Origin of the sequence: Pseudomonas monachiensis (assembly GCF_047345015.1) — a bacterium.
GTDB classification, from domain to species: Bacteria; Pseudomonadota; Gammaproteobacteria; order Pseudomonadales; family Pseudomonadaceae; genus Aquipseudomonas; species Aquipseudomonas monachiensis.
In genome coordinates this window covers 1,120,769-1,177,394 of the sequence record NZ_CP178857.1, presented here as the reverse complement: position 1 = coordinate 1,177,394, position 56,626 = coordinate 1,120,769, and the positions used below count along the sequence as shown (strand labels likewise).

General features: G+C 60.5%; 53 protein-coding genes and 1 pseudogene (2 of these 54 cut by a window edge). 29 read left to right on the top strand and 25 right to left on the bottom strand.

Annotation, left to right across the window (positions count from 1 at the left end):
- The 7 genes and pseudogenes from plsB to ACMDB8_RS05120 form a co-directional block, all read left to right on the top strand.
- Positions 1-1,843, top strand: partial view of a glycerol-3-phosphate 1-O-acyltransferase PlsB gene (gene plsB, locus ACMDB8_RS05150; RefSeq protein ID WP_223542169.1) — the 3' portion only. 653 nt of this gene lie to the left of the window's left edge; the window shows 1,843 of its 2,496 coding nt (coding positions 654-2,496); its start codon lies off the left edge, out of view; the stop codon is at positions 1,841-1,843.
- Between the two features lie 117 nt (positions 1,844-1,960).
- Positions 1,961-2,305, top strand: coding sequence for a hypothetical protein (locus ACMDB8_RS05145; protein ID WP_409078246.1), 345 nt, complete (start codon positions 1,961-1,963; stop codon positions 2,303-2,305).
- A 246-nt stretch (positions 2,306-2,551) separates the two neighbouring features.
- The gene (locus ACMDB8_RS05140; protein ID WP_056721006.1) at positions 2,552-2,953 is read left to right on the top strand and encodes a YbaY family lipoprotein; all 402 of its coding nucleotides are present in this window, start codon (positions 2,552-2,554) and stop codon (positions 2,951-2,953) included.
- 27 nt (positions 2,954-2,980) lie between these two features.
- On the top strand, positions 2,981-3,670 hold the full coding sequence (locus tag ACMDB8_RS05135; RefSeq protein ID WP_223542171.1) for a DUF4197 domain-containing protein: 690 nt from the start codon (positions 2,981-2,983) through the stop codon (positions 3,668-3,670).
- A gap of 237 nt (positions 3,671-3,907) precedes the next feature.
- Positions 3,908-4,549 (top strand): hypothetical protein, encoded by a 642-nt coding sequence (locus tag ACMDB8_RS05130; protein WP_409078247.1) that lies wholly within the window; start codon positions 3,908-3,910, stop codon positions 4,547-4,549.
- 49 nt (positions 4,550-4,598) lie between these two features.
- Positions 4,599-4,739, top strand: a pseudogene (locus tag ACMDB8_RS05125) (DUF4197 family protein); the annotation flags it as partial.
- Positions 4,740-5,010: 271 nt separating this feature from the next.
- Positions 5,011-5,361 carry a YbaY family lipoprotein gene (locus tag ACMDB8_RS05120; protein ID WP_162252400.1) on the top strand — a complete coding sequence of 117 codons (351 nt, stop codon included), beginning with the start codon at positions 5,011-5,013 and terminating at the stop codon, positions 5,359-5,361.
- Positions 5,362-5,487: 126 nt separating this feature from the next.
- Here the strand turns inward: ACMDB8_RS05120 and ACMDB8_RS05115 are convergent, their stop codons facing one another.
- Both ACMDB8_RS05115 and ACMDB8_RS05110 read right to left on the bottom strand, forming a co-directional pair.
- Entirely contained in the window at positions 5,488-8,553 is a 3,066-nt protein-coding gene (locus ACMDB8_RS05115; RefSeq protein ID WP_056721012.1) for an efflux RND transporter permease subunit, read from the bottom strand.
- A 6-nt stretch (positions 8,554-8,559) separates the two neighbouring features.
- Positions 8,560-9,660, bottom strand: coding sequence for an efflux RND transporter periplasmic adaptor subunit (locus tag ACMDB8_RS05110; RefSeq protein ID WP_056721015.1), 1,101 nt, complete (start codon positions 9,658-9,660; stop codon positions 8,560-8,562).
- A 93-nt stretch (positions 9,661-9,753) separates the two neighbouring features.
- Between ACMDB8_RS05110 and ACMDB8_RS05105 the strand changes: the two genes are divergently transcribed.
- Entirely contained in the window at positions 9,754-10,392 is a 639-nt protein-coding gene (locus ACMDB8_RS05105; RefSeq protein WP_056721017.1) for a TetR/AcrR family transcriptional regulator, read from the top strand.
- A 131-nt stretch (positions 10,393-10,523) separates the two neighbouring features.
- On the opposite strand, the gene ACMDB8_RS05100 is transcribed toward ACMDB8_RS05105, so the two are convergent.
- Positions 10,524-11,306: a class I SAM-dependent methyltransferase gene (locus ACMDB8_RS05100; RefSeq protein WP_409078248.1), complete on the bottom strand. Its 783-nt coding sequence runs from the start codon at positions 11,304-11,306 to the stop codon at positions 10,524-10,526.
- A 93-nt stretch (positions 11,307-11,399) separates the two neighbouring features.
- On the opposite strand from ACMDB8_RS05100, the gene ACMDB8_RS05095 reads away from it, so the two are divergent.
- Positions 11,400-12,020: a hypothetical protein gene (locus ACMDB8_RS05095; protein WP_056721020.1), complete on the top strand. Its 621-nt coding sequence runs from the start codon at positions 11,400-11,402 to the stop codon at positions 12,018-12,020.
- A gap of 3 nt (positions 12,021-12,023) precedes the next feature.
- Here ACMDB8_RS05095 and ACMDB8_RS05090 read toward each other — a convergent pair whose 3' ends face one another.
- The 6 genes from ACMDB8_RS05090 to ppc all read right to left on the bottom strand — a co-directional run bounded on the left by ACMDB8_RS05090 (position 12,024) and on the right by ppc (position 18,599).
- Positions 12,024-12,845 carry an isocitrate lyase/PEP mutase family protein gene (locus tag ACMDB8_RS05090; RefSeq protein ID WP_056721022.1) on the bottom strand — a complete coding sequence of 274 codons (822 nt, stop codon included), beginning with the start codon at positions 12,843-12,845 and terminating at the stop codon, positions 12,024-12,026.
- Positions 12,846-12,879: 34 nt separating this feature from the next.
- Complete coding sequence (locus tag ACMDB8_RS05085) at positions 12,880-13,740, bottom strand: DUF72 domain-containing protein (protein ID WP_056721023.1); 861 nt, start codon at positions 13,738-13,740, stop codon at positions 12,880-12,882.
- Positions 13,740-14,045, bottom strand: a complete 306-nt coding sequence (locus tag ACMDB8_RS05080) for a hypothetical protein (RefSeq protein ID WP_056721025.1) — start codon at positions 14,043-14,045, stop codon at positions 13,740-13,742. The genes ACMDB8_RS05085 and ACMDB8_RS05080 overlap by 1 nt, the downstream gene beginning before the upstream one ends.
- Before the next feature lie 218 nt (positions 14,046-14,263).
- Positions 14,264-14,938, bottom strand: a complete 675-nt coding sequence (tsaB, locus tag ACMDB8_RS05075; RefSeq protein WP_056721027.1) for a tRNA (adenosine(37)-N6)-threonylcarbamoyltransferase complex dimerization subunit type 1 TsaB — start codon at positions 14,936-14,938, stop codon at positions 14,264-14,266.
- A 94-nt stretch (positions 14,939-15,032) separates the two neighbouring features.
- A complete protein-coding gene (adk, locus tag ACMDB8_RS05070) occupies positions 15,033-15,680 on the bottom strand; it encodes an adenylate kinase (protein ID WP_056721029.1) in 648 nt (215 codons plus the stop codon).
- A 288-nt stretch (positions 15,681-15,968) separates the two neighbouring features.
- Positions 15,969-18,599: a phosphoenolpyruvate carboxylase gene (gene ppc / locus ACMDB8_RS05065; RefSeq protein WP_223542173.1), complete on the bottom strand. Its 2,631-nt coding sequence runs from the start codon at positions 18,597-18,599 to the stop codon at positions 15,969-15,971.
- A 202-nt stretch (positions 18,600-18,801) separates the two neighbouring features.
- On the opposite strand from ppc, the gene ACMDB8_RS05060 reads away from it, so the two are divergent.
- The 3 genes from ACMDB8_RS05060 to ACMDB8_RS05050 all read left to right on the top strand — a co-directional run bounded on the left by ACMDB8_RS05060 (position 18,802) and on the right by ACMDB8_RS05050 (position 20,670).
- Positions 18,802-19,146, top strand: a complete 345-nt coding sequence (locus tag ACMDB8_RS05060; protein ID WP_056721034.1) for a hypothetical protein — start codon at positions 18,802-18,804, stop codon at positions 19,144-19,146.
- 267 nt (positions 19,147-19,413) lie between these two features.
- The gene (locus tag ACMDB8_RS05055) at positions 19,414-19,827 is read left to right on the top strand and encodes a DUF4398 domain-containing protein (protein WP_223542174.1); all 414 of its coding nucleotides are present in this window, start codon (positions 19,414-19,416) and stop codon (positions 19,825-19,827) included.
- 45 nt (positions 19,828-19,872) lie between these two features.
- Entirely contained in the window at positions 19,873-20,670 is a 798-nt protein-coding gene (locus ACMDB8_RS05050) for an OmpA family protein (protein WP_056721038.1), read from the top strand.
- A gap of 75 nt (positions 20,671-20,745) precedes the next feature.
- Here the strand turns inward: ACMDB8_RS05050 and ACMDB8_RS05045 are convergent, their stop codons facing one another.
- The 15 genes from ACMDB8_RS05045 to ACMDB8_RS04975 all read right to left on the bottom strand — a co-directional run bounded on the left by ACMDB8_RS05045 (position 20,746) and on the right by ACMDB8_RS04975 (position 37,238).
- Complete coding sequence (locus ACMDB8_RS05045) at positions 20,746-21,075, bottom strand: hypothetical protein (RefSeq protein ID WP_046041078.1); 330 nt, start codon at positions 21,073-21,075, stop codon at positions 20,746-20,748.
- A complete protein-coding gene (locus tag ACMDB8_RS05040; RefSeq protein ID WP_056721041.1) occupies positions 21,072-21,986 on the bottom strand; it encodes an alpha/beta hydrolase in 915 nt (304 codons plus the stop codon). The genes ACMDB8_RS05045 and ACMDB8_RS05040 overlap by 4 nt, the downstream gene beginning before the upstream one ends.
- 126 nt (positions 21,987-22,112) lie before the next feature.
- Positions 22,113-23,390, bottom strand: coding sequence for a flavohemoglobin expression-modulating QEGLA motif protein (locus ACMDB8_RS05035; RefSeq protein ID WP_056721043.1), 1,278 nt, complete (start codon positions 23,388-23,390; stop codon positions 22,113-22,115).
- Positions 23,391-23,422: 32 nt separating this feature from the next.
- The gene (locus ACMDB8_RS05030) at positions 23,423-23,977 is read right to left on the bottom strand and encodes a hypothetical protein (protein WP_409078249.1); all 555 of its coding nucleotides are present in this window, start codon (positions 23,975-23,977) and stop codon (positions 23,423-23,425) included.
- A 121-nt stretch (positions 23,978-24,098) separates the two neighbouring features.
- On the bottom strand, positions 24,099-24,815 hold the full coding sequence (locus ACMDB8_RS05025) for a TetR/AcrR family transcriptional regulator (protein ID WP_056721047.1): 717 nt from the start codon (positions 24,813-24,815) through the stop codon (positions 24,099-24,101).
- Positions 24,816-24,913: 98 nt separating this feature from the next.
- Positions 24,914-26,416: a lysine--tRNA ligase gene (gene lysS / locus ACMDB8_RS05020; RefSeq protein ID WP_056721048.1), complete on the bottom strand. Its 1,503-nt coding sequence runs from the start codon at positions 26,414-26,416 to the stop codon at positions 24,914-24,916.
- Between the two features lie 114 nt (positions 26,417-26,530).
- Positions 26,531-27,626, bottom strand: a protein-coding gene (gene prfB, locus ACMDB8_RS05015; protein WP_109790603.1) for a peptide chain release factor 2 whose coding sequence is annotated in 2 segments (ribosomal slippage) — positions 26,531-27,553 and positions 27,555-27,626 — 1,095 coding nt in all. Because the reading frame shifts where the segments join, the coding sequence is not laid out codon by codon here.
- A gap of 215 nt (positions 27,627-27,841) precedes the next feature.
- A complete protein-coding gene (locus ACMDB8_RS05010) occupies positions 27,842-28,843 on the bottom strand; it encodes a response regulator (protein WP_223542175.1) in 1,002 nt (333 codons plus the stop codon).
- A gap of 48 nt (positions 28,844-28,891) precedes the next feature.
- Positions 28,892-29,902, bottom strand: coding sequence for a chemotaxis response regulator protein-glutamate methylesterase (locus ACMDB8_RS05005; protein WP_223542176.1), 1,011 nt, complete (start codon positions 29,900-29,902; stop codon positions 28,892-28,894).
- On the bottom strand, positions 29,899-32,178 hold the full coding sequence (locus ACMDB8_RS05000; RefSeq protein ID WP_056721053.1) for a hybrid sensor histidine kinase/response regulator: 2,280 nt from the start codon (positions 32,176-32,178) through the stop codon (positions 29,899-29,901). The genes ACMDB8_RS05005 and ACMDB8_RS05000 overlap by 4 nt, the downstream gene beginning before the upstream one ends.
- On the bottom strand, positions 32,175-32,855 hold the full coding sequence (locus ACMDB8_RS04995) for a chemotaxis protein CheW (RefSeq protein WP_223542177.1): 681 nt from the start codon (positions 32,853-32,855) through the stop codon (positions 32,175-32,177). Before ACMDB8_RS04995 ends, ACMDB8_RS05000 begins: the two co-directional genes overlap by 4 nt.
- Positions 32,852-34,123 carry a CheR family methyltransferase gene (locus tag ACMDB8_RS04990; RefSeq protein ID WP_409078250.1) on the bottom strand — a complete coding sequence of 424 codons (1,272 nt, stop codon included), beginning with the start codon at positions 34,121-34,123 and terminating at the stop codon, positions 32,852-32,854. The genes ACMDB8_RS04995 and ACMDB8_RS04990 overlap by 4 nt, the downstream gene beginning before the upstream one ends.
- The gene (locus ACMDB8_RS04985) at positions 34,120-34,656 is read right to left on the bottom strand and encodes a chemotaxis protein CheW (RefSeq protein ID WP_056721059.1); all 537 of its coding nucleotides are present in this window, start codon (positions 34,654-34,656) and stop codon (positions 34,120-34,122) included. Before ACMDB8_RS04985 ends, ACMDB8_RS04990 begins: the two co-directional genes overlap by 4 nt.
- The gene (locus ACMDB8_RS04980; RefSeq protein WP_056721061.1) at positions 34,656-36,278 is read right to left on the bottom strand and encodes a methyl-accepting chemotaxis protein; all 1,623 of its coding nucleotides are present in this window, start codon (positions 36,276-36,278) and stop codon (positions 34,656-34,658) included. The genes ACMDB8_RS04985 and ACMDB8_RS04980 overlap by 1 nt, the downstream gene beginning before the upstream one ends.
- Positions 36,279-36,545: 267 nt before the next feature.
- Positions 36,546-37,238, bottom strand: a complete 693-nt coding sequence (locus ACMDB8_RS04975; RefSeq protein WP_056721062.1) for a tellurite resistance TerB family protein — start codon at positions 37,236-37,238, stop codon at positions 36,546-36,548.
- A 191-nt stretch (positions 37,239-37,429) separates the two neighbouring features.
- Here ACMDB8_RS04975 and ACMDB8_RS04970 point away from each other — a divergent pair, with 191 nt between their 5' ends.
- The 10 genes from ACMDB8_RS04970 (at position 37,430) to ACMDB8_RS04925 (ending at position 48,112) form a co-directional block, all read left to right on the top strand.
- Positions 37,430-38,344, top strand: coding sequence for a LysR family transcriptional regulator (locus tag ACMDB8_RS04970; protein ID WP_007975056.1), 915 nt, complete (start codon positions 37,430-37,432; stop codon positions 38,342-38,344).
- A gap of 146 nt (positions 38,345-38,490) precedes the next feature.
- On the top strand, positions 38,491-39,948 hold the full coding sequence (locus ACMDB8_RS04965) for a gamma-aminobutyraldehyde dehydrogenase (RefSeq protein WP_056721067.1): 1,458 nt from the start codon (positions 38,491-38,493) through the stop codon (positions 39,946-39,948).
- 83 nt (positions 39,949-40,031) lie between these two features.
- On the top strand, positions 40,032-41,183 hold the full coding sequence (gene ydcS / locus ACMDB8_RS04960; RefSeq protein ID WP_223542179.1) for a putative ABC transporter substrate-binding protein YdcS: 1,152 nt from the start codon (positions 40,032-40,034) through the stop codon (positions 41,181-41,183).
- A 170-nt stretch (positions 41,184-41,353) separates the two neighbouring features.
- Positions 41,354-42,391 carry an ABC transporter ATP-binding protein gene (locus ACMDB8_RS04955; RefSeq protein ID WP_056721071.1) on the top strand — a complete coding sequence of 346 codons (1,038 nt, stop codon included), beginning with the start codon at positions 41,354-41,356 and terminating at the stop codon, positions 42,389-42,391.
- Position 42,392: 1 nt separating this feature from the next.
- Complete coding sequence (locus tag ACMDB8_RS04950; RefSeq protein WP_056721073.1) at positions 42,393-43,340, top strand: ABC transporter permease; 948 nt, start codon at positions 42,393-42,395, stop codon at positions 43,338-43,340.
- Positions 43,330-44,154, top strand: coding sequence for an ABC transporter permease (locus tag ACMDB8_RS04945; protein WP_056721079.1), 825 nt, complete (start codon positions 43,330-43,332; stop codon positions 44,152-44,154). The genes ACMDB8_RS04950 and ACMDB8_RS04945 overlap by 11 nt, the downstream gene beginning before the upstream one ends.
- Positions 44,155-44,194: 40 nt before the next feature.
- A complete protein-coding gene (locus tag ACMDB8_RS04940) occupies positions 44,195-45,619 on the top strand; it encodes a gamma-aminobutyraldehyde dehydrogenase (RefSeq protein WP_056721081.1) in 1,425 nt (474 codons plus the stop codon).
- Positions 45,620-45,848: 229 nt separating this feature from the next.
- Positions 45,849-47,333: an APC family permease gene (locus ACMDB8_RS04935; protein WP_223542181.1), complete on the top strand. Its 1,485-nt coding sequence runs from the start codon at positions 45,849-45,851 to the stop codon at positions 47,331-47,333.
- Between the two features lie 262 nt (positions 47,334-47,595).
- Entirely contained in the window at positions 47,596-47,844 is a 249-nt protein-coding gene (locus tag ACMDB8_RS04930) for a CopG family ribbon-helix-helix protein (protein WP_056721085.1), read from the top strand.
- Positions 47,822-48,112, top strand: a complete 291-nt coding sequence (locus ACMDB8_RS04925; RefSeq protein ID WP_082562882.1) for a type II toxin-antitoxin system RelE/ParE family toxin — start codon at positions 47,822-47,824, stop codon at positions 48,110-48,112. The genes ACMDB8_RS04930 and ACMDB8_RS04925 overlap by 23 nt, the downstream gene beginning before the upstream one ends.
- A gap of 37 nt (positions 48,113-48,149) precedes the next feature.
- Here the strand turns inward: ACMDB8_RS04925 and ACMDB8_RS04920 are convergent, their stop codons facing one another.
- Positions 48,150-48,335: a hypothetical protein gene (locus ACMDB8_RS04920; protein WP_046041279.1), complete on the bottom strand. Its 186-nt coding sequence runs from the start codon at positions 48,333-48,335 to the stop codon at positions 48,150-48,152.
- 416 nt (positions 48,336-48,751) lie between these two features.
- On the opposite strand from ACMDB8_RS04920, the gene ACMDB8_RS04915 reads away from it, so the two are divergent.
- The 7 genes from ACMDB8_RS04915 to ACMDB8_RS04885 form a co-directional block, all read left to right on the top strand.
- The gene (locus tag ACMDB8_RS04915; protein ID WP_056721089.1) at positions 48,752-50,380 is read left to right on the top strand and encodes a glucan biosynthesis protein D; all 1,629 of its coding nucleotides are present in this window, start codon (positions 48,752-48,754) and stop codon (positions 50,378-50,380) included.
- A 277-nt stretch (positions 50,381-50,657) separates the two neighbouring features.
- Positions 50,658-51,572, top strand: coding sequence for a glutamate/aspartate ABC transporter substrate-binding protein (locus ACMDB8_RS04910; RefSeq protein ID WP_046041277.1), 915 nt, complete (start codon positions 50,658-50,660; stop codon positions 51,570-51,572).
- A gap of 194 nt (positions 51,573-51,766) precedes the next feature.
- On the top strand, positions 51,767-52,513 hold the full coding sequence (locus ACMDB8_RS04905) for an amino acid ABC transporter permease (protein WP_056721091.1): 747 nt from the start codon (positions 51,767-51,769) through the stop codon (positions 52,511-52,513).
- On the top strand, positions 52,513-53,184 hold the full coding sequence (locus ACMDB8_RS04900; RefSeq protein ID WP_056721094.1) for an amino acid ABC transporter permease: 672 nt from the start codon (positions 52,513-52,515) through the stop codon (positions 53,182-53,184). The genes ACMDB8_RS04905 and ACMDB8_RS04900 overlap by 1 nt, the downstream gene beginning before the upstream one ends.
- The gene (locus tag ACMDB8_RS04895) at positions 53,181-53,915 is read left to right on the top strand and encodes an amino acid ABC transporter ATP-binding protein (protein ID WP_056721096.1); all 735 of its coding nucleotides are present in this window, start codon (positions 53,181-53,183) and stop codon (positions 53,913-53,915) included. Before ACMDB8_RS04900 ends, ACMDB8_RS04895 begins: the two co-directional genes overlap by 4 nt.
- Positions 53,916-54,066: 151 nt before the next feature.
- Positions 54,067-55,968 carry a sensor histidine kinase gene (locus ACMDB8_RS04890; RefSeq protein ID WP_409078251.1) on the top strand — a complete coding sequence of 634 codons (1,902 nt, stop codon included), beginning with the start codon at positions 54,067-54,069 and terminating at the stop codon, positions 55,966-55,968.
- Positions 55,965-56,626, top strand: partial view of a sigma-54-dependent transcriptional regulator gene (locus ACMDB8_RS04885; RefSeq protein ID WP_056721099.1) — the 5' end (the start) only. The gene runs 667 nt beyond the window's last position; the window shows 662 of its 1,329 coding nt (coding positions 1-662); the start codon lies at positions 55,965-55,967; its stop codon lies beyond the right edge, outside the window. Before ACMDB8_RS04890 ends, ACMDB8_RS04885 begins: the two co-directional genes overlap by 4 nt.

Sequence of the window (56,626 nt, the reverse complement as noted above, 5' to 3'; positions counted from 1 at the left end):
CCGCAACCTGGTCAAAGGCCTGCTGAACCAGCCACAGGTCAAACAAGCGATCCTCGACGAAGCCGAGCGCGAGAACATCTCGCCTGAGAAAGCCAAAGCCCAGGCGCTGCGCTACGGCAACGAAATCGCCTCGGACTACACCTACACGGCGATCCGTTTTATGGAAGTGGTGCTGAGCTGGTTCTGGAACAAGATCTACGACGGCATCAAGGTCAATCACATCGAAGGTGTGCAGAAGGTCGCCCCGGGTCACGAAGTGATCTATGTGCCGTGCCACCGCAGCCACATCGACTATCTGCTGCTGTCCTATCTGCTGTTTCGCAACGGCCTGACCCCGCCGCACATTGCCGCCGGCATCAACCTGAACATGCCGGTGATCGGCGGCCTGCTGCGTCGCGGCGGCGCGTTTTTCATGCGCCGCACGTTCAAGGGCAACCCGCTGTACACCTCGGTGTTCAACGAATACCTGCACACTCTGTTCACCAAGGGCTTCCCGGTGGAGTATTTCGTCGAGGGCGGCCGTTCGCGCACCGGGCGCATGCTGCAACCGAAGACCGGGATGCTGGCGATCACGCTGCGCAGCTTCCTGCGTTCGTCGCGCATGCCCATCGTCTTCGTGCCGGTGTACATCGGCTACGAGCGCGTACTGGAAGGTCGAACCTATCTTGGCGAGTTGCGCGGTGCGGCCAAGAAGAAAGAGTCGATCTTCGATATCTTCAAAGTGATTGGTGCGCTCAAGCAGCGCTTCGGCCAGGTGGCGGTGAACTTCGGCGAGCCGATCAAGCTGGCGGAATTCCTCGACGGCGAACAGCCGGACTGGCGCCAACAGGAGCTCGGCCCGCAGTTCAGACCCGCCTGGCTCAACGAAACCACCAACCGCCTCGGCGAGAAAGTCGCCCGGCACTTGAACGAAGCGGCGGCGATCAACCCGGTCAATCTGGTGGCACTGGCGCTGCTGTCGACCACCCGGCTGGCGCTGGATGACCGGGCCATGGCGCGAGTGCTGGACCTGTACCTGGCGCTGCTGCGCAAGGTCCCGTACTCGCCGCACACCACCTTGCCGGAAGGCGATGGCCGGGCGCTGATCGAGCATGTGAAGGACATGGACCTGCTGTCCGAGCAGAGCGATGCCCTGGGCAAGATTCTCTATCTGGACGAGCAGAACGCCGTCCTGATGACCTACTACCGCAACAACGTTTTGCACATCTTCGCCCTGCCTGCGCTACTGGCGAGCTTTTTCCAGAGCGCTTCGCGCATGAGCCGTGAACAGATCCTGCGCTACACCCGCGCGCTGTATCCCTACCTGCAAGCGGAGTTGTTCATTCGCTGGTCGCTGGACGAACTGGATACCGTAATCGATCAATGGCTGGCGGCCTTCGTCGAACAAGGCCTGCTGCGCTTCGAGAATGACCTGTACCTGCGCCCGGCGCCAAGCTCGCGGCATTTCGTGCTGCTGACGCTGCTGTCGAAAAGCATCGCCCAGACCTTGCAACGCTTCTACATGACCGTGTCCCTGCTGCTCAACAGCGGCCAGAACAGCATCAGCGCCGAAGAACTGGAAGACCTGTGCACGGTCATGGCCCAGCGCCTGTCGATCCTGCATGGCCTGAACGCCCCGGAGTTCTTCGACAAGAGCCTGTTCCGCCACTTCATCCAGACCATGCTCGACCTCGACGTGCTCAAGCGCGATGAGGCAGGCAAACTGAGCTATCACGAACTGCTCGGTGAACTGGCCGAAGGCGCGGCCAAACGGGTGTTGCCGGCAGAGATTCGTCTGTCGATTCGGCAGGTGGCGTTGCACGGTAATGAAAGTGCGGCGGAAAAAGCCCCGCTGAACACATAAACAACAACTTGAGTTTCCACGCAGAAATAAAAGGATGTATTTCTGCGAAATACCAGACTTCAATGATCAGCTAGCATCCTTCTCGCCTATTCCAGGCTCAACTAAAAGGATAGCTAGATGAACAAACACATTTCTGGAAAAGTTCTTTTCAGCAAAACCCCATACGAAATACAAACGGACTACACTACCAAAACCAGTCTTTACAAACATCTCAGTGACAATAAATCCAAGCTCATCAAAACGTACAAAGAAAACTCGCTGATGCATAAATGGTGGGAATTTGAGTTCATTATTGAACGCGACTCCGGTGAAAGCCCTGTCGATACATACCGAATTGTCGCAGAAGTTTTTCTTCCCGACGGGACGCTTCTCGCCAAGGCCGATGAACTTCTATCGATCGATTTCCAATATGGCACTCGTCATCACGAAGACATCTACCTCGAACCTGTATTCATTGTTTAATTAATAAACACATCGAACCACCCGATAATAGCAAAGAGCCACTACATCTATCGGCAGCCGCACCTTCTTCAATGATGAGAGCGGCTATAAAAAATTTGCTCCGCAAGTGACTGAATACTCAAGTATATAATTGAAGAAACCCCTCACGCGCGAGGCAAAAAATTGCCGGGGGTTATTACCGGAAAAATCCGCTAAATTGTTGTTGGCGCCGGCCCACTTCGGGCGCCAATGACAAGGATCCGCCTCATGAAAAAACTCTCTCTCCTTGGACTCGCCGCTTTACTGAGCGCTTGTCAATCCATGCAACCTGCCCCGAAAGCCAGCCTCGAGGGCGAAGTTTTCTACCTGCAACGCATCGCCCTGCCGCCGACGGCGATCCTCAGCGTCAGCCTGCAGGACATTTCACTCGCCGATGCCCCCGCGAAGGTCATCGACGTACAGCGCGGCCAAGTCCAGGGCCAGGTGCCACAGGCCTTCCATCTCAGCTACGACCCGCTGAAGGTAGAACCCAATCATCGATACTCGGTAAGTGCGCGCATTGAAGTCGACGGCAAACTGAAGTTCATCACCACCGAGAATCATGCCGTGCGCCTGGACGGAACCGACCCACAACCACTGAAGGTCCGCGTCGATCCGGCCCGCTACTAAGTGTCTTTTTCGAAAAAGGAAGTTGCTATGTTCCGCCCTACCCTTCGCTTCGCCGGCCTGTGCGCTGGCTTGATGATCTGTGCCAACGCCCTGGCGCTGTCCCTCTCCGACCTGTCACAGAAAGACGCCACCGGCGGGCTAAAGGACGCACTGACCCAAGGTGCGCAACTGGCCGTCAAACAACTCGGCACCCCGGGCGGATTCAGCAACAACCCCGACGTGAAAATCGAACTGCCGGGCAAGCTGGGCAAAGTCGCGAGCAAGATGAAACAGTTCGGCATGGGTGACCAGGTCGACGAACTGGAAGCCAGCATGAACAAAGCGGCGGAAAGCGCCGTGATCCAGGCCCAGCCGATCCTTGTGGATGCCGTGAAGAAAATGACCGTGGAAGACGCCAAGGGCATCCTCAGCGGCGGCAACGATTCAGCCACCCAATACCTGAGCAAAACCAGCCGCGAACAAATCCGCACCAAGTTCCTGCCCATCGTCAAGCAAGCCACCGACAAGGTTGGCCTGGCCCAGCAGTACAACTCGTTCGCCGGGCAAGCAGCGACAATGGGCGTTGTGGATGCGAAGAATGCCAACGTCGAAAACTACGTCACCGAGCAGGCGTTGAATGGCTTGTTCGAGATGATCGGCAAACAGGAAGAAACCATCCGCCAGAACCCGGCGGCTGCGGCAACCAGTTTGGCGAAGAAGGTGTTTGGCACGCTCTAAGCCCCGAGAAACTGCTGTGGTAGCAAGCCTGAACTGGTGCGCTGCATAGCAGTGAAGATGAGGCGGGTTTTGTCGAACGCAACTGACCTTCACCTTTCCCGGAAACAAGGACGTTTCTGATCAAATCCGTCTGCGATTCGCCTTCTCACAGAGAGTTTTTCCTACGCAAGGCTTGATTGCTTTGGGGATACGCTCAGCGCTCGTCATTTCGACGAACCAACGGATAAGGAAATCATTATGACGCAACATAGAATCAACGCGCTCTTGCACTTTCCTCCGGACTACGAAGTACCGGAAGGCTGCGACATCAATATCAGAGTACAAAACATTACCAACAGAACTGTGCCGATCCTTCACGGCATATGGGGCAGTAACACACTACCCTCGGTACGTCCCATCAAATTTGGTGTCAGTGTCGATTCAAACCTGAATGCCGTCGGAAGTCGCTATGTCATCAACGTAAAAATTTCCCACCAAAACACCGCGCTCTTGCTGGATATAGAGCGAGAATTCCACTGGGCAGGAGGGGATCACGATGCAGATATTTATTTGAGCCCCGTGGGCTACATCGCCGTGGAAAAGACCTGGATGCCGAGGATCGGTTACCCTGCCGACTCGAAACTGTATGTAAAGCTGATTGAACCCGTTAGCGATGAGAACGACGAGACCCTTGTGTGTGAAGGGGTCGGCTTGACCGGGGAGCCTAATTTCTATCTGAAATATGACCCGTCCATGATCAAACCGGGCCGACTTTACACGCTGGTCGGCTCATTTGAGACCTATGGCCAGCGCCGACTGTCGCTGGGGCTTCATCCAGCGAAACTGATACTGAAGCCTAATGATGTTGTTCATCTTGCAGATTTCGGTGCCTCTACCTGAAAGCCTGCGGATCGACACTTGACGCAAGATCCACTTATTTCATGCCACAGGCGTAGTGGATACGACGAATGCCAACGTCGAAAACTACGTCACCGAGCAGGCGTTGAATGGCTTGTTCGAGATGATCGGCAAACAGGAAGAAACCATCCGCCAGAACCCGGCGGCTGCGGCAACCAGTTTGGCGAAGTAGGTGTTTGGAACCTTGTAATTATTATCTGTCCGCAATACCAAAGAAGCCCCCTGAATCTGTGAAGGTCAGCGGGCTTTTTCGTCTTCCGTTGTTTTCTATTACCGCGGACCGTGGCCGCCCCCTCAAGGACTTAGTAGAAGTGAGAACGTTTCTGCTATATCAAACACACTCTTCGTCACAGATTGCAGGAATTGCCCTACATAAAATTCGTGGTGTCGACTCTATGGTTAGCACTCGTCAATACCGACGATTCTTTGAAAGGGAAATCAAAATGAATAGGGAAAAAGAAATTACCGGCAACGTGGTTTATTTCGAAAAAGTTGACCTTCGACCTGGCTCGTCCCTCCATGTCAGCTTAGTGGATACCACTCAGTCAAATGCTCTGAAAACGCTGGCTACAGAGATCTATTCCAATGTGAATAACGACATCATGGAATACACATTGAGTTACGACCTTGCAAAACTGCAGTACGGGAACACCTACTCCATCAGTGCAAACATCCTCTATGAAGACCAAGTGGTCTTCACCTCCACGAAACCTGTACCAGTGGATTTGAGCGCGGATATGATGTGGGTCAAAGATGTGGTGGTGAGCATCGTTAGTGTTTCGCCAGGCGCATAACCGGCAGTTTTGCTGAAGTTGTCGTTGGCGCCGCCTGTCCCCAGGTGCCAACGACAACCGTATTACCCTCTCAACCAACAAAAAACCATGAACCTGGTCGGCCCGAAGGCCGCCAAGATCAAACCCTCAAACCGACTCTTTGCGAACCCGAAACCAGGCGGCATAAAGGGCAGGCAAAAACAACAGAGTCAACGCCGTGGCCACAATCAACCCCCCCATGATCGCCACTGCCATCGGCCCGAAAAACACACTGCGCGACAACGGAATCATCGCCAATACCGCCGCCAGCGCCGTCAGCACAATCGGCCGGAACCGCCGCACCGTCGCCTCGATGATCGCCTCCCAAGGCTTGAGCCCCGCCGCGATATCCTGCTCGATCTGATCCACCAGAATCACCGAATTACGCATGATCATCCCCGACAACGCGATAGTCCCCAGCATGGCCACGAAACCGAACGGCTGACGGAACACCAACAGAAACAGCGTCACCCCGATCAACCCCAGCGGCGCCGTCAGGAACACCATCGCCGTGCGCGAAAAACTTCGCAGCTGCAGCATCAGCAAGGTCAACACCACCACGATGAACAGCGGCACCCCGGCCTTCACCGAGTTCTGTCCGCGCGCCGAGTCCTCTACCGTACCGCCGACATCCAGCAAGTAGCCATCGGGCAATTCAGCGCGGATCGGATCGAGGGTCGGCATGATCTGCTGCACCAGCGTCGCCGGTTGTTCTTTGCCATAGATGTCGGCGCGAACGGTCACGTTGGGCAGGCGGTTGCGGTGCCAGATGATGCCCTCCTCGAAGCCGTATTCCAGGGTCGCGATCTGCGACAGCGCGACACTGCGACCGTTATCGGTCGGCACCGCCAGGCTCGGCAGCAATGACAGTTCGGTGCGCTCATGCAAGGTGCCGCGCAACAGGATCTCGATCAACTCGTTGTCTTCACGGTACTGGCTGACGCTGGAACCGGTCAGGGAGCTTTGCAGGAACCTCGACAGGTTCGCCGTGCTCACGCCCAGCGCCCGCGCGCGGTCCTGATCAATGTTCAGGTACACCACCTTGCTCGGTTCTTCCCAATCCAGGTGGACGTTGACCACATGGGGGTTCTCGCGAACCTTGGCCGCGACTTTGCGCGCCAGCGCCCGCACTTCCTCGATGTGCTCCCCGGTCACGCGAAACTGCACCGGATAGCCAACCGGCGGACCGTTTTCCAGGCGCGTGACCCGCGAACGCAGAGCCGGGAATTGCTCGTTGAGGGTCGAGATCAACCAGCTGCGCAGGGTTTCCCGTTCTTCGATGGTTTTCGCCAGGACGACAAACTGGGCGAAGCTCGCCGCCGGCAGTTGCTGATCCAGCGGCAGGTAGAAACGCGGCGAACCGGTGCCGACGTAGGCCACATAATTGTCGATCCCGGTCTTGTCCTTGAGCAGCGCTTCGAGGCGCTTGACCTCGTCGGCAGTGTTGCTCAGCGAAGCGCCTTCGGCCAGTTTCAGGTCGACCATCAACTCCAGGCGACCCGATGCCGGGAAGAACTGCTGCGGCACAAAGCGGAACAGCACGATAGAGGCAACGAACAACAGCACGGTCACCAGAATCACGGTTTTGCGCCAGCGCACGCACCACTCCACCAGACGCCGGACGCGCTGGTAAAACGGCGTGGCATACGGATCGGGTTGACCGGCACCGTGTTTGGCGGCGTGAATCTTCGCCAGGTCCGGCAGGAGTTTTTCCCCCAGGTACGGCACGAATACCACTGCGACCACCCACGACGCCAACAGCGCGATGGTGACCACCTCGAAGATCGAGCGGGTGTATTCGCCAGTGCCCGATTGCGCCGTGGCAATCGGCAGGAAGCCGGCCGCGGTGATCAGCGTACCGGTGAGCATCGGGAACGCGGTGCTGGTCCAGGCATAACTCGCCGCTTTGACCCGGTCGAAGCCCTGCTCCATTTTGATCGCCATCATTTCCACGGCGATGATCGCGTCGTCCACCAACAAACCCAGGGCCAGTACCAGCGCGCCGAGGGAGATCTTGTGCAGGCCGATGCCAAGGTAATACATGCTCGCGAACGTCATCGCCAGCACCAGCGGAATCGCCAGGGCCACCACCATGCCGGTGCGCACGCCGAGGGAGAAGAAGCTCACCAGCAACACAATGGCCAGCGCCTCGACCAGCACTTGCACGAACTCGCCAACACCGGTTTTCACCGCCGCCGGTTGGTCGGAAACTTTACGCAGCTCCATGCCGGCCGGGAGGTTTTTCTGGACGCGGGCAAACTCGACTTCCAGCGCCTTGCCCAGCACCAGGATGTCACCGCCGTCCTTCATTGCCACCGCCAGGCCGATGGCGTCTTGCGCCATGAAGCGCATGCGCGGCGCCGGTGGATCGTTGAAACCACGACGCACGTCGGCCACGTCGGAGATGCGGAAAGTGCGATCACCGACACGGATCGGGAAGTTCTTGATCTCGTCGACCGTCTGGAAATTCCCCGTCACCCTTAGCTGCAGGCGCTCGCTGCTGGTTTCGAAGAACCCCGCCGTGGACACCGCGTTCTGTTCTTCAAGGGCTTGCTGGACGGCCGCCAACGGCAAGCCGAGGGTGGCGAGCTTGACGTTGGAGAGTTCGATCCAGACTTTCTCGTCCTGTAAGCCCAGCAGTTCGACCTTGCCCACATCCTTGACCCGTTGCAGCTGGATCTGGATGCGGTCGGCGTAATCCTTGAGCACGGCGTAGTCGAAACCCTCACCGGTCAGGGCGTAGATATTGCCGAACGTGGTGCCGAATTCATCGTTGAAGAACGGCCCCTGAATCCCCGGTGGCAAGGTATGGCGGATGTCGTTGATCTTCTTGCGCACCTGATACCAGAGTTCCGGGATCTCCACCGAGTGCATGGAGTCGCGCGCAATGAAGGTCACCTGGGACTCGCCGGGGCGGGAGAACGACATGATGCGTTCGTATTCGCCGGTTTCCATCAGCTTCTTTTCGATACGTTCGGTGACCTGGCGCGAGACTTCTTCGGCGGTCGCTCCCGGCCAGTTGGTGCGAATCACCATGGCCTTGAAGGTGAACGGCGGGTCCTCGCTCTGGCCGAGCTTGGTGTAGGAAAGTGCGCCGACGATGGCCAGCAACAGCATCAGGAACAGGACGATCTGGCGATTACGCAGCGCCCATTCGGAAACGTTGAAGCGCATCGGGGCTTACTCCTTGTCCGCCAGATTGACCACGCGATTGGAGCGATCCACCGGGCGCACCTGCTGCCCTTCGAGAAGCACATGGACACCGGCGGCCACCACCCAGTCGCTGGCGTTGAGCCCTTCAAGCACCGGTACGGTTTTCTCGCCGAAGGCACCGATTCGCACCGGGGTTTTCTTCAAGGTGTTGTTGGCACTGACGACCCAGACATAGGTCACGCCGTTTTCCGCTGTCAGCGCAGACAGCGGAACGGACAGCGGAACCACGTCGACGGCCTGCACGAACACTCGGGCGCTCTGGCCCAGTTCGACAGGAACCTTGCCGGAACTGAAGGCAATGCGGGCCGCGAAGGTGCGCGATTTTGGATCAGCCGACGGCGACAATTCACGGATACGCCCTTCGAATCGCTGATCGGGCTGGGTCCAGAGCTCCACCGACACCGGCTCACCGACCTTGAAACGGCCGAAGTTCTGCTCCGGCAGGCTGATCAAGACTTCACGCTCACCATCGGTTGCCAGGGTGAACACCGTTTGCCCCGCAGCCACGACTTGCCCGACCTCCACCAGGCGCTTGGCCACGACACCGTCCTGCGGCGCACGCAACACGGCATAGCTGGCCTGGTTATTGGAAACGTTGAATTCGGCTTTGATTTGCTTGAGACGTGCCTCACCGGAGCGGTAGAGGTTTTCGGCGTTGTCGTATTGCGAGCGGCTGACCAGTTGGCGCTCCATCAGGGTCTTGTAGCGATCACGCTCGGAACGCACCAGGTTCAGATTGGCTTCGGCGGCGGCGACCTGAGCCCGGGTGGCCTCCAGTTGCAGGCGCACGTCCTGGGGGTCGAGCTCCGCCAAGGGTTGATCGGCCTTGACCCGCTGCCCCTCATCGACCAGTCGTCGGCTGACTTTGCCGCCGATACGGAACGCCAGGTCCGGCTCATACCGTGCGCGAACTTCACCGGGATAGCTTTCCATGGCCTGCGCCGAAGGCTCTGGCTGGACCACCATGGCCGGGCGCACGCTGACCTGCGGTGCCTCTTCGTGACCGCACGCAGACAATAAAAAAGCCAGGGTGACTGGCAACGCGAGGGGCAAGGCATAGCGGAACATGGTGAAGGACCTTTCGCTAATGGTGCTTTGAATAATTATACTGAGCAGTATGTTATTAATAGCAAACTCACCAGTCCAGTAATAAAAACGAATATGCCAAACAATCTTTCAGCACCCAATGGACCAGGCAGACCCAAGGATCTGGTCAAGCGCCAGGCGATTCTCGATGCGGCCAAAGCGCTGTTTCTGAGTAAGGGTTATGCCAATACCAGCATGGATGCCGTCGCGGCCGAGGCCGGTGTGTCGAAGCTGACGGTCTATAGCCACTTCAACGACAAGGAGACGCTGTTCTCCGCCGCCGTGATGGCCAAGTGCGAGGAACAGTTGCCGACGCTGTTCTTCGAACTGCCGGAAGGCGTGGCCGTGGAAACCGTGCTGCTGAACATCGCACGCGGATTTCATCAACTGATCAACAGTGACGAATCGCTGAACCTGCACCGTTTGATCATGGCCTTGGGCAGTCAGGACCCAAAACTCTCACTGATCTTCTTCGAGGCCGGGCCTCAGCGCATGCTGCACGGTATGGAACGCTTGTTGAGCAAGGTCAACGAAAGCGGCGCATTGAGCATCGACAAACCGCACAATGCAGCAGAACACTTCTTCTGCCTGCTCAAGGGCGCAGCGAATTTCCGGCTGCTCTTCGGCTGTGGCGAACCATTGGACGACGAGGCCGCCGAGAGTCATGTGCAGGAAGTGGTGGGATTGTTTATGCGGGCTTATCGGCCTGAGTGAGCCTGGTGAGTTTATGGTGATTGGGCGGGCGTATTCGCGAGCAAGCCCGCTCCCACAAGTGACCCGGTTCCGTCAGACAGTATGCGATCAAATGTGGGAGCGGGCTTGCTCGCGAAGGGGGCGACTCGGTCTTACGGCTTGAGCGCCTTTTTCGGATAAATGTCATACCGACTGGACTTGCCATCGAGCGCATGACTCGGCTTCGGCCCATCGATGCACGGCGCCTTGCGCGGGCGCTTGACCACCACCCGGTGGCTGGCCAGGACCAACGCGGCTTCGAGCAATGCCGGCGCATCCGGGTCATCGCCCACCAATGGCCGAAACAGGCGCATTTCCTTCTTCACCAGCGCGGTTTTCTCACGGTGCGGGAACATCGGGTCGAGGTAGATCACCTGCGGTGGTTCGCCTTCCCAGTTGCGCATGACCTCGATCGAATTGCCCTTGAGCAAGCGCATGCGCGCCACGATCGGCGCCACGTCGAAATCTTCCGCGCCACGGGCCAGGCCGTCTTCGAGCAATGCACCGATCAGCGGCTGACGCTCGATCAGGCTCATCTCGCAACCGAGGCTGGCCAGCACGAACGCGTCCTTGCCCAGCCCTGCCGTGGCATCCAGCACCCGCGGGCGCACGCCTTGGGCTACGCCGACGGCCTTGGCGATCATCTGCCCGCTGCCGCCGCCGTACAGCCGGCGATGGGCCGCACCGCCCTCGACGAAGTCCACCCGCACCGGCCCCGGCGCATCCGGCCCCAGTTGTTGCAGCTGCAAGCCCATGTCACCCACCTGCAAGGCAAACTCGCCGTCTGCCACTTGCATTGGCAAGCCCAGGCGCTCAGCCCATTGTTCGGCTTGTGGCTCGAAAGCCGCGTCGAGGGCCTGGACATGGATGCGGCAGGCCGCAGGTTGATCAATCATCGGAAAACACGCTCAAAAAATTAATGATCGGCAAAAACGGCCGATAACAAAACTATCGAGCATTTTGCCAGAGCTGAGCGTCGACCGAGAGAAATGTCAGACATTCAACCCACAATCACAGGTTTTATCTCGCCCTACGGCGACTACAACCTGCGAAACACCCAGGCACTGAGCGGCGTCAGCCACATCTGGCAGGATTTCTTTGCCCGGGCGCTGGCAGAACAGTCGGGTGAAGTGCTGCCGCAATCGCTGAACTTTCCACCGGTCGATCTCGAAAGCCCGGTTGAACCCACGATCGGCAGCGACCTGCTGGCCCACATCGTGTCCCAGCGCGAATGCGACGTGAAGGACAACGTAATCCGCCCGCCCGAGCCGCTGTTCCTGCCGATCGCCGAATTCGAGATGGACCTGGCCGACAAGCCATCCCCACCGTTCCCGGCGGACGAAATCGTCGCCCAGCAAAAACAGCAGGACTTCGAAAGCGGCTGGGTTCGCCCGATCGTATTGAACGCCGGTCAACCGCTGCCAGAAGGTGGCCCTGCCCCGCAACCGCGTCCGCTGCACCTGCCGATTGCCGAATTCGAACTCGATCTGCTCGACAAGCCGTTCCCGCCGTTCTCGCCGCAAGAGCTGGTGGAACAACAGAAACAATTCGATTTCGACAATGGCTGGGCGCGCCCGATCATCCTGCAGAACCTGCGCATCGCCGCCTGATCCTCAGCCTTTGAAAAACTGATTGGCCTTCTGATAGGGCATCGACCGGGACGTGAAACCGAACGTACCTGATGTCTGGATTTCTTCGGCGGCGCGAAAGAACTCTCCATAGGCCGCCAATGCCAGTGCCGATCCGACACTGATGCGTTTGACGCCCATTTCACCCAACTGCGCGACCGTCAGCTTCAAGCCGCCCGACATCAACACATTCACCGGCTTTGGCGCCACGGCGCGCACCACCGCCAGCACATCCTCGGCGCTGCGCAGGCCCGGCGCGTAGAGCACATCGGCACCGGCCTCGGCGAATGCCTGCAAGCGCCGGATGGTGTCGGCCAGATCGGGATTGCCGTGCAGGAAGTTTTCCGCCCGGGCAGTCAACGTAAAGTCGAACGGCAAACTGCGAGCGGCTGCCACAGCGGCTTCGATGCGCGCCACGGCGTGTTCGAAACAGTAGATCGGGCCTTCTTCGCGGCCGGTGGCATCTTCGATCGAACCACCGACGGCGCCGACCTCTGCCGCGCGCAAGATACTTTTCGCGCAGTCGGCCGGGTTGTCGGCAAAGCCGTTTTCCAGGTCGACGGCAACCGGCAGGTCGGTGGCGGCGACAATCGCCCGGACGTTCATCAGGGTATCGTCGAGAGTCAGTCCGCCATCGGCACGGCCCTGGGAAAAGGCATAACCGGCGCTGGTGGTTGCCAGCGCCTCGAAGCCAAGGCTGGCGAGCATTTTCGCCGAGCCGGCATCCCACGGATTGGGAATCACAAAAGCCCCGGGGCGTTCATGAAGGGCTTTGAACGCCTGGGCTCGAAGGGTTTGCGCATCCATTGGGCAGGCTCCTGAAGAGGGGAAAGAATCCGCCTCAGAGCAGGCCAAGTTGCTCGGCGACGGGTTCTCTGTATAGCTCAGGCAGCGCCGGCAAGCCAGGCAAACGCAGCATCAGCCTGGCATGAAAACGCTGCGCCAGCTTCGCGGCCAGCAAGTTATCGGCGGTGTGCAGGAAGATGTACGGCGTACGGCCCTCTTCGATCCATAGCGCGATTTTCTCGACCCACGGCTCCAGGAACGTATCGTTGGCTTCAAGCGTCGGATGGCCGATAAAACGCACCTGCGGGAATTGCGTGAATGCCGCGGGGCGCGGTGGCACCCGAGGTTTCTTCGATTGGGCGTGGAGCACCGAGGGCTCGGTCGAGGTGCAACTGAACAGAGCACGGGGATCGAGACAGATGCGTTCGACACCGCGATCCAGCAGCAGACGATTGAGCATTCGTTCGCTGTCACCCTTGGCGAAAAACTCGTCGTGCCGCACTTCCACGGCCAGCGGCCGCTGCAGGGCATCGATGAATCCGGCCAGTTCCGGCAAGCGTTGGGGCGTGAAGCTTTTCGACAGCTGTAACCACAGTGGCGACACTCGCTCGCCGAGCGGGCTGAGCAATTGCACGAAGGTTTCGGCGGCGGTCAGTTGCTCGCGCAGATCGCCACCGTGGCTGATCTCGCCGGGAAACTTGGCGGTGAAGCGAAAGTGTTCGGGCATGGTCTCGGCCCAACGCTGCACGGTGCTGGCAGCCGGGCTCGCGTAGAAGGTCGTGTTGCCTTCCACGGCATTGAAAACCTGGCAATAGAGATCAAGAAAGTCGGCGGGTCTGGCGTCGGACGGATACAGGTAGTCGCGCCAGGCGTTTTCGCTCCAGGACGGACAACCGAGGTAATACGGCAGCAACATCAGATGTACAGGTCGAGACCCAGCACATCCGCTTCCCAATCGACGAAACCGGCGGTGCTCAGGTAGCTGGCCAAGGCTGTCGCCACGCTTTTGCTCATGGCACGGTGGTAAATCATGTCTTGCTGACGGGCGGGGAGATTGCTCAGTTTTTGCGCGGAAGCTTTGGCGGCGCGGGCAGCCAGTTGCTCTTCAGTCGGGAATTCCAGCTCGCCTTCGATATCAATGGCGTCGTCTTCCACCACGCGGTCTTTGCGAGGCTTGCGCTTGATGGGGTAGGACTGAGAGGAAACGCCGTCTATACGCATACGTGCATACTCGGAATCAGTGATGGCAGTTTAGTGGCGCATATCCCACTTCGCAAACCGCCGAGTGATAACTAGAACACATAAAAGACAAAAGGTTTAAAAGCTGGGGTTAGAAAAAGACGATTGGTGGTGCCTGGAAAAGATCGCAGCCTGCGGCAGCTCCTACAGGGAAATGCGATCTTCTGTAGGAGCTGCCGCAGGCTGCGATCTGTAAAGGCTTAACGCGCCTTGGGCGTCGCCACCTTGTCACGCAGATATACCGGCTGCGCCTCATCGGCCACGATCGCCTCGCCACGTTCCCAGGCAAACCGCGCCAGAGTCAGCAAGTCTTGCGCATGGGGCAACATGCCCGCGTCCTGCCCGCTCAGGCTGACGGCGATACGTTCGGCATAACCCCAACCAGTGCCTGCGCCGAACCATTCGCCGCCGGCATCGGCCGGCAATGCAGCGGACTCCGGCGGCAGTACAGCTTCAGCCCCCACCAGGCGCATCTCCCCGGCCGCTTCGCGGTAGCAACCCCAATACACTTCATCCATGCGCGCATCGATGGCGGCGGCGACCTGAGTGGCGCCGTGTTCACGCAACGCACGTTGCGCCAGCACGGCCAGGTTCGACACCGGCAGCACCGGGCGATCCAGGGCGAACGCCAGGCCTTGCACCACGCCGATGGCAATGCGCACACCGGTGAAGGCCCCCGGGCCACGGCCGAACGCAATGGCGTCGACCGCTTGCAGCGTGGTGCCCGCATCGGCCAGCAACTGCTTGATCATCGGCAGCAGCTTCTGCGCATGCAGGCGCGGGATCACCTCGTAATGGCTCGTGACCTTGCCATCATGCAGCAAGGCAACGGAGCAAGCTTCAGTCGCGGTGTCCAGGGCCAGCAAGGTGCTCATCGATGTATCCACAAGAGAAATCAGAAAAAAGTGCGTCAGTATAAACAACTACGGCCCGCAAGCGGGCCGTGGATGATGCAGCGGGTCAGGTTTTTCAGCTCAGGGCTGCAAGCACCTTGGCGGTGATCGCTTCAACCGAACCGACGCCTTCGATGTGGCTGTACCTAGGCTTGCCATTGGCAGCCGACAGCGTCTGGTAGAACTCAACCAGCGGCTTGGTCTGGGAGTGGTAGACCGACAGGCGATGACGCACGGTTTCTTCGGTGTCGTCCTTGCGCTGTACCAGCTCTTCACCGGTGACGTCGTCAATGCCAGCCACTTTCGGCGGGTTGTAGACGATGTGGTACACGCGGCCGCTGGCCTCGTGAACACGGCGACCGGCGATACGCTGGACGATTTCTTCGTCTTCAACGGCGATTTCAACCACGGCATCGAGCTCGACGCCTGCAGTCACCAGGGCTTCTGCCTGGGGAATGGTGCGCGGGAAGCCGTCGAACAGGAAACCGTTGGCGCAGTCGGACTGGGCGATGCGGTCCTTGACCAGTGCGATGATCAGGTCATCGGACACCAGGCCACCGGCATCCATGATGCTCTTGGCCTTGATGCCCAGCTCGGTGCCGGCCTTGACCGCTGCACGCAACATGTCGCCGGTGGAGATTTGCGGAATGCCGAATTTTTCGGTGATGAACTTAGCCTGAGTACCTTTACCGGCCCCGGGAGCTCCCAGCAGAATGACGCGCATCGATGTGCTCCTCAATTTTTTATATGGATAACGTCAGATTCGCCTCGTGGGGCCAATCTCAAAAATAGGGTCGTGACCGCCCAAACGGTCAAAGGCTGATCAAGATACACAGCAGGCTGCGCCCACACAAGACGCCAAAAGTCGGAGAAACCGCTGCCTCTTGCGACCATTGCGCGCAGTTTCCCAAGTCGCAACCCCATCATTAACTGTCGCCTGACAGCACTTTTGCCCCCGTCAAACGTCGGCATCCGGCTCACCTGCCGGACGCCTCAGCCCACGGCAAAAACCTTAGCCGGTGTTACGCAAACCGGCGGCAATCCCCGCCACAGACACCAGCAAGGCCTGTTCTACCGGGCTGCCCTGCGCCACGTCCTGCACTCTTGAACGAGCCAGCAACTCGGCCTGCAATAGATGAAGCGGGTCGAGGTAAGTGTTGCGCAAGCGGATGAACTCAAGGGTCGCTGGGCTATGTGCCAGCAACTGCGACTGCCCGGTCAGGCCGAGAACGATGGTGCACGCCTGCGACAATAGGTCGCGTAAGTGCGCACCCAATGGCAATAGTTTCGGCTCCACCAGACGCTCATCGTAGGACTGCGCAATGTCGGCATCGGCCTTGGCCAGGACCATTTCCAGCATGTCGATGCGGGTGCGGAAGAACGGCCACTGCTCGCGCATTTGCCCCAGCAGCTCGCCTTCGCCACGCTCCAGTGCCTTGCTCAGGGCCGCTTCCCAACCCAGCCAGGCCGGCAGCATCAGGCGCGTCTGGGTCCAGCCGAAGATCCACGGAATCGCCCGCAGGCTTTCGATCCCCCCGGCCCGGCGCTTGGCCGGACGACTGCCCAGCGGCAAACGGCCGAGTTCCTGCTCCGGCGTCGACTGGCGGAAATACTCCACGAACTGCGGATTTTCCCGCACCACCGCGCGGTAGGCGCTGACACCGTCTGCGGCCAGTTCGTCCATCAAATGGCGCCACTCGGGCGTAGGTGGCGGCGGAGGCAGCAAAGTCGCCTCCAGCACCGCGGCCAGGTACAGATTGAGGTTTTGCTCGGCGATGTCCGGCAGGCCGAATTTGAATCGAATCATTTCGCCCTGTTCGGTGGTGCGGAAACGCCCCGCCACCGAGCCCGGTGGCTGCGACAGGATCGCCGCGTGGGCCGGGCCGCCGCCTCGCCCCACAGTGCCGCCGCGACCATGGAACAGCAGCAGCTCGACGTCGTGCGAACGGCAGATATCCACCAGTCGCTCCTGCGCCCGGTACTGCGCCCAGGCCGCCGCGGTGGTGCCGGCGTCCTTGGCCGAATCCGAGTAGCCGATCATCACTTCCTGCGGCCCTTGCAGGCGCGCGCGATAGCCCGGCAACAGCAGCAGCTTCTCGATCACCGGCCCCGCGTTGTCGAGGTCGGCCAGGGTTTCGAACAACGGCACCACGCGCATCGGCCGCAACACGCAGGACTCTTTGAGCAGCAACTGCACGGCGAGTACATCGGAAGCCGCACCGGCCATGGAAATCACATAGGAACCGAGGGATGCCGACGGCGCAGCGGCGATTTCCCGGCAGGTCGCCAGTACTTCAGCGGTGTCGGCGGAAGGTTTGAAGTACGTCGGCAACAACGGCCGACGATTGCTCAGTTCGCGCATCAGGAAGGCGATGCGCTCTTCTTCGCTCCAGTCCTCGTAGCGACCCAGGCCGAGGTAGTCGGTGATTTCGGTCATCGCCGCGGTGTGCCGCGACGAGTCCTGGCGTACATCCAGACGAACCAGGAACAGTCCGAATGTCACGGCCCGACGCAGGCAATCGAGCAACGGCCCGTCGGCGATCACGCCCATGCCGCACTCGTGCAAGGAGCGGTAGCAAAGCTCCAGTGGTTCGAGCAGTTCGCGGTTGTCTTGCAGCACGTCGATCGGCGCCGGCGCGGGCGTCGACAAGGCGGCGTGTGCCCAGTTTCGCGTTGCCCGCAGGCGTTCGCGCAGATGTTTGAGCACAGCCCGGTAGGGCTCGGCGCTGTCTCCCGCCCGGGCCTTCAATTCATCGCTGGCCTGCTGCATCGACAGCTCGGCGGCCAGGCGATCGACATCGCGCAGGTACAAGTCAGCCGCCATCCAGCGCGCCAACAGTAAAACTTCCCGGGTCACCGCCGCCGTCACATTCGGGTTGCCGTCGCGGTCGCCGCCCATCCACGAGGCAAAGCGAATCGGTGCCGCCTCCAGTGGCAGGCGCAGGCCGGTGGCGGCGTGCAGGGCCTGATCGGCCTTGCGCAGATAATTGGGAATGGCCTGCCACAGCGAATGCTCGATCACCGCGAACCCCCACTTGGCTTCGTCCACCGGCGTCGGGCGCGTGCGGCGGATCTCCTCGGTGTGCCAGGCTTCGGCGATCAGGCGCTGCAGGGTGGTCTTGATCTGTTCGCGCTCGGCACCGGTCAAGTCACGGTGATCCTGAGCCGCCAGCTGCGCGGCGATGGCGTCGTACTTCTGGATCAGCGTGCGGCGGGCTACTTCGGTCGGGTGCGCGGTCAACACCAGCTCGATCTCCAGCCGGCCCAGTTGCCGGGCCAGCGAGTCGGCGCCATGCCCCTCCGCGCGCAGGCGCGCGAGCAACTCCGGCAGCACCCGGGCTTCGAACGGTGCCTCCCGGGATTCCTCGCGACGGTGAATCAACTGATATTGCTCGGCGATGTTGGCCAGGTTGAGAAACTGGTTGAACGCACGCGCCACCGGCAGCAACTCGTCTTCGCTCAGCTGATTGAGGCTGGCACTGAGTTCGGCGTCCATGGAACCGCGCCGGTCAGCCTTGGCGCCCTTGCGGATCTGCTCGATCTTGTCGAGAAAACCATCGCCATATTGCTCACGAATGGTGTTGCCCAACAGCTCACCCAACAGGTGAACGTCCTCGCGCAAGCGTGCATCAATATCGGTCATCAGCAGGTCTCCAGCAAAAAATCCGGGCGGCTAAGAAACAAGAGAGTGCCGCCCCAGACAGGTTCTTACAAGCAAGACGACGAAGGGCCTGTAAACCCTGCCTGTTGAGGCTAGTCTGAACAGTAAGCCGTACAACGGTTGTCACCGGCCAGTGCCGGACACTCACTCTGCCTGCCACGAGCGGGAGCGCAATGAGGTCAATATGAAAATCCGCGAGCTTGCCCACCACTGGGAAGAAAACGCCAAGGGTCGCCTGACCGACACCGGCTACTCGATTCATCTGGACGTGGAGTCTGCCGCACGGCTGGCCGCGCTCGTCGAAATGTACCCCAAGCGGCATCCCGAAGAACTGCTCGGCGATCTGATCGGCGCCGCACTGGAAGAGCTGGAAAGAAGCTTCCCGTACGTCAAGGGCACGACCGTGGTTGCCACCGATGAAGAAGGCGATCCGCTGTACGAAGACATCGGGCCGACCCCGCGCTTTCTGGCGTTGTCCCGTCGACATTTGCATGACTTGTCGGTGCCTGAAGACAAACAGAAACACTGAACATCCGCAAAACCTGTGGGAACGGGCTTGCTCGCTCCCACATTAGCCCGTATTCCAATTCAAAAAATCGCACTTCTCCTGCCCTAAAGGGCGCTGTCGACTTGATCCAAGTTTTTCGATAGCCGGCTATTTTCTCTGAACTTTCAAAAAAAGCCTCGGGTCAACCCAAGTAACCACGCCTGGGACGAGCGTTTCAAAATACCCCGCAATTGATGGTTTCAGCGCCCTGCCCGGGGTGGACTTCGACGTTTTTCAGGAACTGGCCCAATGGAGTTGAAGACCATGAAAACCCGAACCGGAACCCCCTCATTTACCTGTTCGCAAAGCCTCAAACTGGTGGCGTTGGCCCTGGGCAGTTGCCTGGTGCTGGCCGGTTGCGCCGGTAATCCGCCGACCGAGCAGTACGCGGTCACCCAATCGGCCGTCAACGACGCCGTGAGCGCCGGCGGCACCGAGTTCGCCGCAGTGGAAATGAAGTCGGCCCAGGACAAGCTCAAGCAAGCCGAAATTGCCATGCACGACAAGCAATACGACCAGGCCCGGATGCTCGCCGAACAGGCCGAGTGGGACGCTCGCGTGGCCGAGCGCAAGGCCCAGGCGATGAAGGCCGAACAATCAGTGAAAGACGCGCAGAAAGGCGTTCAGGAATTGCGTCAGGAAAGCCAGCGCACCGTTCAGTAAGCGGCGCGGCCCCCCGCATTCCCACTCGACTAAAAGGACGAAATCATGAAATCCAATCAATTGATGATCCCTGCCCTGCTGGCTGTCACCGTAGCCCTGACAGCCTGCTCCACACCACCGAACGCCAACCTCGAACAGGCCCGCAACAACTACACTGGCCTGCAAGCCGATCCGCAGGCCAGCAAAGTCGCGGCGCTGGAAACCAAGGAAGCCAGCGACTCTCTGGACCTGGCCGATAAGGCCTACAGGGACAAGGAGGACGCGGCCAAGGTCGACCAGCTAGCCTATTTGACCAACCAGCGCGTCGAAGTGGCCAGGCAGACCATCGCCCTGCGCACCGCCGAGGCCAGCCTGAAAGATGCCTCGGCGCAACGGGCCCAGGCGCGCCTCGACGCCCGTGACCAGCAGATCAAACAGTTGAAAGACAGCCTCAACGCCAGGCAGACCGATCGCGGGACGCTGGTGACCTTCGGTGATGTGCTGTTCGCCACCGACAAGGCCGAACTGAAATCCAACGGCCTGGCGAACATCAGCAAACTGGCGCAGTACCTCCAGGAAAACCCCGAGCGCAAAGTGATTGTCGAGGGCTACACCGACAGCACCGGTACGGCGTCGCACAACCAGTCGCTGTCGGAACGTCGCGCGGGCTCCGTGCGGGCGGCGCTGGTGAAGATGGGCGTTGATCCGGCGCGTATCGTCGCCCAGGGTTACGGCAAGGAGTATCCGGTGGCGGATAACAGCAGCACCTCGGGCCGGGCGATGAACCGTCGGGTAGAGGTGACCATCTCCAATGACAATCAGCCGGTGATTCCGCGTTCGGCGATGAGTTCATACACCCAATAATCAAGCTACTGCGCGAAACCAGTGTGGGAGCGGGCTTGCTCCCACATTTGATCTCTATTGCCAACAAATACCGGTTTACTGCTCCAGCTTCTGCGGCGTTTCCTGCCCCATGCAGCGCACGGCTTTTTTCTTGCTGTCGACCAGCACGCCGGTCAGGCCTTTCTGTTCCATGTCGAACAGCACCAGCACGCCATCGATGCACTGCGCCACTTGCGCGGCCGGTTCCAGGGAGACTTTGTAGTCTTCACCCGGCACGGTCTTGAGCATGGTGAATTCGTTGAGCAGCAACGCATCCTCAGGCTTGGCGAAATGCAGGTAGCCGTACCACCACAGGGCACCGACAGTGCCGAGGATGCTGCAGATACCGGTGATGATCAGCGGGATAGCGTTACGTTCTTCACTCATTGCGGACTCTCTGGTGGTTCATCTTCTGAATTCGGGGGTGCCGGATAGTTGGGAATTTCACCCAACCGGCGCAGGCCGTTGAAATGCTGCGGATCATCTAGATAACGCAACATGACCTTGCGCCAGACCGGGTCGGCGAACGTCTGCACATGACCGCCACGGGTCAGTTGCAGCACCCGCGGCGGCGGCGCAGCTTGATACAGACGGATGCCGTTGGAAAGAGGCACGATCGGATCGTCGATGCTGTGGTAGATCAGTTTCGGCACGTCCTTGAGTTGCGTCATGGAGTTGATCGCGCTGTCGCCGTCCGGCACCAGCCACGACAACGGCACCTGCACCGGCCAGGTCAACCATGACGTACTCAAGGCAAACTGACCGATGCTTCGGTAGCTGGCGGGCACTCCGTCGAGGACAAAAGCCTTCAGTTGTTTCTGGCGTTCAGGGTGCTGGACCAGGTAATGCACGGCCATCGAGCCCCCAAGGCTCTGGCCGAGCAGGATCAGCGGCTTGCCTTTGACCTCCGGCGCCTGGTCGAGCCATTTGAAGGCTGCGTCGATGTCCTGATAGATCGCCGGCAGGCTGGGTTCACCTTCGGACAGGCCATAACCGCGATAGTCCACAAGCAACACCTGGTAACCATTTTTCGGCAACCAAAAGCTCCCACCGAGGTGCATGGGCAGGTTTCCACCGTTGCCGTGCAGGTGCAGCACCGTACCCTTGACCTCGACCCCCTTCTTCGCCGGCAGCCACCATGCGTTCAGCTTGAGGCCATCGGCGGTGATCAGGGTGACCGTGCGGTATTCGAGCCCGGCCTTTTCCGGCGTGAACAACTGGCCGGGTTCGGGGTAGAACAGCAGCGAACTGCAACCGTTCAAGGCCAGGAGAAGGCAGAGAATGCCGAGGGTTCTCATCCGGTGAAACCTCGCGATGGAAGGAAGGATTTTCGGTGAAGCTCCAATTGCCAAGATCGCAGCCTTCGGCAGCTCCTACAGGGGATCAGTGTAGGAGCTGCCGAAGGCTGCGATCTTTTGACAGCATCACAGGATGTTCGAGTAATCCGCCTCGATCCGGTCCAGGCTCAGGTGGTTGAGGAAGTTGGAGAAGCACATCCACGCCGACAGCGCGTTCATGTCGCGAAACTGTTCCGGCAGGTACTTGGGCGGCACCACCAGGCCTTCGTCCACCAACTGGCGCAAGGTACGCATGTCTTCCAGGGTGGTCTTGCCGCAGAACAACAGCGGTATCTGCTCCAGCTTGCCTTTACGCACGGCCAGTTGAATGTAGTTGTAAATCATGATGAAGCCCTTGAGGTAGGACAAGTCTTTGGTAAATGGCAGACCTGTCGGCACCGAGCCGCGGAAAACGCGACTGGCGTTGCTGTAGCTCTCGGGCATTTCGAAACCTTGCTCGCGGAAGAACTCGAACACCTGCAGGAAGTCGGCTCCCTCCTCCACCATGTGGATGGCGCGGGTGCGGTTGGTCAGTTTGCGCAGGCGACTCGGGTAGGAGGCGAAAGTGATGATTTCCATCAGGATCGCCAGGCCTTCCTGGGTCACCGTCGACGATGGCGGGCCCTTGGCGAGGAAGGTACAGATCGGCTGATTCAGGCCGTTGAGGGTGGTGCCGACGTGCACCAGCCCTTCATGGACTTCCAGGGCGCGCACATCGCGCTGGTTGAACATCGCATCGGAGCGGATCTTGATGTAATCGGCGCCGGCCGCCGCATCGGCGACGATCCCGTCGGACTCGAACACCCGGATGGTTTCCTCGGCTTCGCCAAACACCTTGTTCAAGCGATGCTGCAACAGGTCGACCGCATCCTTGGCCGTCAGCGTCTTTGGCTCATCCTTGAGGTCGCCACGGCCGTCGATGTTGTTCAGGTATTCGGACAACATCATGCCCAGGTCGGACAGTGTCGGGTCGCCAGCGTGGAACGCGTCGGACGCGGCGCCGTACAACTCCTGGGAGATCAGGCCGAAATCCTCGGTGCCACGCGCTTCGAGCATGCGGATCACCATGCGGTATTCCTTGCACATGCGGCGCATGATCTGGCCGACCGGGTTGAACTGGCCGAGCTGGCGGGTGATGTCGCGCTCGATGTTCTGGAACTCCAGCTTCACTTTGCTGGAATCGAACGCCAGCGGCCGATTGAGGTAGTAGTCGCGGTCCACCGCCGGCATTTCCTTGCCCTTGGCCTTGAGGAAGCCCTTACGAATGTTGTCGTCCCACTTGACCGCATCGAGGACGCGGATCGGCGTCTGCGCCAGCACGATGCGATCGGACAAAATGCGTATCGACTGTTGGTAATCGTCCACCCGAAACTCCTGTAGAAACCTGTTTGTACTGCTTATTTGGCTTTGGCCTGACGCTGGTAGCGCACGGCTTCGACGAACACATCGGAATTGGCCGGGTCGTCGAGGTAGGCTGCGACTTGATCCATGTGGCTGTCGACCAATACGCCATCACCGTCGTGGGTCTGGAAGCTTTCACCGCTCAGGGCTTTCTGCTTCATGGCCTGGTTGATCTGGTCGAGGTCGAGGTTGTAGACCACCAATTCATGCTTGTCGGTCAGTTCAAACCCGCCAATGGTGAAATGCCCGCCGAACTGTGCCGGCACCTTCGCCGACAGATACCAGCGGTTGCCATGGCGCGTCACTGTGAAGGGATAGGCCTCCCGCTCCCTGGGCCTGGCCCGGTAATAACTGACGGCCTGATAGCGGTTGTCGCCGATGCGGGTCAGTTCGAGGTTGAGCGGCTCGCCCCAGGCATTGGTGCTGGTCCATTTGCCGAGCAATCCCTTGGGCGCGGGTTCGCTGGCAGGCAGCGGCTCCTTGAAGGTCACCAGACAGCCACTGAGCAGCAGGAACGACAAGGCGATCACAACGACACGCCAGGCTTTCATTCGAAACTCCCTATGAACACACAGCTAACCTGTAGGAGCTGCCGCAGGCTGCGATCTTTTGATCTTGTTTTTCAAAGGATCAAGATCAAAAGATCGCAGCCTTCGGCAGCTCCTACGGGGATTAGACCGACGCCAATACCAGGTGCATGTAGCGCGTCAGGATGCCGAGCATTTCCTCTTCGGCGGCAGGCTCGTCTACGTTGAGCAGGCCCTGATATTCCATCCGGCCGATAATCGCCGTCAACACCTTGGCATCCTGATGCGGCTCGCGCGAGCCCAATACCTGGAACAGCTGGCAAGAGCCCTGCAACAGGATTTGCTGATGCGAGCGCACCAGTTCGGCCAGGCGCGGGTTAAGCAATGCCTCCTGACGGAACGCCTGCTCGGCCATCAAATGCTCACGGCGATTGACCAGTTGCCGGTGAACGTAATCGGTCATCAGCCGCGCAATGTCGTCCGCCAGTTTCGAGCGCGCCTGCGGGCTGCCATCGCCACTGTCGATCATCTCGCGCAGCAGGCCCTCGTTGTTCACCCACAGTTTGCCCATGTACGCCGCACTGCGTTCCACGTATTGGGCGAAGGTATCGGTGAGCAGGTCATCGATATCCTTGAAATAGTAAGTGGTCGCCGACAACGGCACTTGTGCCTCTGCGGCCACCGCACGGTGCCGTACGGCCCGCACACCGTCACGCACGACAATGCGCATGGCGGCATCCAGGATTTCCTGTCGTCGCTGTTCGCTGCCCTGTCGGCTGGCCTTGCGACCCTGGTACTGAACACTTTCAGCGACCGCAGTGGCGACACCCGCTGCACCTTCTTGAGCTATTGCACGAATCACGACAGGTATTTCCTCTCAGATGAAAGTAACAAGTTGATACGTTTGTACCAGACAGGCAATAAAAAGCCGCCTCAAAGGCGGCTTTTTATTTGAAACACTTACGCTTGCGGCCGCATGTGCGGGAACAGGATCACGTCGCGGATCGACGGAGAGTTGGTCAGCAGCATCACCAGACGGTCGATACCGATGCCTTCACCCGCCGTTGGCGGCATGCCGTACTCCAGCGCACGAACGAAGTCGGCGTCGTAGTGCATGGCTTCGTCGTCGCCGGCGTCCTTGTCGGCCACCTGGGCCATGAAGCGCTCGGCCTGGTCTTCCGCGTCGTTCAACTCGGAGTAGGCGTTGGCGATTTCACGACCACCGATGAACAGCTCGAAACGGTCCGTGACGTTCGGGTTGTCGTCATTGCGACGGGCCAGCGGCGACACTTCGAACGGGTACTGGGTAATGAAGTGCGGCTGCTCCAGCTTGTGCTCGACCAGCTCTTCGAAAATCATCACCTGCAGCTTGCCCAGGCCTTCGAAGCCCAGCACCTTGGCGCCGGCCTTCTTGGCGATGGCGCGAGCCTTGTCGATGTCGTTCAGGTCATCGGCGGTCAGCTCGGGGTTGTACTTGAGGATCGAGTCGAATACCGACAGACGCACGAACGGCTCGCCGAAGTGGAACACCTTGTCGCCGTACGGCACGTCGGTGCTGCCCAGGACCAGCTGCGCCAGTTCGCGGAACAGTTCTTCGGTCAGGTCCATGTTGTCTTCGTAGTCGGCGTAGGCCTGGTAGAACTCCAACATGGTGAATTCAGGGTTGTGACGAGTCGAAACGCCTTCGTTACGGAAGTTGCGGTTGATCTCGAACACTTTCTCGAAGCCGCCGACAACGAGGCGCTTGAGGTACAGCTCAGGCGCGATACGCAGGAACATTTCCATGTCCAGCGCGTTGTGGTGGGTTTCGAACGGCTTGGCTGCCGCTCCGCCCGGAATGGTCTGCAGCATCGGCGTTTCCACTTCCAGGAAGTCACGCTTCATCAGGAAGCTGCGGATGTGGGCGATGACTTGCGAACGCACACGGAAGGTCTGGCGCACGTCTTCGTTGACGATCAGGTCAACGTAACGCTGACGATAGCGTTGTTCGGTGTCGGTCAGGCCGTGGTGCTTGTCCGGCAGCGGGCGCAGGGATTTGGTCAGCAGGCGCACGCTGGTCATTTCGACGTACAGGTCGCCCTTGCCGGAACGGGCCAGGGTGCCTTCGGCGGCGATGATGTCGCCCATGTCCCAGGTTTTCACCGCGGCCAGGGTTTCTTCGGAGAGGGTCTTGCGGTTGACGTAGACCTGGATACGCCCGGTCATGTCCTGGATCACCATGAACGAGCCACGGTTGAGCATGATGCGACCGGCAACCTTGACCGGGATCGCAGCCTCTGCCAGCTCTTCCTTGGTCTTGTCCGCGTACTGTTTCTGCAGTTGTTCGCAGTAGTTTTCGCGACGGAAGTCGTTCGGGAAGGCGTTGCCCTTGGCGCGCTCGGCAGCAAGCTTTTCCTTGCGCAGGGCGATCAGGGAGTTTTCTTCCTGTTGCAGGGCTTGCGGGTCGAGTTCTAGGTCGCTCATGTCTTTAAATATTCCATCAGGTTCGTTGCCCCCGGGCCCTGCGGCCCGGGGATTGCTCAGCAGGGACTAGGCGTCCCCCTGAGCTCCTACAGGGATCATCTTGTATTGCGTGTTTTACAGCCCGGACTTCAGGCTCGCTTCCAGGTATTCGTCGATGTCGCCATCGAGCACCTTGTCGCAGTCGCTGCGTTCGATGTTGGTGCGCAGATCCTTGATCCGCGAGGCATCGAGCACGTACGAACGGATCTGGTGACCCCAGCCGATATCGGACTTGGTGTCTTCCAGCGCCTGGGACGCCGCGTTGCGCTTTTGCATTTCCTGCTCGTACAACTTGGCCCGCAGCATTTTCATGGCGGTGTCTTTGTTGGCGTGCTGGGAACGTTCGTTCTGGCAGCTGACCACGGTGTTGGTCGGTACGTGGGTGATACGTACGGCCGAGTCGGTGGTGTTTACGTGCTGACCACCGGCACCGGAGGAACGATAGGTGTCGATCCGCAAGTCTGCCGGGTTGATTTCGATTTCCACCTTGTCATCGATCTCTGGCGAGACGAACACCGCGGAAAACGAGGTGTGGCGACGGTTGCCGGAGTCGAACGGGCTCTTGCGCACCAGGCGGTGCACGCCGATCTCGGTGCGCAACCAGCCAAAGGCGTATTCACCCTTGATGTGCACGGTCGCGCCCTTGATCCCGGCGACTTCACCGGCGGACAGTTCCATGATGGTGGCGTCGAAGCCGCGTTTGTCGGCCCAGCGCAGGTACATGCGCAACAGGATGTTGGCCCAGTCCTGGGCTTCGGTGCCGCCGGAACCGGCCTGGATGTCCAGGTAGGCGTTGTTCGGGTCCATTTCGTGGCTGAACATACGGCGGAATTCCAGCTTGGCCAGACTTTCCTCGAGACGGGCCAGCTCGGCGACGACATCGCCCACTGCGCCTTCGTCATTCTCTTCGACGGCCATGTCCAGCAGGTCGCGGCAATCGGCCAGACCGGTGTTCAGCTCGTCGAGGGTATCGACGATCTGCGCCAGCGCGGCGCGCTCGCGGCCCAGTTCCTGGGCGTATTCAGGTTTGTTCCAGACACTCGGATCTTCAAGCTCGCGATTGACTTCGGTCAGACGCTCATGCTTTTGATCGTAGTCAAAGATACCCCCGAATAGTTTCGGAGCGCTCGGACAGGTCCTTGATGGTGTTCAGGATCGGGTTGATTTCCATGACGGGCAGCACTCGTTGGCGAACTTTTGAAAGCCGGCGAGTATACCGTAATCAAGCGGCCCCGGCAGCCCGCATGGCGGGTTTACCGGCGAATGGTTTTGGGAGTCACGGCGAGCACTTGTAGGAGCTGCCGAAGGCTGCGATCTTGCTTTAACGGCGAAGATCAAAAGATCGCAGCCTTCGGCAGCTCCTGCAGAGCGTGGTATTTCACCAGATCACCCGATCCCCACCTGATTACGCCCATTGTTCTTCGCCGAATACAGCCCCTTGTCCGCCGCCAGGATCAGGTCGCGGCAGTTGCTGCCCGCTTTCGGCGTGATGGTCGACAGGCCGATGCTGATGGTCAGGCTCGAACCTTCGGTGGGCGAGTTATGCGGGATCTTCAGGGCCGCCACGGTCTGGCGCAGCTTCTCGGCCACCAGTCGGGCTCCGCCCTGGGAGGTATTGGGCAGCACCAGGGCGAACTCTTCGCCGCCGTAGCGGGCCGGCAGGTCCGAAGGTCGGGCACTGGCATCCTTGATCGCCGCGGCGACCTTGCGCAGGGCTTCATCGCCCTCCAGATGACCGAAGCTGTCGTTGTAGGCCTTGAAATAGTCCACGTCGATCATCAGCAACGACAACTGGCTCTGCTCACGCAACGAACGGCGCCACTCCAGTTCCATGTATTCGTCGAAGTGCCGACGGTTCGACAACCCCGTCAGGCCATCGGAGTTCATCAGGCGTTGCAGCACCAGGTTGGTGTCGAGCAGTTGTTGCTGGCTGACCCGCAACGCGCGGTACGCCGCGTCCCGTTGCAGCAGGGTCATGTAGGAGCGCGAGTGATAGCGGATGCGCGCGACCAGTTCGATGTTGTCCGGCAGCTTGACCAGATAATCGTTGGCCCCGGCGGCAAAGGCCGCGCTCTTGATCAACGGGTCTTCCTTGGTCGACAGGACGATGATCGGAATATCCTTGGTCGCCGGGTGATTGCGGTACTCGCGCACCAGGCTCAGGCCGTCGAGGCCGGGCATGACCAGATCCTGCAGGATCACAGTCGGCTTGATGCGCACCGCGTGGGCAATGGCCTGGTGCGGGTCGGCGCAGAAGTGAAAATCGATGTTCTCTTCGTTCGACAGGCCGCGACGCACGGCTTCGCCGATCATGGCCTGATCGTCCACCAGCAACACCATGGCGGCGTTTTCGTCGGTCTTGAAGTCGTCGAGCTGTAATTCAGTCATGTGCGGTCACCTGAGTACTACCTGAGCCAGGAATGAGGGAAAAGGTGCTCATTTGGCGAAAATCTCCAGCAATCGTGGCGCTATCTTGTCCAGCGGGCGAATCTCCACGGCAGCGTCGATGGCGGCCGCCGCCTTCGGCATGCCGTACACCGCACTGCTGCCCTGGTCTTGTGCGATGGTCAGGTAGCCCTGTTGGCGCATGAGTTTAAGCCCTTGGGCGCCATCACGCCCCATGCCGGTGAGCAAAACCCCCACGGCATCGCCATTCCAGTAACTGGCCACGCTCTCGAAGAACACATCGATGGATGGCCGGTAGATCTCGTTGACCGGTTCGGCGGTGTAGGCCAGCGTGCCGTTTTTCAGCAAACGAATATGGTGATTGGTGCCGGCCAACAGTACCGTGCCGCTTTGCGGCGGCTCGCCTTCCTGGGCCAGGCGCACGTCGAGGCCGCTGGCGCTGCCGAGCCATTCAGCCATGCCGGCGGCAAACACCTGGTCAACATGCTGCACGAGCACGATCGCCGGAGAGAAATCACGCGGCAGCCCCTTGAGCAAGACCTCCAGCGCTGCCGGCCCGCCAGCGGATGAGCCAATGGCGATCAGGCTTTGGCGTGAGCCCGAGCGGTGCAATGGCGCCGTCGTCAGGCGCGGGCGATTGCCCTTGTCGCCGATCAGCCAGCTAATATTCAAGATCTTGCGCAACAACGGCGCGGCCGCTTCCTGGGCATTGCCGGCACCGACCGCCGGAGTATCGACTACGTCCAGCGCACCGTGGCCCATGGCCTCGAACACCCGGTGCACGTTCTGCTGGCGATCCACTGTGACGATGACAATGGCACAGGGAGTCTCGGCCATGATCCGCCGCGTGGCCTCGACACCGTCCATCACCGGCATGATCAGGTCCATCAGAATCAGGTCCGGGGTGTCCAGCGCGCACTGGCGCACCGCTTCGGCACCATTGCCGGCGACCCAGACCACCTCGTGGGCCGGCTCGAATGCCAGGGCGCGGCGCAGGGCCTCCACCGCCATGGGCATGTCGTTGACGATTGCGATCCTCATGCCCGCGCTCCTCCAATGAGCTCGACCACTGCATCGAGCAAGGCGTCATCATGAAAACTGGCCTTGGCTAGATAATAGTCGGCCCCGGCATCCAGTCCACGGCGCCGGTCTTCTTCACGATCCTTGTAGGACACCACCATCACCGGCAGCGATTGCAGGCGATTGTCCCGACGCAACAGCGTGACCAGTTCGATACCGTCCATGCGCGGCATATCAATGTCGGTGATCAGCAGATCGAAATCCTCCGAACGCAGCGCGTTCCAGCCATCCATGCCGTCCACCGCAACCGCCACGTCGTAGCCGCGATTGAGCAACAGCTTGCGCTGCAACTCTCGCACGGTCAGGGAATCATCCACCACCAGAATTCGTTTGCGGGCCGCCTCGACCACCTGATTGCTGTGACGGGCAATGCGCTCCAGGCGACCGGTGTTGAGCAGTTTCTCCACCGAACGCAGCATGTCTTCGACATCGACGATCAGCACCACCGAACCGTCGTCGAGCAAGGCCCCGGCGGAGATGTCCTGCACCTTGCCCAGACGCTCATCCAGCGGCAGCACCACCAAGGTCCGCTCACCGATAAACCGCTCCACGGCCACGCCGTAGATCGCATCACGCTCGCGAATCACCACGACTTTCAGGGTTTGCCCGCTGTTCTGGCTGGCCGGGCGTTGCAACAACTGACTGGCCGCCACCAGGCCGACATGCCGGCCTTCGTGCCAGAAATGCTGGCGACCTTCGACCTGCACGATATCCGCCGGCTCCAGGTCGCACATGCGCTCAATGTGCGCCAGCGGGAAGGCATAGGCTTCGTCGCCGACTTCCACCACCAGGCTGCGCACCACCGACAGGGTCAGCGGCACCTCAAGGTGGAAACGACTGCCCTCGCCCGCCGTCTGCTCCAGCACCACCGCACCGCGCAACTGCCGGACCATGTGCTGCACCGCATCCAGGCCGACGCCGCGACCGGACACCTCAGTGACCGTGTCCCGCAGACTGAACCCGGGCAGGAACAGGAACGTCAGCAACTCCTCTTCGCTCAACTGCGCGGCGGTTTCCACGGGCGACAGATTTCGCTCAACGATACTGCGACGGACCTTTTCCAGATCCACGCCGTTGCCGTCATCGCTCAATTCAAGCACCAGCAAACCGGCCTGATGGGAGGCGCGCAGGCGAATCAAACCTTCAGCCGGCTTGCCCGCCAGCAATCGCTGCTCCGGGGTTTCGATGCCGTGATCGACGGCGTTGCGCAACAGGTGAGTCAGCGGCGCTTCAAGCTTTTCCAGTACGTCGCGATCGACCTGAGTCTTTTCGCCTTCAATTTCCAGGCGCACCTGCTTGCCCAGGTCGCGCCCCAGATCCCGGACCATCCGCACCTGCCCGGTCAACACATCGGCGAACGGCCGCATGCGACAAGCCAGCGCCGTGTCGTACAACACCTGCGCCCGCTGGCTGGCATGCCAGGCGAACTCGTCGAGTTCGGCATTCTTTTCCATGAGCAGTTGCTGTGATTGCGCGAGCAAACGCCGCGCATCCTCAAGGGCTTCCCGGGCCTCCAGGCTCAAGGCGTGGTCCTTGAGATGCACATTGAGATTCTCCAGTGCGCGCAGGCTGTTGCTCTGCATGCGCTTGAGTCGCTGCATGGTCGCCAGGTGCGGTTTGAGCCGCAGGGTTTCCACCAGGGATTTGCTCGACAGATCGAGCAGGCTGTTCAGGCGCTCGGCGGTGACACGCAGCACACGTTCGCCGTTTTCAGTGGTGCGTTTGGTCTTGCGCGGAGCCGGCGCCGATGACGCTTCGACGGCAGGCGTCGGCGGCTCGATCCTGGGCGCGGGTGGTTCAAGCTGAAGTTCGGCCATCACCGGCGCGGCAGGCGCAACCCGCGGAGCCGCCGGGTCCAGCAACCGCGCCATCAACGCCACGTAGGCCTCGATGTCCGCAGCCTCCGGGTTGTTGTTCGGCGTGGCGATGCGCATCAGCAAATCGGTGCCTTGCAGCAACGCATCGATGTGCTCGGGGCGCAGCAACAGGCGGCCTTCCTGGGCGCTGACCAGGCAATCTTCCATCACATGGGAGACGCTGACCCCGGCGTCGACACCGACGATCCGCGCCGCGCCCTTGAGCGAGTGCGCCGCACGCATGCACGATTCAAGTTGATCGGCCTGGGTCGGATCGCGCTCAAGCGCCAGCAGGCCGGCGCTCAAGACCTGGGTCTGGGCTTCGGCCTCCAGGCTGAACAGCTCCAGCAAAGAGGCGTCGCGCATTTGCTCGGGGGTCATGTAAGGCTCCGGGTCACGGCGGACAGCAGCTGTTCTTCATCCAGCCAGCGCAGGCTGCGACCTTTGAATTGCAACACGCCACGGGTGTATTTGGCGCTGGCCTGGGTACCCGAGCGCGATGCGGCATCGAGGGTGCGCTCGTCGATGGCGTGAATCCCGTCGACTTCGTCCACCGGCACCACCACCGGTCCACCATCGGCGGCGATGATCAGCATGCGCGGCATGACCCGCGCACCGGTGGCCACGCTGCTGGCGCCGTCGAGCCCCAGCAGCTCCACCAGCGACAGGCAGGCGACCAGTGCGCCTCGCACATTCGCCACGCCAAGCAAGGCCCGGGAACGTTGATGCGGCAAAGAGTGAATCGCTTGCAGCGGCGCCACCTCGACCAGACTACGGGTCGCAAGCCCCAGCCACTCTTCACCCAGACGGAACATCAACAGCGAGCGGGTTTTCACCTCGCTCTCAACCGCGACGGACACAGTCCCGCGATCTTCCTGCAGCAATGCATAACGATCGAGCAAGCGTGTAGCGGCCGCCGAATACACCGCACAATTGCGGCAATGAATATGGTCGCTGAGCAGCGGGCAGGACTTGTCGCCGTGGATACCGATGCGATTCCAGCAATCGTCGATGGCCTGGGCATCCCGGGTGACGCTAAAGGTGTCGGCGGCGATCATCGTTTACGCTCACTGTCGGCGGCGCGTGCGCTGCGGGCGGCACGCTCCTGCAATCGTCTGGCTCCCATCGCGTCGCCCTGGGCCAGCAGCAAACCGGCCAGGTGCATCAACGCTTCGGGATGTTGCGGTTCGAGGTACAACGCCTTGCGATAGAAACCCTGGGCTTCCAGGGTATTGCCGGCCACATCGCTGAGCAGTCCCAGCCAGTAAAAGACCTGGGCCACCGGCTCATGACTGCGCAAGTAGCTTTCACACGCTGCTCGCGCCTCGGCGCTTTTGCCTTCATCGGCCAGCACGGCGATATTGGCCAGCAGCGCGGCAGTGTCGGAGCCAGAGTTGGCAGGCGCCGGCCGCAGCGGCGCAACCTGGGCAAACGGACGGCTGCGCACTGGCGCAGGCGGTGGATTGCGCAACGGTTGCGGCACTGGCAGCGGTGCAGGAACGAATACCGGCAAGGGATCAGGGTCCGCAGTCCCCTGTCGACTGAACGCAAAGGACTGCGGGATCCCGATCGAGCGCATCCCCAAACGCCCCAGCAGACTGCCTTCGGCCGGTCCGATAAACAGCACGCCGTCAACGTGGGTCAGGCACTTGAGCACTTCGAAGACTTGCTTCTGGGTCGGCTGGTCGAAATAGATCAGCAGGTTGCGACAAAACACGAAATCGAAGGGCGGCTCACCGGCCAGCAAGGCCGGGTCCAGCAGGTTGCCGACCTGCAGGCGCACCTGCTCGAGCACCCGCTGATCGAGGCGATAGCTCTCGCCTTCGGCGATGAAATGGCGATCGCGAAACGCAATGTCGTCCCCCCGGAAGGAATTCTTGCCGTACAACGCACGCCGGGCTTTTTCCACTGACAACGGGCTGACGTCCAGGCCGTCGACCTTGAACTGGTGCGGTTTGAGCCCGGCATCGAGCAACGCCATGGCGATCGAGTACGGTTCTTCGCCGGTGGAGCACGGCAGGCTGAGAATCCGCAATGCACGCAGGTTGTTGATCTCGGCCAGACGCTTGCTCGCGAGTTTAGCCAGGGTGACGAAGGACTCCGGGTAGCGAAAGAACCAGGTTTCCGGAACGATCACCGCTTCGATCAACGCCTGCTGCTCGTCCCGCGAGCCCAGCAGGGTGCGCCAATATTCATCGGCCGACACGGCTTGCGCAACGATGCTGCGCTGGCGCACCGCTCGCTCGATGATCGCCGGCCCTACCGAGGTCACGTCGAGCCCGATGGTTTCCTTGAGGAAGTCGAAAAAACGCTGGTCGCTGTTCATGGCCGCTCCTGCAGCAGTGCCGGATCCATTGGCGGCGAGGGGAACAACAAGGCGCGTACCTGATCGTCCAGCAGATCGCCGACCCGAACCCATTGCAACAAGCCCTGCTCGTCCTTGCGCACCGGCCCGAGGTAAGGCGTCTGGCGATTGTCCAGGCCGTAGGGCTGAAAATCCGCCGGATCGCAGCGCAGGGTGTCAGTCGCCTGTTCGAGGATCAGCCCGAGCAGCTGGGTCTCGGCGGTTTCGTCCGGGCGATAGTTGACCAGCACCAGTCGCGTGCTGGTACGGGCCTGTGCAGGCGTGCCAAAGGTCAGTGCGCTCAAGTCGATCACCGGCACCACCGCGCCCCGATAGGCGAATACCCCGGCGACCCAGCCGGGAGCATGGGGAATTGGCTTTAACGGCAGGCGCGGCAGCACTTCAGCCACTTCGACAGCCTTCAAGGCATAGCGCTCGTTGCCGATGCGAAACACCAGAAACAAGGCATGCAGCGCCTGCTTCACGACAGAGCGTTTGGCCGTGATTTCGCTCATCAGACTTTGAATCGCGAAACGCCGCTGCGCAGCCCGACGGCCACCTGGCTCAGCTCATCGATGGCGAAACTGGCCTGGCGCAGAGACTCGACAGTCTGACTGCTGGCATCACCCAACTGAACTAGCGCGTGGTTGATCTGCTCGGCACCGGTGGCCTGGGCCTGCATGCCTTCGTTGACCATCAACACCCGCGGCGCCAGCGCCTGGACCTGATGGATGATCTGCGACAACTGCTCGCCGACCTGCTGCACCTCGGACATGCCACGACGCACCTCCTCGGAAAACTTGTCCATGCCCATGACCCCGGCCGATACCGCCGACTGGATCTCGCGCACCATTTGCTCGATGTCGTAGGTGGCCACGGCCGTCTGGTCCGCCAGGCGCCGCACTTCGGTGGCGACCACGGCAAAGCCGCGTCCGTATTCCCCGGCCTTCTCGGCCTCGATGGCGGCGTTGAGCGACAGCAGGTTGGTCTGGTCGGCGACCTTGACAATGGTCACCACCACCTGATTGATGTTGCCGGCCTTCTCGTTGAGGATCGCCAGCTTGGCGTTGACCAGATCGGCCGCGCCCATCACCGAGTGCATGGTTTCTTCCATGCGCGCCAGGCCTTGCTGACCGGAACCGGCAGCCACGGAAGCCTGGTCGGCGGCGGTGGAGACCTCGGTCATGGTGCGCACCAGATCCCGGGAAGTGGCGGCGATCTCACGGGAGGTCGCACCAATTTCCGTGGTGGTGGCGGCGGTTTCGGTGGCGGTGGCTTGTTGCTGCTTGGACGTCGCGGCGATCTCGGTCACCGACGTGGTCACCTGCACCGACGAACGCTGGGCCTGGGACACCAGAGAAGTGAGCTCGGTCATCATGTCGTTGAAACCGGTCTCTACCGCGCCGAATTCGTCCTTGCGTTCCAGGTTCAGGCGGCTGCTGAGGTCGCCAGTGCGCATGATTTCGAGGATTTTCACGATGCGGTTCATCGGCGCCATGATGGCGCGCATCAGCAACAGGCCGCAGAGACCGGCGGCCAGCACCGCGATCACCAGGGAAATGCCCATGATGACTTTGGCGGTGACCACCGCATCATCAATGGCCGCGATTTCTGTGTCCGCCACGGTCTTGTTATGACGCAGGATGTCATTGACCTTCATTCGACCCGCTGCCCAGGTCGGGGTCAGTTCACTGTTGAACATGTTGACGGCCGCGGCGCTCTGGTTGCGTTTATGCAACTCGATCACCGCGGCCAGAATCCGGTGGTAGTCGTCATGAAGTTTTTCGAACGCTGCGAAATCGACCCTGTCTTCTTCGTCGCCCATCGTTGCACGGTAGAGGTCCATCTGCTCTTTCAACCGATCAGCGAAGCCCTTGAAGTTCGCGGCATCCTCGGCAGTGAAACTCTGCCCCTCCTCCAGGCCGAGAATGGCCTGAATGCGCACATAACTGTCGGACCACGCGCCACGAATCATCGAACTGTAATACAACCCTGGCAGAGCGTCCTCACGCACGCTGGCCTCGCTGTTTTCGATCGTCAACAGCCGGGAGTACGAGACGACCACCATCAACAACATGATGGCGATAATTACCGCAAAGCTCGCCAAAATGCGTTGGCGTAACGTCCAGTTCTTCACAGTCATTCCTCGGGGCCGATTCGAAATGCGGGGAGTATAGCCGAGGGCGGTGTTTCATTTATAAGACGGATGCGCACCGCTTCTCATCCCGTCAAAAAAAGGCGGGACGGGTACCAGGGTGATTGGGCAGAAAAGGGGCGGTGGTGTGGCTGAAAACGCCATCGCGAGCAGGCTCGCTCCCATATTGAATCTCTGGTGTATGCAGAATCTGCGATCACTGAAGACTTGATGTGGGAGCGAGCCTGCTCGCGAATGCAGCCTGAAGGTTTACAGGGAGGCCTGGCGAACCTGCTTTTCCAGCTCGGCCTTCAACCCCGGCTCCAGCTTGAGCTGCCGCGCCAGTTCGTCGAGGTAAGCCTTCTCCATGAAGTTTTCCTCGTCCACCATCATCACGCTGGCGATGTACATCTCGGCGGCGATTTCCGGAGAGAGGGCGGCGCGGGCGACATCGCTCGGGTCCAGCGGCTTGTTGAGCTCGGCGTGCAGCCAGTGTTGCAGTTCCCGGTCGCTGTCGAGCCGGGTGAATTCGCCTTCGATCAAGGCGCGCTCACGTTCATCGACATGACCGTCAGCCTTGGCCGCGGCCACCAGCGCCTTGAGAATCGCCTGACTGTGCAGTTCGACTTGCGCGGCCGGTACGCGGTCCAGGGTTTGCGGCTCCGTAGCGGCTGCATCGCCCTGCTGCGCCTGCCAGTTACCGTAGGCTTTATAAGCCAGCACGCCCAGCGCGGCGAGACCACCGTAGACCGCGACCTTGCCCCCGACTTTACGGGCCTTTTTGCTGCCGAGCAGCAAACCCATTGCACCTGCCGCCAATGCCCCGCCACTCGCACCGGAGAGCAAACTGCCGAGGGCGCTGGTGCCACCGCTCGCGCCCTTTTGCTGCGGGCTGCCGGCCTTGTTCTGCAACAGGTCCTGGCCGGACTTGAGTAGTTGATCGAGCAATCCACGGGTGTTCATTTACCGCCTCCAAAAGACGTTTAACCTGAAACCAAGACCACCAGCCTAAAACGAAAGTGCCCCCGCCCCATGGGCGAGAGTGCTTCCAGATGTTGCATGCCTCAGCGCCCATTGCCGCTTGCGACGGCCTATCAAAAAAAAAGATATACACTCTCGCCAATCGATAAAAACAGCCCACCGGGTGCTTTCCCATGATGACCTTGCGTCAGATCCGTCACTTCATCGCCGTGGCCGAGACCGGCTCGATCTCGGCCGCCGCGCAAACCGCATTCATTTCCCAGTCAACCCTGACCCTGGCGATCCAGCAACTGGAGGAGGAAATCGGCGTCAGCCTGTTCAGCCGCCACGCCAAGGGCATGACCCTGACCCACCAGGGGCATCAGTTCCTGCGTCAGGCGCACTTGATCCTGGCCACGGTGGATAATGCCAAGCGCAGCCTGCAACAGAGCACCGACCAGGTTGCCGGGCAACTGATCGTCGGCGTGACCAGCCTGGTGGCCGGTTATTACCTGGCGGATCTGCTCACCCGTTTCCAGCGCGCCTACCCCAACGTGGAAATCCGCGTGATGGAAGACGAGCGCCCGTACATCGAGCATTTGCTGGTCAGCGGCGAGATCGATGTCGGCGTGTTGATCCTCTCCAACCTCGAAGACCGCCACGCCCTGCAGACCGAAGTCCTGACCCACTCGCCGCACCGGCTATGGCTGCCAGCCCAGCACCCGCTGCTCGAACACGACAGCATCAACCTCGCCGACGTGGCCCGCGAGCCATTGATTCAACTGAACGTCGATGAAATGGACCGCAACGCCCAACGCATGTGGTCGGCCGCCTCCCTGCAACCGCGCATCACCCTGCGCACGGCCTCCACCGAAGCGGTGCGAAGCCTGGTGGCCGCCGGTTTGGGCGTGTCGATCCAGCCTGACATGACCTATCGCCCGTGGTCACTGGAGGGTGACATCATCGAAGCGCGACCGATCGCCGACCTCAGCCAGACCCTGGATGTCGGCCTGGCCTGGCGTCGCGGCACCGCGCGACCGGCGCTGGTGGACCCGTTCCTGACGGTCGCCCGCGAACAACCCCACGGCGGGCGTAAGCCATCTATTTAATCGAACGCCACCTTCAGTATTTAGTATTTGTTGTCCTCGGGCCCGCGAACTAGTCTTGTGCATCTAATAAAGACGGCCGGGCCCCAGTTACAGGGAGCGCTGCCATGTCTACACAACAAGCCACACAAAAAACGAGAACCCGAAAAATGGCTGGCGCGCAGACCCCGTTGTTCACCGCATTGTTGATCGATGGTGAATTGGTTGCCGGTCAAGGCTGCGTCGAGCCGATTCTCAACCCCGCCACCGGGGAAGTCCTGACCCGGATCGCCGAAGCCAGCACCGAGCAAGTCGAAGCCGCGATCCTCGCCGCCCACCGTGCCTTTGCCGGTTGGTCACGGACCACGCCGCAGCAGCGTTCGAACCTGCTGCTGGAAATCGCCAACACCATCGAAAAAAACGCCGACCTGTTGGCCCGCCTCGAATCCATGAACTGTGGCAAGCCGTTGCACCTGGCCCGTCAGGACGACTTGAGTGCCACGGTCGACGTGTTCCGTTTCTTCGCCGGTGCCGTGCGTTGCCAGACCGGCCAGCTCAGCGGCGAATACCTGCCGGGGTACACCAGCATGGTCCGGCGCGATCCTATCGGGGTCGTGGCGTCGATTGCGCCGTGGAACTACCCGATCATGATGGCCGCGTGGAAAATCGCCCCGGCCCTCGCCGCGGGCAACACCCTGGTGTTCAAGCCATCGGAACACACGCCGCTGTCGATCCTGGCCCTGGCCCCGGCACTGGCCGAGATCCTGCCACGGGGAGTGATCAACATCGTTTGCGGTGGCGGCGAAGGCGTCGGCAGCCATCTGGTGAGCCATCCAAAGATCCGCATGGTGTCGCTGACGGGCGATATCGTCACCGGCCAGAAGATTCTGCAGGCCGCGTCGAAGACACTCAAACGCACCCACCTCGAACTCGGCGGCAAGGCTCCGGTGATCGTCTGCAACGATGCCGACATTCAGGCCGTGGTCGAAGGCGTGCGCACCTACGGCTACTACAACGCCGGCCAGGATTGCACCGCCGCTTGCCGCATTTATGCCCAGGCCGGGATTCATGACCGCCTGGTGGCCGAGCTCGGTGCGGCCGTCAGCAGCCTGCGTTTCGCCGGCAAGCGCGATGCCGACAACGAAATCGGCCCGCTGATCAGCACCCGCCAGCGTGACCGCGTGGCCAGTTTTGTCGAGCGTGCCTTGGGCCAGCCGCACATCGAGCGGGTGACCGGCGCGGCGGTGCACTCCGGTGCCGGCTTCTATTACCAGCCGACCCTGCTCGCCGGCTGCAAGCAAAGTGACGAGATCGTCCAGCGCGAAGTGTTCGGGCCGGTGGTCACCGTGACCCGCTTCGATGAGCTGGAACAAGCGGTGGACTGGGCCAACGATTCGGAATACGGCCTGGCCTCCTCGGTCTGGACCCAAAACCTCGACAAGGCCATGCAGGTCGCGGCGCGCTTGCAGTACGGCTGCACCTGGATCAACAGCCACTTCATGCTGGTCAGCGAAATGCCCCATGGCGGCCTGAAACGTTCGGGCTACGGCAAAGACCTGTCCAGCGATTCGCTTCAGGACTACAGCGTGGTGCGGCACATCATGGCCCGCCATGGCGAGCATCTCTGACTACGCTAATAACAAGCCACCAACGGCATGCTTCACCACGTTCACAACTGCCCCGACCATAATTTGAAGAAGAGGGAATTCCCATGTTCGTGCACAAGACCGCACTGCTCAGTGCAATCACTACCGCGCTGCTGGCCAGCGCCAGTGTCCAGGCCGCCGAGCCGCTCAAAGCTGTCGGGGCGGGCGAAGGCCAACTGGATATTGTGGCCTGGCCCGGCTACATCGAACGTGGCGAGAGCGACAAGGCCTACGACTGGGTGACCGGTTTCGAGAAGGAGACCGGCTGCAAGGTCAACGTCAAGACGGCGGCCACCTCCGATGAAATGGTCAGCCTGATGGCCAAGGGCGGTTACGACCTGGTCACCGCATCCGGCGACGCGTCCCTGCGCCTGATTGTCGGCAAGCGTGTGCAGCCGATCAACACCGCGTTGATCCCGAACTGGAAGAATCTCGACCCGCGCCTCAAAGATGCACCGTGGTACGTGGTCAACAAGCAGACCTACGGCACCCCGTACCAGTGGGGCCCGAACGTGCTGATGTACAACACCAACGTGTTCAAGTCCGCGCCCACCAGCTGGGGCGTGTTGTTCAACGCGCAAAACCTGCCGGACGGCAAGCCGAACAAGGGCCGCGTACAGGCCTATGACGGCCCGATCTATATCGCCGACGCGGCGCTGTACCTCAAATCGGCCAAACCGGAACTGGGTATCCAGAACCCCTACGAACTGACCGAAGCCCAGTACAAGGCCGTGCTCGATCTGCTGCGCGCCCAGCAGCCGCTGATCCACCGCTACTGGCACGACACCACAGTGCAAATGAGCGACTTCAAGAACGAAGGCGTGGTCGCCTCCGGTGCCTGGCCGTATCAGGTCAACGGCCTGATCAACGAGAAGCAGCCAATCGCCTCGACCATCCCGAAAGAAGGCGCCACCGGGTGGGCCGACACCACCATGTTGCACGCCGAAGCCAAGCACCCCAACTGCGCCTACAAGTGGATGGACTGGTCGCTGCAACCGAAAGTCCAGGGTGACGTAGCGGCCTGGTTCGGCTCGTTGCCAGCGGTGCCGGCGGCGTGCCAGGGCAGTGAGTTGCTCGGTGCCGAAGGCTGCAAGACCAACGGTTTCGACCAGTTCGACAAGATCGCCTTCTGGAAAACCCCGCAGGCTGAAGGCGGCAAATTCGTGCCGTACAGCCGCTGGACCCAGGATTACATCGCGATCATGGGCGGTCGTTGATCCCCTGACCAGATCAAAAGATCGCAGCCTTCGGCAGCTCCTACGCCGATCGCATGCACCGCAAATGTGGCGCCCTATGCAAAATCTGTAGGAGCTGCCGCAGGCTGCGATCTTTTCACAGCACACTCGATTCCGTTGAAAGAAAGCGCGCCTTTTGGGAGCACCGCACCATGACGCTTGCAGTCCAGTTCACCAACGTCTCCCGTCTATTCGGCGAAGTGAAAGCCGTAGACCGGGTTTCCATCGACATCCAGGACGGCGAGTTTTTTTCAATGCTGGGGCCGTCCGGCTCGGGCAAGACCACCTGTTTGCGCCTGATCGCCGGTTTTGAACAACCGAGCACGGGCTCCATCCGTATTCATGGCGAAGAGGCCGCCCACCTGCCGCCCTACCAGCGCGACGTGAACACCGTGTTCCAGGATTACGCGCTGTTCCCGCACATGAACGTGCGCGACAACGTCGCCTACGGTTTGAAAGTCAAAGGCATCGGCAAGGTCGAGCGCCTCAAGCGTGCCGAAGAGTCCCTGGAGATGGTCGCCCTCGGCGGCTACGGCGAGCGCAAGCCGGTGCAGCTCTCCGGCGGTCAGCGCCAGCGTGTGGCCCTGGCCCGCGCCTTGGTCAACCGTCCACGGGTGCTGCTGCTCGACGAACCCCTCGGCGCCCTCGACCTGAAGTTGCGCGAGCAAATGCAGGGCGAGTTGAAGAAGCTGCAACGCCAGCTCGGCATCACCTTCATCTTCGTCACACACGACCAGACCGAAGCGCTGTCGATGTCCGATCGGGTGGCCGTGTTCAACAAGGGCCGCATCGAACAAGTCGATAGCCCGCGCAACCTGTACATGAAACCGGCCACCACCTTCGTGGCGGAATTCGTTGGCACCTCCAACGTGATTCGCGGCGACCTGGCCAAGCAACTCAGTGGCAATCCGCAGCCATTTTCAATTCGCCCGGAGCACGTGCGCTTCGCCGAAGGCCCGCTGGCCAGCCACGAGATCGAAGTCAGCGGTTTGCTCCACGACATCCAGTACCAGGGCAGCGCCACCCGCTACGAACTGAAACTGGAAAACGGCCAGACCCTGAACATCAGCCAGGCCAACAATCAGTGGATCGACAGCAGCGCGCAACATCAGACCGGCCAGCGTCTGAGCGCACGCTGGGCGCGGGAAGCCATGGTCCAGTTGCACGACACCCTTGCCGGCGGGGTGTGAGATGAGCACCTTGGCTATTTCACAATCCTCGTCGGGCGGCTCGCCGTTGCGCAGGTTTTCCAACCTGTTGTATCGCCGGCCGAACCTGTACCTGTCGATGCTACTGGTGCCGCCGTTGCTGTGGTTCGGCGCGATCTACCTGGGCTCGTTGCTGACGCTGCTGTGGCAAGGCTTCTACACTTTCGACGACTTCACCATGGCGGTCACCCCCGACCTGACCCTGGCGAACTTCACCGCACTGTTCCAGCCGTCAAACTTCGACATCATCCTGCGCACCCTGGGCATGGCGATTGTGGTGTCGATTGCCAGCGCCATTGTCGCGTTCCCGATTGCCTACTACATGGCGCGCTACACCACCGGCAAGACCAAGGCGTTTTTCTACATCGCGGTGATGATGCCGATGTGGGCCAGTTACATCGTCAAGGCCTACGCCTGGACACTGCTGCTGGCCAAGGGCGGCGTGGCGCAGTGGTTCGTGCAGCATCTGGGGCTGGAACCGGTCCTGCAGTTCGTTCTGGGGATTCCGGGGGTGGGCGGCAGCACCTTGTCGACCTCGCACCTGGGGCGCTTCATGGTGTTCGTCTACATCTGGCTACCGTTCATGATCCTGCCGATCCAGGCCTCGCTGGAACGCCTGCCGCCTTCGTTGCTGCAAGCGTCGGCCGACCTCGGCGCCAAGCCGCGCCAGACCTTCATGCAAGTGATTCTGCCGCTGTCGATCCCGGGCATTGCCGCCGGTTCGATCTTTACCTTCTCGCTGACCCTGGGCGACTTCATCGTGCCGCAACTGGTGGGCCCGCCCGGCTACTTCGTCGGCAGCATGGTGTACGCCCAGCAAGGCGCGATCGGCAACATGCCAATGGCCGCTGCCTTCACCCTGGTGCCGATCGTACTGATCGCCATCTACCTGTCCATCGTCAAACGACTGGGGGCCTTCGATGCGCTCTGACTCTTCATCTCAAGGGCAGGCATCCCTCGGGCTACGCATAGCGGCCTGGGGCGGGCTGGTGTTCCTGCACTTCCCGATCCTGATCATCTTCCTGTACGCCTTCAACACCGAAGACGCGGCGTTCAGCTTTCCACCCAAGGGTTTCACCTTGAAGTGGATCGGCGTGGCGTTCTCGCGGCCAGATGTACTGGAAGCGATCAAGCTGTCGTTGCAGATCGCCTCGATTGCCACGCTGATCGCCATGGTCCTCGGCACATTGGCTTCGGCCGCGCTGTATCGCCGGGACTTCTTCGGCAAGCAAGGCATCTCGCTGATGCTGATCCTGCCGATCGCCCTGCCGGGGATCATCACCGGGATCGCGTTGCTGGCGACCTTCAAGACACTGGGAATCGAACCGGGGATGTTCACCATCATCGTCGGCCACGCGACCTTCTGCGTGGTGATCGTCTACAACAACGTCATCGCTCGCTTGCGCCGCACTTCCCACAGTTTGATCGAGGCCTCGATGGACCTCGGCGCCGACGGCTGGCAGACCTTCCGCTACATCATCCTGCCGAACCTTGGTTCGGCGCTGCTGGCCGGCGGCATGCTGGCGTTTGCCCTGTCGTTCGACGAAATCATTGTCACCACCTTCACCGCCGGCCATGAACGCACCCTGCCGCTGTGGCTACTCAACCAGCTCAGCCGCCCACGGGACGTGCCGGTGACCAACGTCGTGGCGATGCTGGTGATGATCGTGACCATGCTGCCGATTCTTGGTGCCTATTACCTGACCCGGGGTGGTGAGAGCGTTGCGGGGAGTGGTGGCAAGTAACTGACATCCCCCCTACACAAAGAATTCAGAGGAGATAAACATGCAAACCAAACTCTTGATCAACGGCCAATTGCTCAACGGCGAAGGCCCCGCCCAACCCGTATTCAACCCGGCCCTGGGTCGTGTACTGGTGGAAATCAACGAAGCCAGCGAAGCCCAGGTCGATGCCGCCGTACGCGCCGCCGACGCCGCGTTCGACAGCTGGTCGCATACCCCGCCGAAAGAGCGCTCGCTGCTGCTGCTCAAACTGGCCGATGTCATCGAAGCCCACGGCGAAGAGCTGGCGAAACTGGAATCGGACAACTGCGGCAAGCCTTACAGCGCTGCGCTGAACGACGAGATCCCGGCGATTGCCGACGTGTTCCGCTTCTTCGCTGGCGCCAGCCGCTGCATGAGCGGTTCAGCCGGTGGCGAGTACCTGCCGGGGCACACCTCGATGATCCGCCGCGACCCGGTGGGCGTGATCGCTTCCATCGCACCGTGGAACTACCCGCTGATGATGGTCGCCTGGAAAATCGCCCCGGCCTTGGCCGCCGGTAATACTGTGGTGCTCAAGCCGTCGGAACAAACCCCGCTGACTGCCCTGCGCCTGGCCGAGCTCGCGTCGGAGATCTTCCCGGCCGGTGTACTCAACCTGGTGTTCGGCCGTGGTCCTACGGTCGGTAGCCCGCTGGTGACCCACCCGAAAGTGCGCATGGTGTCGTTGACCGGTTCGATTGCCACCGGCTCGAACATCATTTCCAGCACCGCCGACAGCGTCAAGCGCATGCACATGGAATTGGGCGGCAAGGCCCCGGTGATCATCTTCGACGACGCCGACATCGATGCCGCCGTCGAAGGCATCCGCACCTTCGGTTTCTACAACGCAGGGCAAGACTGCACCGCTGCCTGCCGCATCTATGCCCAGGAGGGCATCTACGACAAATTCGTGGAAAAACTCGGCGCCGCCGTCAGCAGTATCAAGTACGGCTTGCAGGATGATCCGTCGACCGAGCTCGGCCCGCTGATCACCGCGCAACACCGCGACCGCGTAACCGGTTTCGTCGAACGCGCCATCGCCCAGCCGCACATTCGCTTGATCACTGGCGGCAAGGCGGTTGAGGGCAACGGCTACTTCTTCGAACCGACGGTACTGGCCGATGCGCAGCAGGACGACGAAATCGTGCGCCGCGAAGTGTTCGGGCCGGTGGTCTCGGTGACCAGGTTCAGCGATGAAACGCAGGTGCTGGGCTGGGCCAACGATTCGGACTACGGCCTGGCCTCTTCCGTGTGGACCGCCGACGTCGGCCGCGCCCATCGCCTGTCGGCTCGCCTGCAGTACGGCTGCACCTGGGTCAACACGCACTTCATGCTCGTCAGCGAAATGCCCCACGGCGGTCAGAAACTGTCCGGCTATGGCAAGGACATGTCCATGTACGGGCTGGAGGACTACACCGTTGTGCGGCACGTGATGTTCAAGCATTAACCGCGAAAAGATCGCAGCCTGCGGCTGCTCCTACAAAGAGCGCCGTACACCCTGTAGGAGCTGCCGCAGGCTGCGATCTTTTCAGCAGACACACGGATGATGTCAGCGATTTACACCAAGGATTCACCGCAACTTAAAAAAACAATAACCACCGATCCGGGCGGCGCCCCCAAGGCCCCGCCACGGTTTCGGACATCCGAAATCTGCCGATTTTCCGGAGCAATAACACATGAGTGCATCACCCGATCTCTCTGCAGCCCTTGCCGACAGCGATGCCGAGCAACTGCGCAAACTCGGTTACACCTCCAACTTCAATCGCAGCATGAGCCTGTGGGAAAACTTCGCCCTGGGCTTCACCTACCTGTCCCCGGTGGTCGGGGTGTATACCCTGTTCGGCCTGTGCCTGGCCGCAGGCGGGCCACCTATGTTCTGGGCTTACTTGCTGGTCGGTTGCGGCCAACTGCTGGTGTGCCTGATCTTCGGCGAAGTGGTTTCGCAGTTCCCGATTTCCGGTGGCGTATACCCCTGGGCTCGCCGCTTGGTGGGCAAACGCTGGGCGTGGATGGTCGGCTGGATCTACTCCATCGCCCTGTGCGTAACCATCGCCGCCGTTGCGGTCGGTGCCGGTCCGTACCTCGCCGCCATGATGGGTTTTGAACCGAGCAACAACACCAACATCATCATCGCCCTGTTCCTGACGCTGTTCGCCACTCTGGTCAACCTCAGCGGCACCAAAGTGCTGGCGCGCATTGCCATGTTCGGCTTCCTGTGCGAGCTGGTGGGCGCGGTGATCGTCGGCGTTTACCTGCTGATTTTCGAGCGTCATCAACCCATCAGCGTGTTGTTCAACACCTTCGATATCAGCGTCGACGGCTCGTACCTGCCGGCGTTCCTCACCGCGTCGCTGGCGGGGATGTTCCTGTACTACGGCTTCGAGGCTTGCGGTGACGTGGCCGAAGAAACCCCGAACCCGAGCAAGAAAATCCCGGTGGCCATGCGCATGACCATCTACATCGGCGGCATCGCGGCGATGTTCGCCTGCCTGGCGCTGATCCTGGCCGTACCGGACATGCAAGCGGTGATCAACGGCACCGACAAGGACCCGGTCACCACCATCCTCAACAACGCCTTCGGCCCGATCGGTTCGAAAGTGGTGATGGGCGTGGTGATGATTTCCTTCATCTCCTGCGTGATCAGCCTGCAAGCAGCGGCCAGTCGCCTGCTGTATTCCTACGCCCGTGACGAAATGGTCATCGGCAGCCGACTGCTGAAGAAGATTTCCCCTACGACTCAGGTTCCAGTTGCCGCGCTGTTCGTCTCCGGTGTCCTGCCGGCACTAATCATCATCCTCGGCTTCTTCCTGCAAGACGCGGTCGCCACCATCGTCAGCTTCGCGGCCATCGGCATCTACCTGGCGTTCCAGATGATCGTGCTCGCAGCCCTGTACGCCCGCATGAAGGGCTGGAAACCGAGCGGCAAATTCACCCTCGGCCCCTGGGGCTGGGCGGTGAACATCGGCGCGCTGGTCTATGGTGTCGGCGCCATCATCAACATGGCCTGGCCACGCACCCCGGATGCCGCGTGGTACATCAACTACGCGATGGTGCTGAGTACCGCCATCGTCATTGGTCTGGGCCTGCTCTACATGTGGTTCGCCAAGCCGTATGACCATGGCATGGCGCCTGCTGGGGATGCCTGGAAAGTCAGCCGGTAACGGCATTCGCCCCGGTGCCGTCGTGGTGCCGGGGTGATCTAAAAAAACCAACAAGGATTGAATATGGATATCACCCCGACGGGGGTTGAGTCGGTTAACCCCATCTCGTTGCGTTAGCATCTGGCAACACATCCCTCTCTCTCGTTCGTGTTCGCCGCACTAGAGTTTCGTGCAACCCATGCACGCCTGCGGTTGACGAAAACCCTGGCTCGGCCTAGGGTGTTTACGTCGTTTACAGCGTATACACCTTAGGAGAGCCATCATGGCCTCACCCGTTTTGTCTTTTCGCGTCGAAGAACAATTGGCACAGCAGCTGGATTTATTGGCTGCGGCGACCGACAGAGATCGTCAGTACCATCTCAAGCGTGCATTGGTTCGATATGTGGAAGCCGAGTCCTGGCATCTGCAAGCCATCAGTGACGGCATCGCCGATGCCGACGCAGGGAAACTCACCGATCTGGATGCCGTGAAGGCTAAGTGGGCAAAACGTGCCGAGCGTAGTACTGACTGAAAAAGCCGATAGCGATCTCGATGCCATCCACGAACACTACCGAAAGGTAGTTGGCGCAAAAGCCGCTCTCGAAATCATTTCCACGATGCTGCAATCCTTTGAACTGTTGGAACAGTTTCCCGGCTCGGGCAGGCCTTCAGGCATGCCCGATGTCCGAGAGTTGGTACTTGGCCGTTTTCCCTTTATCGCCCCTTACCGATTTTCCCAAGGCCAGGTACAAGTTCTGCGCGTGCTGCATCAGCGATCCGAGCGTTCCCAGGATTGGTAGATGAGGGCATCCAGCCAGGACGGGATGCCCCATTGTTTCAAAACCTCGAAACACTCCTCATCGCATCCACCAGATACCTCATCGCGATCCTGTCGCTCTCCGACAGCTCCCGATAGCGTTCCACCAGTTTCATTTCCTCGCTATTGAGCCGGCGTCTTCGTCGCCCCAGGGCCAGACACGGAAAGATTCCCAACATTTCGGTGATGCCTTGTACTTTCGACATGGACGATGTCCTTCTAAACGTCAAAGAAAACTGCAAAAAACCGCATCGCCCTCCCCCTATTCAGCAGCCGCATCGTGCCGACTGAACCGCACCGGTCTTTCGGGCATAAACCGGTCATGTGCACAGAATAGAAATATTCCGGGCGCTGAAAAGCGGTTTTTAGAGTAATTAGTCGAAAAAAGCAGAAATGCCCTGTAAATCAGAAACCCCTGTCGGAATTGTTTCCCGACATGTCTTGTTTCATTGCCGAGCCAGCGCAATGCCATCAATCAATTTTGCTCTGCAATCGAACGGTTTAAGCTGTCGGGCATCTGTTTAAAAGTCCGTTGTGTTTGGCCGAAGGCATGTCCGAACCGATATTTCCGATCCAGCACGTGCCAGGAACGGCGCGGGATTGCTCACGACAGGTTGTATTTATGCACCGCAGGAACTTGCTCAAAGCCTCCATGGCCATCGCGGCCTACACCGGTTTGTCCGCCACGGGTCTGTTGGCCGCCAAGGCCTGGGCCGCCAGCAGTGGCACCGCTGATGGCGAGGCTACCGTGTTCGATTTCGAGGCGCTGAAGCTCCAGGCCAAGCAGCTCGCCAGCAATCGCTACCAGGACACCAAGCAGCAGTTGCCGCCGACCCTGGCGACCATGACGCCGCAGAACTTCAATGCGATCCGCTACGACGGCAATCATTCGTTGTGGAAAGAGCTCAAGGGCCAGTTGGACGTGCAGTTCTTCCACGTCGGCATGGGCTTCAAGCAGCCGGTGCGCATGTACAGCGTCGATCCGAAAACCCGGATGGCCCGCGAGGTGCATTTCCGCCCGTCGCTGTTCAACTATGAAAACACCACGGTCGACACCGCACAGCTCAAGGGCGACCTGGGCTTCTCCGGCTTCAAGTTGTTCAAGGCCCCGGAACTGGACAAGCACGATGTCGTGTCTTTCCTCGGCGCCAGTTACTTCCGCGCGGTGGACGCCACCGGCCAGTACGGCTTGTCGGCCCGCGGGCTGGCGATCGATACCTACGCCAAAAAACGTGAGGAATTCCCGGACTTCACCAAGTTCTGGTTCGAGACACCGAACAAGGACAGCACCCGCTTCGTGGTCTACGCCCTGCTCGACTCGCCGAGCGCCACCGGTGCCTACCGCTTCGATATCGATTGCCAGGCCGAGCGCGTGGTGATGGAGATCGACGCCCATGTCAACGCCCGGACCGCCATCGACCAGTTGGGCATCGCGCCGATGACCAGCATGTTCAGTTGCGGCACCCACGAGCGTCGCATGTGCGACACCATTCACCCGCAAATCCATGACTCCGACCGCCTGGCGATGTGGCGCGGCAACGGCGAGTGGATCTGCCGCCCGCTGAACAACCCGGCTACCCTGCAATTCAATGCCTTCGCCGATACCGACCCAAAAGGTTTCGGCCTGGTACAGACCGACCACGAGTTCGCCAGCTATCAGGACACCGTCGACTGGTACAGCCGCCGCCCGAGCCTGTGGGTCGAACCAACCACCTCATGGGGCGAAGGCTCGGTCGATCTGCTGGAGATCCCGACCACCGGCGAGACCATGGACAACATCGTCGCCTTCTGGACGCCGAAGAAACCGGTGGCTGCGGGGGATTCGCTGAACTACGGCTACAAGCTCTACTGGAGCGCATTGCCGCCAGTCGGAACGCCGTTGGCACGGGTCAACGCGACCCGTTCGGGCATGGGCGGCTTCACCGAAGGCTGGGCGCCAGGCGAGCATTACCCGCCGGTGTGGGCGCGGCGCTTTGCCGTGGACTTCACCGGCGGCGGCCTGGACCGCTTGCCCGAAGGTACGGGTATCGAGCCGGTCGTTACCTGCTCGAACGGCGAGGTCAAGGATTTCAGCATACTGAAGCTCGACGACATCAAGGGCTACCGCATCCTGTTTGACTGGTACCCGACCAATGACAGCGTCGAGCCTGTCGAACTGCGTCTATTCATCCGCACCAACGACCGCACCCTGAGTGAAACCTGGTTGTACCAGTACTTCCCGCCAGCGCCGGACAAGCGCAAGTACAGCTGATGATCGGGTAGCACCCTGCCACCATTCGGTTTTCCGAACGCGACCCGCGAGTCAGTTCGGTTAACCGGATCATCTCACTGAAATTTCAACGCAAAAAATATTTAATTCCCTTACAAATCAATGCTATGACCAATTTCGACTGGTCTGGCACGAGTCATGCTCTACACTTCTTCGACGAATGTCCTTTGCGCCGACTCTCAATAGCGCTCAGGTGTTTTGCAGCACAAAAGGGCCGATGAACTGGCTCCATAAAAAAAACAAAGTCGAGGAAAATTTGATGCGCATCGTTCCCCATATCCTGGGCGCAGCCATTGCTGCCGCTCTGATCAGCACGCCAGTTTTCGCCGCCGAACTCACCGGCACCCTGAAGAAGATCAAAGAGTCCGGCACCATCACCCTGGGCCATCGCGACGCTTCCATTCCGTTTTCCTATATCGCGGATGCTTCCGGCAAACCGGTCGGCTACTCCCACGACATCCAGTTGAAAGTCGTCGAAGCGCTGAAAAAAGACCTCGACATGCCGAACCTTCAGGTCAAGTACAACCTGGTCACCTCGCAAACCCGTATCCCGCTGGTGCAGAACGGCACCGTGGACCTGGAGTGCGGTTCCACCACCAACAACGTCGAGCGTCAGCAACAAGTTGACTTCTCCGTTGGCATCTTCGAAATCGGTACTCGCCTGCTGTCCAAGGCAGACTCCAAGTACAAGGATTTCCCTGACCTGGCCGGCAAGAACGTCGTGACCACCGCCGGCACCACGTCCGAGCGCATCCTCAAGGCGATGAACGCCGACAAACAGATGGGCATGAACGTCATCTCCGCCAAAGACCATGGCGAGTCGTTCCAGATGCTGGAAACCGGCCGCGCAGTGGCCTTCATGATGGACGACGCCCTGCTGGCTGGTGAAGCCGCCAAGGCCAAGAAGGCAAGCGACTGGGCCGTGACCGGCACTCCACAGTCCTACGAAATCTACGGCTGCATGGTGCGCAAGGGCGACGAGCCGTTCAAAAAGGCTGTGGATGACGCTATCAAGGCCACCTACGCATCGGGCGAGATCAACAAGATCTACGAAAAATGGTTCATGCAACCAATCCCGCCAAAAGGCCTGAACCTGAACTTCCCGATGAGCGACGAACTCAAGGCCCTGATCGCCAAACCGACTGATAAAGCGGCTGACGACAAGAAGTCCTGATTTCTGACTAACCTTATCTCCTGAGAGGGCCCTGACCCTTTCAGGAGGTGGTCACTTCCTGCTGGCATTTTTTGGAAACACTCGAACCGGTGGCTGTCGAGCCGGGAGCGTGTGCCTGTCCCTCAAGGACAGGAGGGAACGGAGCTTCCCCCAAGCGGGCACTTGTACATCGATTGAACTGAGGGGAGACCCTAATGAATTACAACTGGGACTGGGGCGTGTTCTTCAAGTCCACCGGCGTGGGCAGCGAGACTTATTTCGACTGGTACGTGTCCGGTCTGGCCTGGACCATCGGCATCGCCATCGCGGCCTGGATCATCGCCCTGACACTGGGCTCGATCCTGGGCGTCATGCGTACCGTGCCGAACCGCATCGTATCGGGCATCGCCACCTGCTACGTCGAACTCTTTCGTAACGTGCCGCTGCTGGTTCAGCTGTTCATCTGGTACTTCCTGGTACCCGACCTGCTGCCGGCCGACCTGCAAGAGTGGTACAAGCAGGATCTGAACCCGACCACCTCGGCCTTCCTCAGCGTCGTCGTGTGCCTGGGCCTGTTCACTACCGCCCGGGTTTGCGAACAGGTGCGCACCGGTATCCAGGCACTGCCAAAGGGCCAGGAATCCGCGGCTCGCGCCATGGGCTTCAAGCTGCCGCAGATCTACTGGAACGTGCTGCTGCCCCAAGCCTACCGGATCATCATTCCGCCGCTTACCTCGGAATTCCTGAACGTCTTCAAGAACACCTCCGTGGCCTCGCTGATCGGTTTGATGGAGCTGCTCGCGCAGACCAAGCAGACCGCCGAGTTCTCCGCCAACCTGTTCGAAGCCTTCACCCTGGCAACGCTGATCTACTTCACCCTGAACATGAGCCTGATGTTGCTGATGCGTATGGTCGAGAAGAAAGTCGCCGTACCGGGCCTGATTTCCGTAGGGGGTAAATGATGGAATTCGACTTCTCGGGCATCATCCCGTCTCTGCCGGGCCTGTGGAACGGCATGATCATGACCCTCAAGCTGATGGCCATGGGCGTGATCGGCGGCATCATCCTCGGCACCATCCTTGCCCTGATGCGCCTGTCCCACAACAAAGTGCTGTCGAACATCGCCGGCGCGTACGTTAACTATTTCCGCTCGATCCCCTTGCTGCTGGTGATCACCTGGTTCTACCTGGCGGTACCGTTCGTGCTGCGCTGGATCACTGGCGAAGACACGCCGATCGGCGCGTTCGCCTCGTGCATCGTGGCCTTCATGATGTTCGAAGCGGCGTACTTCTGCGAAATCGTCCGTGCCGGTGTGCAGTCGATTCCCAAGGGCCAGATGGGCGCTGCCCAGGCGCTGGGCATGACTTACGGACAGATGATGCGCCTGATCATCCTGCCGCAAGCGTTCCGCAAGATGACGCCGCTGTTGCTGCAACAGAGCATCATCCTGTTTCAGGACACCTCGCTGGTCTACGCCGTCGGCCTGGTGGACTTCCTCAATGCGTCGCGCGCCAGTGGCGACATCATTGGCCGCTCCAATGAGTTCCTGATTTTCGCGGGTCTCGTGTACTTCACTATCAGCTTTGCCGCCTCGCAGCTGGTCAAGCGTCTGCAAAAAAGGTTCGCCGTATGATCTCTATCAAAAGCATCAACAAGTGGTATGGGGACTTCCAGGTACTGACTGATTGCAGCACCGAGGTCAAAAAAGGCGAAGTGATCGTGGTGTGCGGGCCGTCCGGTTCCGGCAAATCGACCCTGATCAAATGCGTCAACGCCCTGGAGCCTTTCCAGAAAGGCGACATCGTGGTCGACGGCACCTCCATCGCCGACCCGAAGACCAACCTGCCGAAACTGCGTTCGCGCGTGGGCATGGTGTTCCAGCACTTCGAGCTGTTCCCGCACCTGACCATCACCGAAAACCTGACCATCGCGCAGATCAAGGTGCTGGGTCGCAGCAAGGAAGAAGCCACCAAGAAAGGCCTGCAACTGCTCGAGCGCGTCGGTCTCTCGGCCCACGCCCACAAGCATCCGGGCCAACTGTCCGGCGGTCAGCAGCAGCGTGTGGCGATTGCCCGTGCGCTGGCGATGGACCCGATCGTCATGCTGTTCGACGAACCGACCTCGGCGCTGGACCCGGAAATGGTCAACGAAGTACTGGACGTGATGGTGCAACTGGCCCACGAAGGCATGACCATGATGTGCGTGACCCACGAAATGGGCTTCGCCCGTAAAGTCGCGGACCGGGTGATCTTCATGGACGCCGGCAAGATCATCGAAGACTGCAAGAAAGAAGAGTTCTTCGGTGACATCAACGCCCGCGCCGAGCGTACGCAGCACTTCCTCAACAAGATCCTGCAGCACTAAAAAGCTTCACGGTCTCCCCTGTAGGAGCTGCCGCAGGCTGCGATCTTTTGATGTTGCCTTTAACAAGCAAAGATCAAAAGATCGCAGCCTGCGGCAGCTCCTACAGGGAGTCCTCTGGGCTTGTTGTTGTGGTTGACCCAAGGCATCTGTGATGAAATGCGACCCCACTCTTTATCGCGCCACGTCGCCATCACTCGCCGTGAAACCCCGTCTGGTTCGCCATTTGTTCCTGCCGCCGCTGATCATCGCCATGATGATCGGCCTGGGCTTTATCGGCTTCTGGATCAGTGAACACTACGGCATCCGCAGCCTCAGCGAAAACGGCCAGCGCCAGCTGGAACTGCACGCCCGTGCAGTCGAAAGCGAAATCAGCAAATACACCTACCTGCCCAGCCTGCTGGAACTCGAAACCAGCGTTGCGCAGTTGCTGGCCGACCCGACTCCGGAACACCGGCAGACGGTCAACGATTACCTCGAAGGCCTGAACCGGCGCAGCCGCAGTCGGGCCATCTACGTGATGGACACCACCGGTCGCGTCATGGCCACCAGCAACTGGCGCGATGTCGACAGTTACCTGGGTGAAGACCTGTCCTTTCGCGCCTATTTCCAGAACGCCGTGCGCGGTCAGCCGGGGCGCTTCTACGGCATCGGCAGCACCAATGGCGAACCCGGTTACTACCTGGCCCACGGCCTGGAAGAACACGGCAAGATCATCGGCGTCGCGGTGGTCAAGGTCCGTCTGGAGGCCATGGAAGAACGCTGGCAACGGGCACGCCTGGAAGCCTTCGTCAGCGACGAAAACGGCATCATCATTCTGTCCAGCGATCCGGCACGACGCTTGAAATCGGTGATACCGCTGAGCGAAGAAACCAAGGAAAAACTCGCCCGCAGCCTGCAGTACTACTGGTTCCCGCTCAACGAACTGCAGCCGCTGGCCCGGGAAACCCTGTCCGAAGGCGTGGAAAAACTCACGTTCCCGGCCAATAGCGAACTGGTGTCCGACGATGAAAACATCAGCTACCTGGCGCAGACCCGGCCGCTCGGCGATACGCCGTGGAATTTCACCCTGCTCACGCCGCTGCAGGACCTGCGCCGCGAAGCGATCAACCAGGGGATCCTGGTGGCCGTGGCGTTTGCCCTGCTGGCGTTCCTTTTGATCGCCTGGAACGAGCGGCGCAAGGTGATCGCCACTCGCCTCGCGGCCCGGGAAGCCTTGCAGGAAGCCAACAGTCAGCTGGAGCGTCGGATTACCGAACGCACCACCGACCTGCGCGCCAGCAACGAACGGCTCAAGGGCCAGATCCGCGAACGCCGGCAAGCCGAAGAGACCTTGCGCCGCGCCCAGGATGAACTGGTACAGGCCGGAAAGCTCGCGGCCATCGGCCAGATGTCCACCAGCATCGCCCACGAACTGAACCAACCGCTGGCAGCGCTGCGCACCTTGTCCGGCAATACCGTGCGCTTCCTCGAACGCGGCCAGCTCGACGTGGCCAGCACCAACCTCAAGACCATCAACGAACTGATCGACCGCATGGGCCGGATCACCGCCAGCCTGCGCTCGTTCGCCCGGCGCGGTGACGACAAGGGCCAGGCCTGCCTCGGCAAAGGCGTGGACGCGGCCTTGCAATTGCTCGGCGGCCGGGTGGAAAACATTCACCTGCAACTGCACCGCGATTTCACCGATGTGCAGGTGCAGATCGACCAGACCCGCCTGGAACAGATTCTGGTCAACCTGATCGGCAACGCCCTCGACGCCATGCAAGCGCAGCCACAACCCGAGCTGTGGCTCGAAGGCGAAGCGTTCGATGGCAAATACCGCCTGCGGGTGCGTGACAACGGCCACGGCATCGATGCCGAAGCGCGCAAGCACCTGTTCGAACCCTTCTTCACCACCAAACCCGGCGAACAAGGCCTGGGCCTGGGCCTGACCCTTTCCGCCAGCCTGGCCGCCGCCACCGGCGGTCACCTGGGTGTCGAGCACCCGGCCAGCGGTGGTACCGCGTTCGTCCTCAGTTTACCGTTGGTAAGCCCCACTCCCGCCGAGCCAATATGAACAACGACCTTAGTGTATTGATCGTCGAAGACGACCCCCATGTACTGCTCGGCTGCCAACAGGCGCTGACCCTGGAGGACATTCCCTGCATTGGCGTGGGCAGCGCCGAAGAAGCCCTGGAGCGGGTCGGCGACAACTTCGCCGGCATCGTCGTCAGCGACATTCGCCTGCCGGGCATCGATGGCCTGGAATTGCTGACCCGTCTCAAGGCCCGGGACCGTAGCCTGCCGGTGGTGCTGATCACCGGGCACGGCGATATCTCCATGGCCGTCGACGCGATGCAGAAAGGCGCCTACGACTTCATGGAAAAGCCGTTCTCCCCGGAGCGCCTGGTGGATGTGGCCCGCCGCGCCCTGGAGCAACGCAGCCTGGCGCGGGAAGTGTCGTCGTTGCGTCGGCAACTGGCCGAACGCGATTCCCTCGAAGGGCGGATCATCGGTCGCTCGCCGGCCATGCAGAACCTGCGGGAACTGATCGCCAACGTTGCCGATACCTCGGCCAACGTGCTGATCGAAGGCGAGACCGGCACCGGCAAGGAATTGGTCGCCCGTTGCCTGCACGATTTCAGTCGGCGGCATACCAAGCAGTTTGTCGCCTTGAACTGCGGTGGCCTGCCGGAGAACCTGTTCGAAAGCGAAATATTCGGCCACGAAGCCAA

What these genes read in the sequence shown, in the direction of transcription:
- ACMDB8_RS05145 (WP_409078246.1), top strand. Translation starts at nt 1,961, where the DNA reads ATGAACAAACACATTTCTGGAAAAGTTCTTTTCAGCAAAACCCCATAC.
- ACMDB8_RS05140 (WP_056721006.1), top strand. Translation starts at nt 2,552, where the DNA reads ATGAAAAAACTCTCTCTCCTTGGACTCGCCGCTTTACTGAGCGCTTGT.
- ACMDB8_RS05135 (WP_223542171.1), top strand. Translation starts at nt 2,981, where the DNA reads ATGTTCCGCCCTACCCTTCGCTTCGCCGGCCTGTGCGCTGGCTTGATG.
- ACMDB8_RS05130 (WP_409078247.1), top strand. Translation starts at nt 3,908, where the DNA reads ATGACGCAACATAGAATCAACGCGCTCTTGCACTTTCCTCCGGACTAC.
- ACMDB8_RS05120 (WP_162252400.1), top strand. Translation starts at nt 5,011, where the DNA reads ATGAATAGGGAAAAAGAAATTACCGGCAACGTGGTTTATTTCGAAAAA.
- ACMDB8_RS05115 (WP_056721012.1), bottom strand. Translation starts at nt 8,553, where the DNA reads ATGCGCTTCAACGTTTCCGAATGGGCGCTGCGTAATCGCCAGATCGTC.
- ACMDB8_RS05110 (WP_056721015.1), bottom strand. Translation starts at nt 9,660, where the DNA reads ATGTTCCGCTATGCCTTGCCCCTCGCGTTGCCAGTCACCCTGGCTTTT.
- ACMDB8_RS05105 (WP_056721017.1), top strand. Translation starts at nt 9,754, where the DNA reads ATGCCAAACAATCTTTCAGCACCCAATGGACCAGGCAGACCCAAGGAT.
- ACMDB8_RS05100 (WP_409078248.1), bottom strand. Translation starts at nt 11,306, where the DNA reads ATGATTGATCAACCTGCGGCCTGCCGCATCCATGTCCAGGCCCTCGAC.
- ACMDB8_RS05095 (WP_056721020.1), top strand. Translation starts at nt 11,400, where the DNA reads ATGTCAGACATTCAACCCACAATCACAGGTTTTATCTCGCCCTACGGC.
- ACMDB8_RS05090 (WP_056721022.1), bottom strand. Translation starts at nt 12,845, where the DNA reads ATGGATGCGCAAACCCTTCGAGCCCAGGCGTTCAAAGCCCTTCATGAA.
- ACMDB8_RS05085 (WP_056721023.1), bottom strand. Translation starts at nt 13,740, where the DNA reads ATGTTGCTGCCGTATTACCTCGGTTGTCCGTCCTGGAGCGAAAACGCC.
- ACMDB8_RS05080 (WP_056721025.1), bottom strand. Translation starts at nt 14,045, where the DNA reads ATGCGTATAGACGGCGTTTCCTCTCAGTCCTACCCCATCAAGCGCAAG.
- tsaB (WP_056721027.1), bottom strand. Translation starts at nt 14,938, where the DNA reads ATGAGCACCTTGCTGGCCCTGGACACCGCGACTGAAGCTTGCTCCGTT.
- adk (WP_056721029.1), bottom strand. Translation starts at nt 15,680, where the DNA reads ATGCGCGTCATTCTGCTGGGAGCTCCCGGGGCCGGTAAAGGTACTCAG.
- ppc (WP_223542173.1), bottom strand. Translation starts at nt 18,599, where the DNA reads ATGACCGATATTGATGCACGCTTGCGCGAGGACGTTCACCTGTTGGGT.
- ACMDB8_RS05060 (WP_056721034.1), top strand. Translation starts at nt 18,802, where the DNA reads ATGAAAATCCGCGAGCTTGCCCACCACTGGGAAGAAAACGCCAAGGGT.
- ACMDB8_RS05055 (WP_223542174.1), top strand. Translation starts at nt 19,414, where the DNA reads ATGGAGTTGAAGACCATGAAAACCCGAACCGGAACCCCCTCATTTACC.
- ACMDB8_RS05050 (WP_056721038.1), top strand. Translation starts at nt 19,873, where the DNA reads ATGAAATCCAATCAATTGATGATCCCTGCCCTGCTGGCTGTCACCGTA.
- ACMDB8_RS05045 (WP_046041078.1), bottom strand. Translation starts at nt 21,075, where the DNA reads ATGAGTGAAGAACGTAACGCTATCCCGCTGATCATCACCGGTATCTGC.
- ACMDB8_RS05040 (WP_056721041.1), bottom strand. Translation starts at nt 21,986, where the DNA reads ATGAGAACCCTCGGCATTCTCTGCCTTCTCCTGGCCTTGAACGGTTGC.
- ACMDB8_RS05030 (WP_409078249.1), bottom strand. Translation starts at nt 23,977, where the DNA reads ATGAAAGCCTGGCGTGTCGTTGTGATCGCCTTGTCGTTCCTGCTGCTC.
- lysS (WP_056721048.1), bottom strand. Translation starts at nt 26,416, where the DNA reads ATGAGCGACCTAGAACTCGACCCGCAAGCCCTGCAACAGGAAGAAAAC.
- ACMDB8_RS05010 (WP_223542175.1), bottom strand. Translation starts at nt 28,843, where the DNA reads ATGACTGAATTACAGCTCGACGACTTCAAGACCGACGAAAACGCCGCC.
- ACMDB8_RS05005 (WP_223542176.1), bottom strand. Translation starts at nt 29,902, where the DNA reads ATGAGGATCGCAATCGTCAACGACATGCCCATGGCGGTGGAGGCCCTG.
- ACMDB8_RS05000 (WP_056721053.1), bottom strand. Translation starts at nt 32,178, where the DNA reads ATGACCCCCGAGCAAATGCGCGACGCCTCTTTGCTGGAGCTGTTCAGC.
- ACMDB8_RS04995 (WP_223542177.1), bottom strand. Translation starts at nt 32,855, where the DNA reads ATGATCGCCGCCGACACCTTTAGCGTCACCCGGGATGCCCAGGCCATC.
- ACMDB8_RS04990 (WP_409078250.1), bottom strand. Translation starts at nt 34,123, where the DNA reads ATGAACAGCGACCAGCGTTTTTTCGACTTCCTCAAGGAAACCATCGGG.
- ACMDB8_RS04985 (WP_056721059.1), bottom strand. Translation starts at nt 34,656, where the DNA reads ATGAGCGAAATCACGGCCAAACGCTCTGTCGTGAAGCAGGCGCTGCAT.
- ACMDB8_RS04975 (WP_056721062.1), bottom strand. Translation starts at nt 37,238, where the DNA reads ATGAACACCCGTGGATTGCTCGATCAACTACTCAAGTCCGGCCAGGAC.
- ACMDB8_RS04970 (WP_007975056.1), top strand. Translation starts at nt 37,430, where the DNA reads ATGATGACCTTGCGTCAGATCCGTCACTTCATCGCCGTGGCCGAGACC.
- ACMDB8_RS04965 (WP_056721067.1), top strand. Translation starts at nt 38,491, where the DNA reads ATGGCTGGCGCGCAGACCCCGTTGTTCACCGCATTGTTGATCGATGGT.
- ydcS (WP_223542179.1), top strand. Translation starts at nt 40,032, where the DNA reads ATGTTCGTGCACAAGACCGCACTGCTCAGTGCAATCACTACCGCGCTG.
- ACMDB8_RS04955 (WP_056721071.1), top strand. Translation starts at nt 41,354, where the DNA reads ATGACGCTTGCAGTCCAGTTCACCAACGTCTCCCGTCTATTCGGCGAA.
- ACMDB8_RS04950 (WP_056721073.1), top strand. Translation starts at nt 42,393, where the DNA reads ATGAGCACCTTGGCTATTTCACAATCCTCGTCGGGCGGCTCGCCGTTG.
- ACMDB8_RS04945 (WP_056721079.1), top strand. Translation starts at nt 43,330, where the DNA reads ATGCGCTCTGACTCTTCATCTCAAGGGCAGGCATCCCTCGGGCTACGC.
- ACMDB8_RS04940 (WP_056721081.1), top strand. Translation starts at nt 44,195, where the DNA reads ATGCAAACCAAACTCTTGATCAACGGCCAATTGCTCAACGGCGAAGGC.
- ACMDB8_RS04935 (WP_223542181.1), top strand. Translation starts at nt 45,849, where the DNA reads ATGAGTGCATCACCCGATCTCTCTGCAGCCCTTGCCGACAGCGATGCC.
- ACMDB8_RS04930 (WP_056721085.1), top strand. Translation starts at nt 47,596, where the DNA reads ATGGCCTCACCCGTTTTGTCTTTTCGCGTCGAAGAACAATTGGCACAG.
- ACMDB8_RS04920 (WP_046041279.1), bottom strand. Translation starts at nt 48,335, where the DNA reads ATGTCGAAAGTACAAGGCATCACCGAAATGTTGGGAATCTTTCCGTGT.
- ACMDB8_RS04915 (WP_056721089.1), top strand. Translation starts at nt 48,752, where the DNA reads ATGCACCGCAGGAACTTGCTCAAAGCCTCCATGGCCATCGCGGCCTAC.
- ACMDB8_RS04910 (WP_046041277.1), top strand. Translation starts at nt 50,658, where the DNA reads ATGCGCATCGTTCCCCATATCCTGGGCGCAGCCATTGCTGCCGCTCTG.
- ACMDB8_RS04905 (WP_056721091.1), top strand. Translation starts at nt 51,767, where the DNA reads ATGAATTACAACTGGGACTGGGGCGTGTTCTTCAAGTCCACCGGCGTG.
- ACMDB8_RS04900 (WP_056721094.1), top strand. Translation starts at nt 52,513, where the DNA reads ATGGAATTCGACTTCTCGGGCATCATCCCGTCTCTGCCGGGCCTGTGG.
- ACMDB8_RS04895 (WP_056721096.1), top strand. Translation starts at nt 53,181, where the DNA reads ATGATCTCTATCAAAAGCATCAACAAGTGGTATGGGGACTTCCAGGTA.
- ACMDB8_RS04890 (WP_409078251.1), top strand. Translation starts at nt 54,067, where the DNA reads ATGAAATGCGACCCCACTCTTTATCGCGCCACGTCGCCATCACTCGCC.